The organism is Nocardia sp. FBN12, assembly GCF_054031145.1.
Window position 1 is genome coordinate 5,080,805 of record NZ_CM132926.1, and the last position, 56,203, is coordinate 5,137,007.

Genomic DNA, 56,203 nt, shown 5'->3' on the forward strand with positions numbered 1-56,203 from the left:
CGTACGGGGTGCGCAGGCCCTGGCTCGGCACGATGGTGCGCGACGTGGGGCCGGCGCTGTACGCGCTGGTGGTGATTCCGCTGGTGGTGTACCTGTCCTCGTACTGGGCGTGGTTCGCCAGCGAGACCGGGGTGTTCCGGTACGCGGTCGGCAATCAGGTCGGCAGCGGCGGTGCGTTCGCCTTCGTGCCCGACGCGTTGCGTTCGCTCTGGTACTACCAGGGCGAAACCCTCGACTTCCATTCCAGCCTCACCAATTCGGCGGGCAACCACCATCCGTGGGAATCCAAGCCGTGGACCTGGCCGATGGGCCTGCGCCCGATGCTCTACTACTACGCGGACGGCACGGTCACCGGCTGCGGTGAAGCGCAGTGCGTGAAGGCCGTGATGGCCGTCGGCACACCAGCGCTGTGGTGGCTGGCACTGCCGCTGATCGGCTGGATGGTGTGGCGTTCGGTCGTGCGGAGCGACTGGCGCTACGCGGCGATCCTGGTGGGGTACGGCGCCGGGCTGCTGCCGTGGTTCCTGACGCTGGACCGGCAGATGTACTTCTTCTACGCGGTGGTGCTCGCGCCGTTCCTGGTGATGGGGATGGCGCTGGCCCTCGGTGACATTCTCGGCTCGGCGAGGCCGGCTGGAATACCGCGCAGCCCGACGGGCACCTATCTACCCACCCCGGTGAACGAGCGGTACGCGCTCGGATTGCTGATCGTCAGCATCTACCTTGGTTTGGTGATCGCGAACTTCGTCTGGCTGTGGCCGATCCTCACGGGTCATCCGATCACGCCACAGAACTGGCAGGACCATCTTTGGCTACCCAGCTGGCGCTAAATATTCAGTGCTCGATGGACCAGATCGACCGCGTCCGCGTCGGAGAGGCCGAGTCGCCGGGTGGTCGTGACGTAGTCGACGGCGGCGCGGCTGGCTATATCGCGGGTGGGGTCGCCGGAGGAGGCGATGAACGAGCCTTGGCGGCCGCGGGTTTCGAGGACGCCGTCGGCTTCCAGTTCGCGATAGGCGCGGGCGACGGTGTTGGGGGCGATGCCGAGGTCGGCGGCCAGCGCGCGGACCGTGGGGATCTTGGTGCCCGCGGTGAGCGTGCCCGCGCGGACCTGTTCGATCACGGCCATCCGTAGTTGCTCATAGGGCGGCTGGGTGGAATCGGTGGACAGCTCGACGTGGAACACGGTGCTCACACCTCGTCTCGGGACAGCGGGCAGGACATACAGCGGGGACCGCCGCGGCCGGAGCCCAACTCCGAGCCACTGATGGTGACCACCTCGATACCCGCCTCGGTCAGGCGCGAGTTGGTCATTTCGTTGCGTTCGTAGGCCACGACCACGCCGGGCGCCAGGGCGAGGGTGTTGTTGCCGTCGTCCCACTGTTCGCGTTCGGCGTCGGGTCCTTCGCGGCCGGTGTCGATCACGCGCAGCTTCGCGATGCCCATCGCGGTGGCGGCGGCGGGCAGGAAGGGTTCGGGTCCGGTGATGCTGATGCGTTCGAGATCGCCGCGTCCGGAGAAACCGTCCTCGCGACGGATCGTGAACGCCTCCAACGTTTTCCGCACGCCGGGATACATGACCACCGCGTCGGAGTCGACCATGGTGCAGACGGTGTCGAGATGCATGGTCGCCCGGTTCTGCGCGATCGGCACCACCAGCACGGTGTGCGCGAGGTCGTCGTCGAACAGGCTGCGCGCCAACGCTTCCGCGCCCGCGGGCGTCGTTCGCTCGCCGACACCAACGGCGACAACACCTTTGGCGAGCAACAGCACATCGCCGCCCTCGATCGGCGCCGTGTGTGATTCGTAGGCCCGCCGCACGCCGAGGAAGCGCGGATGGAACGCGTAGACGAGGTCGGTGATCGAGGTCTCGCGGCCGCGGGCGGGCAGGGCCAGCGAGGTGATGGCGACCTTCGGACCCACCCAGAACGAGGAATCGCGGGTGAACAGCAGATTCGGCAGCGGATCGATGACGAAATCGCCGCCGTGGTGCATCCGCCGCACCAGCGAGGTCGCGTCGGGGCCGAACGGCAGCTCGTCGAAGGTCATCCCGGCCATCAGGATGTCGGCGAGCTCGCGTGCGTCGAATTTGCGCAGTTCGGCGGCGAGCTGGTCGGCCAGGCCGTGGCCGAGCCTGCGGGCGTCGACCGCTGCCGAGATGCCCTGGATCCTGGCAGCCCCACTGGCACTGAGGGTTTCGGTCAGCAGATCTGCCAATAACAGCACTTCCACCCCGCGCTCGCGCAGTACGGTGGCGAAGGCGTCGTGTTCGGCTTGCGCGCGCTCGACCCAGGGGATGCCGTCGAACAGCAGCTGATCGTTGTTGCTCGGGGTGAGTCGGCGTAGTTCTGCACCGGGGCGGTGCAGCAGCACCGTCCGTAGCCTGCCTACCTCGGAGGTGACGGTCAGGCGTGAGTCGGGGGCGGTTCCCATCTGCAAACCGTAATGCGAGGACGGCATGTCTGCGAGCCGCAACGCGCTGGGTTCGGCCCGTCAGTGCGCGTTCGCACACCTGTTCCGCTCATTTTTCGTACAGGACACGAATACCTGAAGTATTGTTTAGGTGGAAGTGGGAGGAGCTATAGATGACGATGGCCGATTGGCAAACGAAGGAGCTGACCCCCGGGCAGCTTTCCGATCGTAGTGGAGTTGCAGTGTCCGCGTTGCACTTCTATGAACGCGAAGGTCTCATATCGAGCCGTCGAACCAGCGGCAATCAACGCCGATATTCTCGCGAGACGTTGCGCCGGGTCGCCTTCATCCGCATCTCGCAACGAGTCGGCATCCCACTCAGTGAGATCCGGTCGGCATTGGACCGGCTCCCAGAAGGCCGCACCCCGACCCGTCGCGACTGGGAGAATCTGTCGACGACCTGGCGTGCGGATCTCGACGACCGCATCACCCAGCTCGTCCGCCTGCGCGACAACCTGACCGGCTGCATCGGCTGTGGCTGCCTCTCGCTCGGCTCGTGCAAGCTCGTCAACGAGCACGACCGCCTCGGCGCGGAGGGCCCCGGCGCGCGCGTGCTGGATGTTCAGGTGAACTGCCCGCCCAAATCCGGCTGCGTATAGCCCTTGTCGGACGCCTGGGGCATCATCGCGGGTATGACTTCTCTGGATACCAAGGCGAAAACCCTGCTCGAACTGCACCGTCCGGGAAATCCGGTGGTGCTGCCGACCGTATGGGACGCGTGGTCGGCGAATGTCGCTGTGGCGGCCGGTTTTTCGGGTTTGACCATGGGTAGCCACCCGGTCGCCGACTCGATCGGCCGCGCCGACGGCGAGGGTATGAGCTTCGATGAACTCCTCGCCCGCGTCGCCCAGGTCACCGCCTCGGTGGAGGTCCCGGTCTCGGTCGACATCGAATCCGGCTACGGCCTCGAACCGCTACAGCTCATCGACGGCCTGCTCGCCGCGGGCGCCGTCGGCCTCAATATCGAAGACACCGTCCACAGCGAAGGCAAGCGTCTTCGCACCCCCACCGAACACGCCGACCTGGTCCGCGGCCTCCGCGAAGCCGCCGACGCGGCAGGCGTCCACGTGGTGGTCAACGCCCGCACCGACCTGTTCCTCCGGCAAGACGGCGAGGAATCCGACCGCCTCGACCGCGCTATCGCCCGCCTGACCCTGGCCGCCGAAGCGGGCGCCGACGTGCTGTACCCGGTGGGCAAGCACGCCGACGCCGACCTGCGCCGGCTCACCACCGACCTGCCGTTGCCGATCAACGCGATCGGCCAACCGGGCACCCCGGCCAAGGACTACTTCGCCGGCCTCGGCGTAGCCCGCATCAGCTTCGGCCCGTTCCTCCAGGCCGCGCTGGGCAGCGAGGCGACCACCCTGCTCGCCGCCTGGAAATAGCGGCTACGGCCTGCCGAGCACGGCCAGCATGCCCGCGACCGCGCGGGGCCAGCCGAATTGTTCGGCGCGGGAGCGGGCGGCTCGGCGGCGACCGGAGGTCGGCATGGCCAGGACGTCGGTGACGGCCTGGGCGAAGGCTCGGGGGCGGTCGGCGGCGATGGCTCCGCACTCGGTGGTGACGATGTCGGCGAGGGCGGAGGAGCGGCTCGCGACCACCGGGGTGCCTGCCGCCAAGGCCTCCAGGGCGGCGAGGCCGAAGGTTTCGTGCGGGCCGGGGGCGAGTGAAACATCCGCGGTGGCAAGGAGTTTCGCCACCATCGCGCGGTCGTTGATGAACCCGGTGAAGTGGACCGCCGGTGCGCCGCCCGGGAGGGCAGGCAGGGTGCGGGCGCGGCGTTCGAGTGACTCGCGGCGGGGGCCGTCACCCGCGACGACCAGGCGGGCGGGCACCCCGGCTCGATGCAGGGCGCCGACCGCTTCGATGCTGCGGTCGACGCGCTTCTCCACCGAGAGCCGTCCGCAGTGCACCAGCAGCGGGTGTCCGGCGACGCCGAGATCGGCGCGCAGGCCGAGGTCGCGGCGGCGTGGGCTGAACAGGTCGAGGTCGACGCCGAGCGGCACCAGTTCCACGTTGGGCGCGCCGATCCGCAGGAATTCCTCGCGCGCGAAATCAGTGGTGCACACGACCATGTCGTAGTCGTCGGCCGTGCGCCGGTTGGCGACATCGGCGCAGCGGCGCGCCGCGGGTCCGGGCAAGAACTGGCCGAGGAGCCGGTCCAGCCGCTCGTGCGAGATCATCACGCTCGCCACTCCGCGTCGCCCCGCCCATCGGCCGAATCCGCGCAGCGTGAGCCGGTCGGACACCTCGAGCACATCCGGCGACAACCCCGACAGCACATCGGCCACCCGCCGCGGATCGGCTGCCCGATATCCACCGGTCCACGGAATTCCCAATGCGGGCAGGGTAATTCGCAGCGCGCCCGTGGGCAGCACCTCTTCGGAACGACGCGACCCCGGCACGATCAGCACCACTTCGTGCCCCGCTGCCACATAGCCCTCACCCAGGTGGTGCAGGGCAGTGCGCAACCCACCCGACCGCGGGCCATAGAAATTGGCTAGCTGCACGATGCGCACCCGCCGATCGTCGCGCCGCGCGGGTTACCCAGGGGTTATGCCCGAGGAACGGGAAGTGAACAGCGTCGAAAGATGCGACCAACCAGCATCGGGACACCGGGACCGCCTGCCCGCACAACCCGCCGACCAGCGAAGACGCCGGATCGGACGGCGATCAGCCGGGGTGGTCGGCCGACCAGACGCGCAGCAACCCGTGACCGGTGGCGGCCGTGGTGATGGTCACCAGCTCGGCGTCCGCGTTGATCCACTCCCCCTCCGCGAAGCGCACGCGCAGTGCGAGCCGCTGTGAGGTACCCGGCCGTCGGGCGGCGTCAGCGCACGCCGCCCGCAGTGCGGCGAAATCCGCGGGATCGATGGCCGGTCGTTCCACCGCCCACCGGTCAAGGGGCGGGGGCGGATCCGCTGCCCATTCGTAGATGATCCCGCTCGACAGCAGGACGATGCCGACGCCGACACCGCTGCGCTGCGACACCGCACGCAGCATCGCGACGTCGGGGTCGACGGCCGCCGCGTCATCGCCGAGTTCGGGCAGCGCGTGCATCAACGCGCTCACTCTGCGCTGCTCGGGTCGCGCCCTTGTCACCATCTGGAATCGGCGAACGCCGTCGTCGTCACCGAGCATGTCGACCTCGCCCTGCCAGTGCCCGCCAGGCTCGAGCCGGGTGGCCATGTCGAAATAGTCGACCCGGCCGTCGAAGCGAACCATGCGCCCGAACGCGTCGGGCGGCGTGCGGACCACCTGCACGTGCTCCGACTCCCTGGCGAAGACGAGTTCCTCCAAACCGGGCCCGTGATGGGCGAGTTCGGTGACCGCGTCCCAATCCCATGCGGCGACCCGCCGTTTCGGCCGGACCGGCGCGTCCACCGGACCGACCCAGACCTGGACGCCGTGGATTCCGTCGAAGGCGCAGCGAATCGGCTCGGCCAGCACGACGTTGTCACCCTCGACCGCGCGCTGCGGGTCGCCGGCGGCTACGCATCGGCGCACCGTGTCGACGACGAGGCGAGCACGCGCCGGACCGACCGTGCGGTGCAGCCGCGCGGCAACGGTCCACGGTCTGGTGGTGGCGTCCTCGGCGACGAGGGTGGGCTCGAGATCCCCGGCGAGGGTCTCCAGCAGCAGCCATCTACCAGCCGGCATATTCGCGATCAGCTCGGCGCCACGCCGCGGCCCGCTCGCGGCAGATCGAGATCGAGCGGAATACGGCCCTCCCGTAACTGCGCCTCGACTTCCTCGGCGGGCATCGGCCGTGCGATCAGGAAGCCCTGCGCGCGATAGCAACCGAGTCCGACGAGCGTGCGCGCCGCCATCGCCGTCTCCACGCCCTCGCCGACCACGCCGAGGCCGAACGAGCCTGCGAGTCCAATGATCGATTTCACGATCGCCAGGTCGTCGTTGCTGTCACCGAGACGCTGGACGAACCCGCGGTCGATCTTCACCGCGTCCACCGGCAGCGCCTTGAGATGCGACAGCGAGCTGTAGCCGGTACCGAAGTCATCGATGGCGATCTGCACGCCCATCCGCTTGAGCCCGCGCAGGGTGAGCCGGGTACGCACGAGGTCTTGCACCACGACATGTTCGGTGATCTCGAGGCACACCGAACTGCCGTCGATGCCGAACAGCTGCAGGACATCTTCGATGCGTTCGACGAAATCCACCGAAACCAGCTGCACCGGCGAGACATTGATCCGGATCACCACATTCGAGGCCAGCCCGCGTCGGCGCCAATCCGCGAATTGCGAACAGGCGGAACGGATTACCCACCGGCCCAGTTCACCGGCCAGGTTGGTGGCCTCGGCCACCGAGACGAACGCGCCAGGCGGCAGCAGCCCGCGCGTGGGATGCTGCCAGCGCACCAGCGCTTCCAGCGCCACGATCCGCCCGGTGCGCAGGTCGACCTCGGGCTGGTAGTGCAGCACCAGCGACCCGTCCGACACCGCGCTGCGCAGGTTCAGCTCCACGTCGTCCTGCAGTTCGAATTGCGCGCGCATGGCGTCGGTGAACACCGCAACCCCATTGCCGCCGCCGGACTTCGCCGACAACAGCGCGTGATCGGCGCGGCGCAGCACATCCGACACCTGGGTCTCGCCCGGAATGCCGAGTGCCACCCCGACACTCACACCACGACTGACCGATTCCCGGCCCACCGAGACGCGGCGCCCGATGAGCTCCTGGATGCGGGTCGCCTCCAGTTCGGCGGCGACCGCGTCCATCGGCGCCGCGGGCACGATCACGAACTCGTCGCCACCGAGCCGGGCGATCATGTCGTCGGGTTCCAGATTCTCGCGCAGCCGGTGGGCCAGCGTGCGGATGAAATTGTCGCCCGCGCTGTGGCCGAGGAAGTCGTTGAGCGCCTTCAGCCGGTCCAGATCGAGGAAGAAGGTGGCGATCGGGCCCGGATTGCCCGCCCGCAATCGCTGCTCCATGTACTCGAGCAGGGCGCGGCGGTTGGCCAGACCGGTCAGATCGTCGTGCAGGGCGATGTAGCGCAGCTTCTCCTCGGCTACCACGCGCGCTTGCAATTGTGCGAACAGCGCGGCGATCGCCTTGAGGACGTTGAGCTCGCGCTTGGACCACGCGCGGTCGCCCATCTTCACGAAACCGAGCACGCCCGTCGACTCCCCGCGCGAGACCAACGGCACGCAGGCCATGGCCACCTCGGGGATGCCAGAGGACTTGCGGATCGTCTCCTGATAGTCGGCGCTGGCGGTATCGGGTCGGACGATGATCGGTTCGACGGCGTATTCGAGGGCGCGGAAGACCGAATCGGCATGCTCGAATTCGACCTCGCGCAGCGGATCGGGATCGGGAATGTCGACGCGAGGTGGCCATTCCGCGATGAGGACGGTCGTACGCCGCGCACGGTCGGTGTGGCGTAGATAGCTCACGTCGACATCGAAGTGCTCGACCAGGGAGGCGAGCACACGCTCGCTCACCGCCACCATGGTCGTGGCGTCGACACCCATCAACTCGGAGGCGACCTGGGTCACCAGTGAGTCGAGCGTTTGCCGAGGCACGTTGTCTCCGATCCGCGCTATCCGTCGTTGCTACTGCCGGGCACCGGCACAGTTCTACTGCCGGGCACCGGCAACCGTCGACTGCGAACGCTCGCAGCCGCGGCGTAGCTCAGACGAAGAACCAATGCCACGTTCTCATCCTCAGGGATTCCCAGCAGGTCCAGGAAACGTCTCTGAATGCTGGCAAGTGTATCTGTGAACTCGGGAGAAACGCTGCGCAAATCATCGGGCCGGTCGGCATAGAGGAACACCGGCGACACCGGCTGCACCGCGAGACCGAGCAGTTGCGCACGTAGCCATACTCTTTCCACCGCGGCACCGGCCCGCGCGTAGCCGGCCAGATCCGGCTCACCGTCGCGGGCACCGAAGGTGATCGCCACCAGCGCGGAGCTGGCCCGCACCCGGTCGACGGTGAACTCGCCGAGCGCCGAACCCGCCGACCACTCGCGCAACCGATCCATGACATCGGTGCGGCGACCGACCTGCATCTTCGCCAGTTCGTCCGGGGCCGGGTCGAGCGTGCGCACGTCGATCCCGGTCATCAAATCTTCACCTGGCCAACGCAATTCAGCGTAGAGCTGTTCGTGCAGCTGAGGCGTGAGGTAGCGGACGCGATCGCTGGCGCCGAGCAACAGCGCCGCCTCGGCCAGCGCGTCGACACCGGTGATGGCGCGCACGCTCGCCTGTTCGGCCGCGGCGGCTACGGCCAGCGCGGGCAGGACCGTTCCCGGCAGCGGCGCCGGGCGGCCGAGGCGGCGGTTGGTGTGCCTGGCGAGCGCGAGCGGATAGTCGGCGGCGAGGTCGGGGTCGGTGCCCGCACGCAGTCGCAATCGGGCGATCAAGGGGGCGGCCGGGTCGTCGACGACCAGTTCGTGGTCGGCGAGCAACCCGTGCGCAGCCGCGGCAGCGCGGGCGTTGTGCACTGCGGCACCGATCGCGACAGCACTGCCACGCAGGCGCACGTCCATGGCCGTCGACCCCGCGGGATCGAGGGCGAGCTCGATCAGCTCGGTATCGCCGCGCAACCGCCACGGCTGCACGTTGCCGCCGGACGGCGCGCGCTGCGCGCAGGCGAGTATCGCCGCGACCGGGTCGGCAGGCGGCGGTTCGACGGGGTCATCGACGACGGCGTCGATGCCGTCGTCGAGGTATCCGGGTTCGGCGAGGGAGTCGAGGGTGGCGTCGAGGTCGACGCGGGTGCGACCGGAGGACAGCTTGGCGCCGAGCCCGATCCGGCGGACAGCCGCGGTGACGATCGCGGCGCCGAGCTGCACGTCGCTGCCGAGTTGGGGCCAGGTGGTGATCGTTTCACCGATCTCGGCGAGGCTGGCCGCCATCCGCGAGGACAGCTGCCCCGGGTCGAGGATCCGCAGCACGTGCGGTGCCTTGGCCTTGGTGTCGAGGTCGGCCAGTTGTTCGCCGGTGGTCGCGCCGAGCAGGCCGTGGAAGGGTTCGCGGTCGGGTTCGAGGTCGTAGCGTTCGACATCGAACAGACCACGGTCGCTGGTCTCCATCAGCAGCGGCATCCGGTGCCTGCGCGCGGCCTCGCGCACCGCGAATTTGATGTCGAGGGAATCGCATTCCTCCACCACCACCGACAGCCCGTCGAGGAACTCGTCGACCGTGTCGGCCAGCACACCCGCGGGCCAGATCTCGACCGGCAGGAAGGGGTCGAGTTCGGCGATCCGGCGCGCGGTGACGATCGCCTTGTTCACGCCGACGTCGAACAGCCCGCCGGGCACTCGATTCAGATTCGACAGCTCGATCGTGTCGAAGTCGGCCAGGCGCAGCAGCCCGCAGGCCCCCTCGAGCGCGAGGGTGTAGGCGATCGAGTGGCCGACGCTCTGCCCGACGACGCCGACCCTCAGCTGGGTGAGGCGCTGCTGTTCGCTCCTGGTGAGTTTGTTGCGGTTGCGGTCGGAGCGAATCGCCTGGAACGCCGTTGGCCCGAGGATCGCGACCAGCGCGCGTCGCCACGGGTAGTAGACCCAGCGTTCCTCGCCCGCGTCGATCCCCGGCGGCACACCGGTGAGCCGGTCCAGCTCGGCACGCAGCCCGGCACGCAGGTCGTCGGTGCGGATTCCGGCCAGGTCCGACAGCTGCCGCAGAGTTGCCGTGTCGGCGGGGTCGGTCGGGTCGAGAACGAGCGGGCGATGATCCATCGCCGGATAGTCGGGGCCGGTCATGGAGCGATCCGATCCCGCGCCGGGAGCACCTCGACCGATTCGGCCCGACGGTGAATGCTCCGCAACCACACTCCAGCCAGTATTTCTTCGACAGCCATCGTGTTCCTACTCCGTGCTCAACGCCCGTGCGCGGTCGGCTTCCTACCGATGCCAACTGGTGCAGTATCCGTCATTCGGAACGAATGCACCATACGAGTGGCTAATTTTCCGGTAACCTTCTGAGCCAGTTGAAATAACCCCAGGTCAGAACGGGTGTATACACGCAAGGCGAGGTAATGCAAACCGATCGGTTCGAATTCGGCTAACTTTCAGCTATCGACGGTGATCGACACGAACAACTCGACCGTATCGGGGCCGTGCCACACTTCGATCTCCTCGCGGTAGGCGCGGGAGATCTCGGCGGACGCGGTCGCGTCGTCGACCTGAGCCCAGACGTCTTCCACCGGGTCGTGATAGTCGCCGTTGGGCGCGAAGCGGGCGTAGATGCCCTTGGGGACAGCCAGCATGAGATCGCCGACCGGCACGTCGGCGGGGGTGGCGTATTCGCGGGCGACCAGCGCGTTCCAGTTGCCCGCCGGATCCGGGACGTAGACCGTGTGCAGCGGTTCGCCGCCGCCGGGACGGTCGCGCAGCCGGTCTTTGAGGAACTCGATCAGGTCGCTGTTGCTCACCTTGAAGCTCGGGTGCACCCGCGGCACCGCCAGCCCTCCGTACAGCGCCGCGCCACGGACCACGATCGAATAGGTCATCGCGGGTCGACCGCCAGGTACAGGTCGATCTTGTAGGCGTGCGGGTAGCACTCGAAATCGCCGGTGAAGGTGCGCTTGATCTGGTTGTGTTCTTCGGCGTAGGCGATCTGGGTCCACAGATCCGTCATCACCTGCGGGAAGTTACCGACCGAGGAGAAGCGCGCGTAGGTGCCGCGCGGGAGCCGCGCCGCCAGATGTCCACGGGTGACCTGCTCGAGCGAATCGCACTGATAACCCACGATCTGGGTGTTGTAGGTGCTCAGCTCGCCGGTGTAGTCGGTGTACGCGCTGGCCAGTGGCCCGCCGAGATCCTGATGCAGGACCGCCGACCAGGCTGCTTCGAGGTCACGGTCGCGCAGCTCACCGAGTGCGCGTTTGGGACTGCGGACCGGAAGCCCGGCCACCCAGGTCTCGTCCCGCTCGACGAATTCGAACTGCAATTGATGACTCTCTCGAAGGGTCCTGCTCGGGTTGCGCCATGCTATCAAACCCCACCCTAACCACATCTGAGCTGGACAAACGTCCACCACCCCGGCGTGGATACCGCACGCTATTGTTCGATTCACCTGGATGCCCTAAACTCCCGCGCTCGTGTGGGTACGCGCGGAGCTCGAACCGCGAAAACAAGTCGTGCAGTGGGCCGGTGTGGTCGTCGCCGCCGTATTGGTCGGGTATCTCGCTGTGCTACTTGGCGATTCGCGGCACTTCTATACCGACGACACCGAGGCGCAGTACGTGCCCATGTGGCAACTGCTCGGTACCGAATTGCGGGCAGGCCGCTTCCCGGCGATGGTGCCGTGGGAATGGATGGCGGGCAACTACAGCCTCGAGGAGGCCGGGCTCTACAACCCCGCGCAGTTGCTGGTGTATCTGCTGGCGCCCTCGTTCGACAATCTCGCCCTGTACGCGACCGCCGTGAAGTTCGTGTTCGCCGCGATCGCCGCGCTCGGCGTGTTCCGTATCTGCCTGGCCTACGGCGCCCGTGCGCCGTGGGCCGCGGTCGCCGGCGTGGCGTTTCCGTTCAGTGGGTGGTTCCTGTTCTTCGACGAGGCCAGCTGGTTCACCTCGCAGACCGGCACCGCCTGGCTGGTCCACGCCTGGGCCTCGGCCGTTCTCTACGCACGCGGGCGCTCAGGGCCGATTCCGGTCTTCGTGTTCCTGTACCTGGCACTGACCATCCAATACGCCTTTCCCGCAGTCGAATCCGGACTGATGATCGCCACCGTCGCCGCGGGCGAGTACCTGTACCAGCGCAAGTGGGCGCCGGTTCTGCGGCTGCTCACGGCATCCGGGCTCGCGGTGCTCGCGTCGATGATCGCGAACCTGCCGATCCTGCTGTCCTCACAGGCCACCTGGCGCGGTGACGTCTCCACCATCCACAACGACCCCTTCCTGACCGTGCCGTGGTCGGAATCGCTCAATGCGAGCCTGCCCAGCACCGTGCCCGCGTTCACCGCGTGGTGGGGACATGTGCAGCCACTGCCGATGGTCTACATCGCGTGGTTCGTGATTCCGGCGCTCGCGTTCATCGATTGGAAGGCCGCGGCGCGTCATGCCGCGTCGTGGAGCGGCATCGCGCTGTTCGCGGTGGCGACCCTGATGTGGACAGCGGGACCTGGCGCGATCGGACCGCTGCGATGGCCGGCGCGGGTATTGCCGATGCTCGCGATCGCGCTGCTTGTGCTGGTGTGTGTGCTGATCAGCCGGTACGGGGACTTCACTGCGTCGCGGCGGCGGTACGCGGCGGCGGGTGCCCTGATCGCCTTGCTGTTCATCCGATCGTTCTCCGCCGCACCGAAACTCGTCGAACGCCATGCCCTCGCCGCGTTCGTGGTGGTCGGGCTCGGCGCCGGGGTGGTGTGGCTGGCACGCACTCGCGGGATCGCGGCCGCGGCGGCGTTGACCATCGTCGCGACATTCCCGATCGCGTTCGCCCAGGTGGCATCGGCACCGCGAACCCCGATGTCCTACGGTTTCGCCGAGCAGCGCTCGGACATGACCGCCGCGTTCCCCGATTTCGGTGGTCGCACACTGCAATTGGCGGACCGGATCATGGTGCGCGACGAAGAGCGCACGCTCGCGGGCACTTACGGCTCCATCGCACTGGGCAGCTATGCCAAGAACCTCGGTCTGCAGTACGTGAACGGCTACACCCCCGTCGGGCACGCGGCCTTCGCCGGATTGCTGTGCATGGCATGGGACGGCGGCACCTGCCCGGACGCGTACCGGCGGGTCTTCGCCGTCGAACCGTCGACCGACACACCGATCGTCGACCTGATGCGGCTGGATCGCATTGTCCTGCAACGCAGTCAGTACCCCCACGCGGGAAACGACCCCGCCCCCGCCGGCTGGAAGTTCGTCCACTACCCCGGCCACGAACGCCAGATCTGGGTCCTGGAACGACTGAACCCGCTGCCCTCCCCCGGCGACCTGATCGCCCACGAATCCGGCGTCCACGCCACCGTCATGCCCGAAGCGGGCCTCACCAACCGCGCCACCGTCTCCTCCGGCACCGGCGGCCGAATCGTGTTGTCCCGCCTGGCCTGGCCCGGCTACACCGCCACCCTCGGCAACAGCGAAATCCCCATCCGAGCAGTCGCGGGAACCTTCGTCGCGGTCGACATCCCTCCCGGCACCCACAACGCGACCCTCACCGTCACCTGGCGCCCACCCGGCCTGCCGATCAGCCTCACAACCGCCCTACTGGCCCTGATCGGTATCGCACTCCTCCAGTGGTGGTCCCGCCGCACCCGCCACCCCACCCCACCCAACACCCAACACCCCCAAGCAGTTTCCGCCCTACAGACCACGCCGAACTCACCCACCACCCCCAGCACATAGCTTGTCCAGGTCTTCACACACCTCCCAACCCACCCACCACACTCCCGACCACACCGCGCACCCCAACCCGTCCCCGTCTTCCACAACCCACCCACCACACCGTGCACACCGGCCTGTCTCCTCACCCGATAGCCGCGGCCAGATGCGGCCACGCTTCATGCAAATCAGCCTCGAACTGCCCCCACGTATGCGACCCAGTCGGCCGATGAACATGCACAGCCGGAATCCCCAACTGCCCAAGCCGCCCCGCAAAGGCAGCCGTACACGCCCCCGCCAAAGTCTCGATCGGCGGCATCGGCAACCCACGATCCTTCGCTCCAGGAAAGCCCGTCGCGGCAGACAGGAAAATAGTCTTACCCGCAAGCCGCCCCGCATTGGCGAAGACGTCATGCTCCCGCCACCCCGGCCCACCCGGAATCCCCCACATGTTCCCCGGATTCCCACCACCACGCACCGCCTGCGCACTGGCCATCGCGATCCCCATCGGATCCGAAGCCCACGGACACCCACTCAACGCCGCCACCGCGGAGAACCGCGTCCCGCTCTGAATAGCCAGGTCCAGCGCCGACGACGCACTCATCGACACCCCCGCGATCGCATTGCGCCCGCTCGCATCGAGCGCACCGTCGATCACCCCGGGCAACTCCTGGGTCAGATACGTCTCCCACCGCACCCGCCCGACCCCCGGATCATCGGACACCCAGTCGGTGTACAACGTGAACGCGCCGCCGACCGGCATCACCACGTTCACGAACTTGTCGGCGAAGAAGTTGCGGACATCGGTGTTGTCCCACCACGAGATCCCGTCCGCGCCACCGCCTGCCCCCGTGAGGAGATACAACGTGGGCGCCCCAGCCCCCGCAGCCTTGATCACCTTGTTCTGGATCACCCGCCCCATCGCGGGCGAATACACATCGATCTGAGCGGACCTACCACCCAGCGGCGCCTCCCCCGCCACATAGGCCCCCGGATCGGCCGATGCCTTCGCACCCCCGAGAGCAGCAATCATCGCGCACACCACAGCAAGCCACGTTCTCGATGTAGTCACAATCCCGGTATACCCGGCGTCCGGAGGTAAACACAGGCGAACACACCGATCGGTCATGAGCCCGGATCCCGCAGTGACCAGGCTCACCATCGGATCTGAGATTCGCTTCGATAACCCCGCTGACCTGTGGCTTCGAGCCCGCACAGACCAGCGCGCACCCGAAAAACCAGGTGATTTGTGTCGTACCCGACCGGAATACTGACCGGCGCCCGATGAGTTAAACCGACGGAATCCGTCTTTTCTCATGTGGTGCCGGGACATCGTCGACTCGGTATCGGGCCACAGCTCCCGCCCAGCCGCTCCCATGTTTCCCGGAGGTACCCCGATGCCAGCCGACGTCTCCCCACCGATGACGAAGGGCAAGACACCGACCGTCATCCGCGTGCTGGTGCTCGCGACCTTCGTCGTCATCCTCAACGAGACCATCATGATCAACGCGATCCCGCGGTTGATGAGCGACCTGCACGTCACCGAGGTCGCCGCGCAGTGGGTCTCCACCGCGTTCATGCTCACGATGGCCGCGATCATCCCCACCACCGGCTGGTTCCTGCAGCGGGTCACGACCCGGCAGGCCTATGCGGCCGCGATGGGCGTGTTCATCGTCGGCACCGTGATCTCGGCTCTCGCGCCGACGTTCGCGATACTGCTGATCGGCCGCGTCATCCAGGCCGGTGGCACCGCGGTGATGATGCCGCTGCTGATGACCACCCTGATGACCGTCGTGGCGGAGCGGGACCGTGGCCGCGTGATGGGCAACGTCACCCTGGCCATCTCGGTCGCGCCCGCCATGGGCCCGGTCATCTCCGGCCTGATCCTGCAGATCGAGATCCCCGGGATCGAATCCTGGCGACTGCTGTTCGTGGTGATGCTGCCGATCGCCGGTGTGGTCACCTGGCTGGGTCTGCGTCAGCTCGAGAACGTCGGCGAGCCGCAGCCCGGCACGCTCGACCTCCCCAGCGTGGCGCTGGCCGCCCTCGGCTTCGGTGGGCTGGTGTTCGGTCTGAGCAAGTTCCACGGTGACAGCTACACCACCGCGGCACTGATCACCGCCGGTGGTGTCGCACTGATCGCGGCGTTCGCGCTGCGTCAGATCAGCTTGCAGCGCAACGGCACCCCGCTGCTGGATCTGCGCGTGCTGCTGCAGGGCACCTACACCAAGGCGCTGGTGCTCATGTCGATCGCGTTCCTGGCGATGATGGGCTCGATGATCCTGCTGCCGCTGTACCTGCAGAACCTGCGCGGGCTGAGCCCACTGCAGACCGGTCTGCTGGTGATGCCGGGTGGTCTGGCGATGGGTCTGCTCGGCCCGACAGTCGGCAAGATGTTCGACAAGTTCGGTGGGCGCGCGCTGGTGATCCCCGGCTCGATCGGCATCTTCGCCTCGCTGGCCGGTTTCACCCAGATCTCGACGGACATGCCGTACTGGCAGCTGCTCGGCCTGCACATCCTGCTGATGGTGTCGCTGGCCGCCGCGTTCACGCCGGTGTTCACCCTGGGTCTGGGCGCCCTGCCGATGAACCTGTACTCGCACGGCAGCTCGATGCTTGGCACCATCCAGCAGGTGGCGGCCGCCTTCGGCACCGCCCTGGTGGTCACCGTCATGTCGGCGCGCAGCACCTCGCTCATCGACGAGGGCGTCGCACCGGCCACCGCCACCCTGGACGGCATGCGCCTGGCCTTCCTGATCTCGGCCGCCCTGGCCCTGATCGTGATCGTCATGGCGGTCCTGCTGCCGAACCGCGCGGCGACCGACCCGCACGCCGCACCCGTGCAGGACGCCGCTGACGAGCCGGAGCTGGTCAAGAACTGACCGCGATCTCCCGAGTATCGAAAGGCCCGCCTCCGGTGAGGCGGGCCTTTCGCGTTTCTGCGTGACTCAGCGAGTGGGCCGGGTGGTGGCCCGGTGGTCTCGCCAGAGACCGAGATCGAAGTACAGGGTGGTCATGGTGTCCCAGGCGGTCGACCACTGCTGCTTCGGGCCCTTGCACACCCAGACGGCCGTCATGCGGTCGATGCCCGGGATGCCCATGGGGTCGTCGAGGTGCGCGACCCGTTCCACTTCGGTGAAACGGGAGCGCAATTCGGGCTCGGCGGAATCGAGCCCGAGGTAGATCACCGAGGTCGCGGAGTCCGGTGGTGGGCCGAAGAAGCCGAAGCCCCGACTCGGGCTGTAGGTGGCAGGCAGGTCGTATTGCCCGCCGAATTGTTCGACGGCGCCCGCCTGCCAATAACCCTGGGCCACAACGACCGCATTCGCCTTCTCGGCGGGTGACAGCTTGTCGTAACCGGTGTCGACCGCCGCGACCGGTGCCGTCCAATTGGTGGTGCCCCAGAAGCCCGATCGAATGCCGAGATCGATGCCGTCTTCGGCGACAAAGCGCCAACTGGCGGGCAGCGGCGTGACCGTGATCGAGACGATGAATCCCAATACCGAGAGGGCGGCGACCGGAATCATCGCCAGATTCATCCACCGTTTCCGGTCGTACTGCCACAGGCCGACGGCGCCGAGGGCGAACATGGCCGGGAAGAAGCCCGTCGGGTAGTAAGGCCGACCGCGCGTGACGATAACAACTGTGGTCATGATCACCAAGGCGATCGCAATGAATCGGTACGGCCGTAACGATTCCTGTTTGAACACAGCCCAGAATCCGACAGCCATCAGCAATACGCCGAGGAAACCCGCCAAACCGAGCCACTGCGGAACGAATCCCAGCTGACCGAATCCGGTGGCATCCTGCTCGGCGGCGATAATCGAGCCCATGGCCAACTGCGGCCAGTTGTGCTGCGACTGCCAGAACAGAATCGGAACCAGCGACAGCGTAAGGATGCCCGACGCCACCCAGAGTGCGGGACGACGCAGAACCTCGCGGGGTCCGCACAGAATGACGGCGAGGCCGAGGGATCCCCAGACGATCGGGATCATCCACTTCACTTGCATGTCAACGGCGGCAACCAGTCCCGCCACGACGATCAGCCAGTCCTGGCGCGTCCGCACCCAGCGGATGAACAGCCAGGTGATCACGGCCGTGAGGGTGGCGTCGAAGGCGAAGGTGCTCAAGATGACCTGGGTGGCCACCAGGTTGGAGGTCGCGTAGGTGGCCGCGGCGAGCAGTTGCACGCGGTGACTGCCCCGGAGTTCGTAGGCGATCAGCGCCGACACCACGATCGCACCGACACACATCAGGATGGCCGGGAACCGCAGTGCCGTCACCGATCCCGGCGCGAGCGTGTCGGCGATCCAGGCGAACAGTGGTACCACCGCACCCTGATCGGCGAAGGTGTAGTCGAGTCGTCTTCCGGCGGAAAGGAAATAGAGTTCATCGCCGAAGAAGTCGAAGCGTCCCGCGGTGACCGTCAGCGCTATCGCGGCGATCGAGGCGATCAGCGCGACGCCACGAAAAGCGAACGACGGATGGGTATTCGGTATTTCTTCGGGCTCGGAACGAACCTCGATGACCGCTGTCATGAACTGCCTCTGATGCTTTCCAACAGACGCGTTCGACGCCCCCTCCCGTTGGTGGCGTCACATCTGTTCGCTGGTGAACCGATTCCTCCCCGGCAGCGAACTTGGTGAGCGCGGGCGCTCGCGGTCCTGCGCGGATCATGTAATTTACCGAAACGTTACTGCTATTCGGCAAGGTCCGCAAATGCGCTGACCTGCAGAGTAATAGCCGTTTGCGTTCTATCGGCTATTACCTGGACAGCGTTACCGATGTGACCGAGCTAACGGTTTAGGCAGTAGGCGAATAATTCAAAACCCCTGCTGTACAGCAAAATGAGGCTTTCAGACTGCACTCCGGCATCGTGCGCGCAGAACTGCCGGCGGCTCGAATATTCAGACCCCCGAAATGGAAAAGGCTCTTACTCGCCGGTATCTATTCATCAATAGTCATGCCAAAACAATTGGGGGCATGCGATTGATCGTCGGCACGCCTAGAGTGCGTGCCGCGTGGCGGTTCGCAGCAGGGTCGGGGCGACACAGAGAAAGGGCCCGGTCGATGACCGGGCCCTTCTTGGGTGGAGCTAAGGGGAATCGAACCCCTGACCTTCTCGATGCGAACGAGACGCGCTACCAACTGCGCTATAGCCCCGTGCGGCTCTGGTGAACCGCGCTGTGACACTGTATCAGGGCTTGCGCCCGGATACCGAATCGGTACTCTGACCTGCGGATATTGCGTGGTTGCACCAGTTACTCGCCGACGGCTTGACCGAGGTCCTCGACCCGGTTGCGGAGTGCGCGAGAAGTGGCCGGATCGAAGATCTCGAGGAACTCGAACCTCGGGTCCTCGTCGTCGGTGTCGAGCAGCGTGGAGCGGCGCCGCAGGGCGCGTGCGGTGTCGCGGTCCATCGTGCGACGCGTGGTAGCCGCCTCAGGGGTCGCCTCAGCGGCTTCCTGACGCTTGCCGCGGGTCAGGCGGGCAGCGCGCCTGCGGCGGATCTCCTCCTCCACGTGGACCTGCTTGCGCAGGTACGCGAGATAGCCGGTGAGCACGGCAGCGGACAGCCCGCACGCCCACCAGAACATCGAGTTCAGCAGCAGCCCGAAGGCGAGGAACAGGATCATGCCGATGATCAGGCCCATGACCGCGCGCTGACGGAAGCGGTAGCGGGCGGCGCGGGCGATGGCGTCGGCCTCGGGGTCGTAGCCGCCACGGCCGCGTCGCGTGGGGGTGAAGTCGTCGTCGTCATCGAACTCGGCGTCTTCGGCGGTGAGGTCGTCGAGGCGGGCCGGTGGCGCGGGTGGGATGCGCGCGGCGACGGGCGGATCTTCGCCCGCTTGCGCCGAGAGTGGCTCCGCCGCGGCATCTTCAGCTACGTCGTCGTCGAGATCAGCTGTTTCAGTAGGCTCTTCGGCTTCGCCGGAGCCCACCTCGGCCGCCGCTTCGAGTTCGACTGCGGGGGTCAGCTTTTCGTCGTCATCTTCGGTGACGGGCTCTTCGGTCGTCATCCGATCCTCCGAATCAGTTCGGTGGGGGCGCTTGCGCAGCACACGGGGTCGGTAATCGGGGTCACTCTCGTGACCGCCTGCCGCGCCGATGCGGATCCGTCGTTCGGCCCCGCCACGGTGCAGCACGCGTGTGGCGAGCGCGGCATCGGTGGTACGGCGGATCCGGGGATGCCGGTCCGCCAGGATCGGGAACAGAACGAAGACCCACAGCACTACCAGTCCGATCCACAGGATCGAGTTCGGCATCGCGGTCATCACCTCCCGTCCCCACCTACGTGTTGTCCATCTGTGGACGCACCACTGACGTCCGTAGGTTAATTCGGGCAGACGCGCCCGTGTGGCAGGCGCGCCGTGCACACCTGCCACATGAGTAACAGAAATTTCACGGCCGCGCCGCTCGACCCTCCCTGACCAGGCGATCCACCACAGTGCCCATAACCTCTTCGACGGTCAACCCGACCAGAAGGTGATCGCGCCACGCGCCGTCGACATCGAGGTAGCGGCGCAGCATGCCCTCTTCCCGGAAGCCGACATTGCGCAGAACCGCCTGGCTGGCAAGGTTTTCCGGTCGCACGGTCGCTTCGACGCGATGCAGGCCGACTGATCCGAAGCAGTGGTCGAGGCCGAGCGCCAACGCGGCCGTCGCCACCCCCTGACCGCCCAGATCCTTGGCCACCCAATACCCGATCCAGCCCGACCGCAGCGCGCCGCGCACGATATTGCCGATCGTGAGCTGACCGCTGAACTGCCCGTCGACCTCGATGACGAGCGGGATCATCGCCCCACGCCGGGCCTCTGCCTTCAAACTCGTCCACAGCGACGGCCAGTTCGACGCGTGATTGCGCGCCTCCCACGAGCCGCGCCCGGTCGGTTCCCACCGCTCCAGATGGTCGCGGTCGCGCAACCGGATCCGGCTCCATGCGGCCGCGTCGCGGAAACGCACCGGTCGCAGCGTCACCTTGCCGCCTGCCACCAGCACCGGACCGAGCCGGGCGGGCCATCCGGGGTGCTGTCCGGCCCGGAACACGTTCATGGAGTCCACTGCTCAGCCGCGCTGCGCCAGGAACGCGACCTGCACTTCGTCACCGGTACGGAAATCGGTGTCGTCGGGTTCCACCACGATCAGGCTGTTGGCCTCGGCGAGGGTGGCCAGCAGATGCGAGGAGCCGCTGTTGCCGTTGCCGAGCGGCTGCACCAGGTAGTCGCCGGTCGCCTCGTCGCGCAGCAGTTGCGCGCGCAGGTAGCCCTTGCGGCCCGGCATGGAGGTGATGGGAGTGATGGTGCGCGCGTTGACGATTCGACGCATCGGCTGACGACGGCCGAGCGCGATCCGGATCAGCGGACGCACCATCACCTCGAACACCACCAGCGCGCTCACCGGATTCGCGGGCAGCAGGAAGGTGGGCACCTCGTCGCGCCCGAGTCGGCCGAAACCCTGTACCGAGCCGGGGTGCATCGCGACCCGGTCGACCTCCAGTTCGCCGAGCCCGTCGAGCGCCTCGCGCACCTGATCCGAGGCCCAGCCGCCGACCGCGCCCGCGATCACCACGACCTCAGAGCGCACCAGCTGTCCTTCGACCACGTCACGCAGCCGGCGCGGATCGGCGCTGACGATGCCGACCCGGTTCACGTCGGCGCCCGCGTCGCGCGCGGCCGCCGCGAGGGCATAGGAGTTCACGTCGTAGACCTGGCCGGGGCCGGGCGTGCGATCGATGTCGATCAGCTCGCCGCCGATGGAGATCACCGACAGCCGTGGACGCGGGTGCACGAGCACCTTGTCCTGGCCGACGGCGGCGAGCAGGCCGACCTGGGCCGCGCCGATGATCGTGCCCGCGCGCACGGCCACATCGCCGGGCTGCACATCGTCACCGACGCGGCGGACGTAGTCGCCGGAGCGCACCGGCTCGAAAACCTTGATCCTGGCCCGCCCACCGTCGGTGAACTCCACCGGCAGCACCGCGTCGGCCAGGGTCGGCAGCGGCGCGCCGGTATCGACCCGCACGGTCTGGCGCGGCTGCAAGCGGATGGGCTGGCGCGAACCGGCCACCACCTCGCCGACCACCGGCAGGGTGAGGTCGATCAGCTCGCCCTCCTCGTCGCGCACGTCGACGCCCGCGGCGGTGACGTCGACGCTGCGCACCGCGTACCCGTCGATGGCGGCCTGATCGAAGCCGGGCAGCGGCCGTTCGGTGACGACGTCCTCGGCGCACAGCAAACCCTGGGCTTCGGATATCGCCACCCGGACCGGCCGGGGTGCGACCGCAGCCGCGGTGACCTTGATCAGCTGATCCTCAACCGAGCGCATCGAGCTCCTGTATCTATGGCGGCGGCGTATCTGGCGCGTTTAGGCGACGGGCGACTGTGGATCCCACTCCGGGCTGAGCCGGAAGTTCAGCCACTCGCGCAGTTGCGGACCGTATTCCTCCCGCTCGAGGGCGAAATCCACAGCAGCTCGAAGATAACCGCCCGGGTTGCCCAAGTCGTGGCGCGACCCACGGTGGACCACCACGTGCACCGGGTGGCCCTCGGCGATCAGCAGGGCGATGGCGTCGGTGAGCTGCAGTTCCCCACCCGCGCCGGGGGTGATCCGGCGCAGTGCGTCGAAGATCACTCGGTCGAGCAGGTAGCGGCCCGCTGCGGCCAGGGTCGACGGCGCGTCGGCGAGGTCGGGCTTCTCGACCATGCCCTTCACCCGCAGCACGTCGGTTTCGGCGCCGTCGGCACATTCCTCGACGTCGAAGACGCCGTAGGCGCTGACCTGGGATTTCGGCACGTCGATGGCGCACAGCACGGACCCGCCGCGTTCGCGACGGACCCGGCTCATCGTCTCGAGCACGCCACACGGCAGCACCAGATCGTCGGGCAGCAGAACGGCGATGGCCAGTTCGTCGTCGTCGAGCACGGCTTCGGCCTGGGCGACCGCGTGGCCGAGGCCGAGCGGCTCCTCCTGCACGACCGAGGTTACGTCGAGCAGCGCCGGGGCCTTGCGAACCTTCTCCAGCAGCGCGAACTTCCCGCGCTCGGCCAGGGTGCTCTCCAGCACCAGATCCTCGACGAAGTGGGCGACCACGCCGTCCTTGCCCGGCGAGGTCACGATCACCAAGCGGTCGGCGCCGGAGTCGGCGGCCTCCGCGGCGACCAGCTCGATTCCGGGGGTGTCGACCACCGGCAGCAACTCCTTGGGCACCGTCTTGGTGGCAGGCAGAAACCGCGTCCCGAGTCCGGCCGCGGGTACCACCGCAGTGCGGAAACCGGAAGTCTTGTCTGTCATGCGAATACCCTATCCATTCAGTGCCGTCCGATCGTCTCCTCGCGGCGATCCGGCGTCGGCAAGAGCTTAGGCGTACCTCCGCCTCTGCTCCGGCCATGCGCGAAAGACATCGGATCGCTCGGCGGCTGTGCACCCTGTGCGTACCTCCGCCAACGCTGCGGCCCTGCGCGAAAGACGCCGGATCGCTGCGTGTCTGTGCAGACTATGGTGGTCGCTGTGGAGATGCCCGGTGAGCGCACCAAATATGCGTGGCGCCGCGAGATCCTGGCCACTCGCGCACAGGTCGACCCCGCTGAACACGCTGTCGACGCGGCGGCCCTCGCCGCCGCCGCGGCCCGTCTGGCCGGGGTCGATGACATCGTGTGCGCCTACGTCGCGGTGCGGGGCGAACCCGGCGATCTGCGGATGCTCGACGCGGTGCGCGAGCGTGGCGCCACCGTGTTGCTGCCGGTGACCGGCGAGCCGGGTCCGCTGCAGTGGGCGCGCTACGAGGGTGCGAGTTCGTTGCGCAAGGCCCGTTACGGCCTGCTCGAACCGGCCACCGAGACGTTGCCGCCCGCGGTGGTGGCCGAGGCCACGACCATCCTGGTTCCGGCGCTCGCCGTGGATCGACGCGGGGTGCGGCTCGGGCGTGGCGCCGGGTACTACGACCGGACGCTCGGTGCCGCGCGCTCGGACGTTCGCCTGATCGCCGTTGTCCGGGATAATGAACTGGTCGACCGGCTTCCCGAGGAACCGCACGATCGGCGAATGGGTTGGGCGCTCACCCCGGGCGGCGGGCTACGGCAGCTGGGCCGCGACCTCCCTGTTTCGCCGGAATGAAACGGCGATTCGCGACGTTGGCAGTGTCGGCGGTAGAGTGCTAGATCGACGAGAGACTTGCGGAGGATCCTGTGCCAACTTATTCGTACGCGTGCACCGAGTGTGACAACCGCTTCGATATCGTTCAGTCCTTCTCCGACGACACACTGACGGTCTGCCCGCAGTGCTCCGGGAAGCTGCGCAAGCTGTTCAACTCCGTCGGCATCGTGTTCAAGGGCAGCGGTTTCTACCGCACCGACAGCCGGGGCGGCGCGTCCACCGCGAGCGAGCCGGCGAAGACCTCCGCCGAGAGCGGCAGCAGTACCAGCAGCAACGGATCGAGCGGCAACGGGGATTCGTCGTCGAGTGCGAGCACCACCTCCACTCCGGCCGCCGCCAGCTGACTTTTCGGCAGTTATCCACAGCCCCGTAGTTATCCACAGGCGGGGCTTTCGGCGGCTTTTCCGCACTGCCACGGTTCTACGCTTTCGCCATGACTCGCAGTCTCGCCGATCTGGGACGTGGCAGCTCCTGGCGTTTCGCCCTCGGTAATCGTCCGGGCTGGGCCGATGCCCTACTCGCCCGGCGCATCGCCGCCGCCGTATTGGCCATCGCCGCCGTCGTGTTGTTCGTGCGCGGTGACCCCGGCGGAGCGAAGGTCACCGTGGTCGTCGCGGCCCGCGATCTGGCGCCCGGTCGGCTGCTCACCGCCGATGATCTGCGCATAGATCACCACGAATCCCGTTCGCTGCCAACCGGTTCCGTCGATTCGACCGCTCCCCTGCTCGGCGCGACACTGACCGGTGCCATGCGCGCGGGCGAGACCTTCACCGATCTGCGCGTCGTCGGTCCACGGCTGGCCGCGGCGGCCGCAGGCAGTGCCGATGCGCGGATCGTGCCGATCCGGTTGGCCGATGCCGCGGTGGCTGATGTGTTGCGGGCGGGCGACCGGGTCGATGTGATCGGTGTCGAGGACGCGGGCGGACCAGGGGCGAGCAAGCCCGCACGGACGCTGGCCACCGATGCCGCGGTCGTGCTCGTCACCGCGACGGGCGATCGACGCGGGGCGGAACGGGTGGTCCTGCTCGCCCTTGATACCGAATACGCGACCGCTGTCGCCGGTGCTTCTCTGCGAACGGCACTGACAGTCGTCTTCCACTGAACGTCCTGTCGTCGGCGACGGTATAGTTCGCGAGAGATTTGCCCGAACTCTCGATAGCATCGCAGAGGAACCAAGCACCACCGTTTCGCATCATTCGATAGGGAGCACAGCGCCCACGGCCGGCTCCTGGACGAAGGAGACATCGGCAATGCTCAAAGGTTTCAAGGACTTCCTACTTCGCGGCAATGTGGTCGACCTGGCGGTCGCCGTCGTCATCGGCACGGCGTTCGTCGCGATCGTCACCGCGTTCACCAACGGGATCATCAATCCGATCCTCGCGGTGTTCGGCGGATCGAACGAGATGGGGCTCGGCTTCCAGCTCGTCGCGGACAAACCGGCGACCTTCATCGAGATCGGGCCGATCATCACCGCGGCGATCAACTTCCTGCTGGTCGCGCTGATCCTCTACTTCGTCCTGGTGGTGCCGGCGACCAAGGCGAAGAAACGATTCTCCAAGGCCGACGAGAAACTCAGCGAAAACGAATTGCTCATCCAGATCCGCGACCTGCTCGCCGAACAGCACAGTCTGTCGAACGGCAAGCACAGCTACCTGCCCGAACCGGCGCCGAATGCCGACGGTAAGAACACCTACTGATCCGGGCACTCCCACAACCAGCTCGGGTCCCGCTCACCTGGTGAGCGGGACCCGAATTCATCTGTTGCGATTGCTCAGCCGAGGCTGAACGGCGCGCCCCAGAGGGTTACCCAGCTCATCACGTTGTCGGTTTCCACCTCGACGCTCACGAAGGCACGGGCCTGGGCGTAGCCGCCGCAGCCGGACAGGCCGATGGTCTCGTCGGCCCAGGTCACCGAGCCCGAGCCACCCTTGAAGGCGTTGCGGGTCTTGTGGGTTTCGTTGCCGAAGTCGTCGGCCATTTCGAGGTCGAGGACGTAGAAGGACTTCGACTGGCCGGGGCCGATGGAGAGCTCGCCGCCGGAGGACACGCCGCCGGTGACAGCGCCCTCCCAATCACTTTCGGCGTCCGCGCCGCCGGTCGCGCCGCCACCGGCGATATTGACCTGGCAGCCGACCGTGTAACCGGGGAAGATCTTGCCGCCGCCGCCACCGGATACCGTCACCTGCGCGCTGCCGGAAACCCAGGCGTTGCGATGCGCGGGCGTGGAACCCAGGGACGGATTGATATTGGCAGACTCGCCGACCAGGCTGATATCGACGACGGTGCCATCGGACAGTGTCTTGGTGATGTGCCCGCCCGGCAGCGGAACAAAGGTGTCGGCGTTGGCCGCACCTGTGGAAAGCAGACCCAACGCCACGGTCGCCGCTGCCGTGACACCGGCTGCGCGCGCCATGCTCTTACGGTTGATCATCACAGTGACCCCTCGAGGGTGAATTCGTGTGAACGAGAAAGAGTTTCGGTTCGGATGCGCGATCAGCCGATGCTGAACGGTGCTCCGTACAACGTGGTCTTGGAGTAGTGGTCGCCGATGATCTCGACCACCGAGTAGGACCGAGCCTGGGCATAGCCCGCGCAACCCTGGACCTGGATCTCCGCGTCCTGGTACTCCACCGAATAGACGCCGGGCTTCAGGATGTCCTTGGCATCGATCTGCACGAAGGCGACCTGACCTGGTCCGAGGTTGAGGCCGATCGAACCACCGGCCGACGGGCCACCAGTCGAAACACCACCGGACAATCCGGCGCTGACCGCGTCGTCGCCGATGCTGACCTGGCAACCGACGATGTATCCGTGACTCAGGTTCGACGCGCCATGCGTCGAAGAATTGTTGGAGCCGGGACGGTTCGACGGACCGTTCCACGGCCCGACCTCACCCTCCGGCGTGACCTGCACATCGGCGCGCGCGTTGCCCGATACCCACACGACGCGACCAGCGCCGTTGGCGGCCAGCGACGGGGAGACGACGGCATGCTCGCCGGTACGACTCAAAGTGACACCGGGACCGGCCTTCTGGCCGTCCGGCAACGGGACAAAGGTGTCCGCGTTGGCAGCACCGGCCGGCAACAGGCCGATCGTCACGGCCACTGCGGCGCCTGCGCTCCACGCGACGCGACGCCCGCGGTTGGTGCGGTTCTCGCTCATTCTTCCCCTCGAGGTATACGCAAATCCGACCTCGACCATCGAGGCCGATATCTGTGATGCGCCCGGACCCAGCTGGGGTGTGTCACGGGGACAGGCACCGCTGGCAACAGGACTGAGCGTCCTGCCGGGAGGTGAATCGAGAAGCTATGAATCGGGGTTCAACATAATGAGGCGGACTCGTAATGTCCAGCGCTACGACGTTGAAAGCACAACAAAACGGGCCGGTCGCAGTAGCGACCGGCCCGTTTCGAGTTCGGGATGCGAACAGATCAGCCGAGGCTGAACGGAGCGCCCCACAGGGTCACCCAGGAGATGACGTTGTCGGTCTCGACCTCGACGGAGACGAAGGCACGCGCCTGCGCGTAGCCGGCGCAGCCGGTCAGGCCGATGGTGGTGTCGGACCAGGTCACCGAACCGGAGCCGTTCTTGAACTTGTTGTTCTTGCTGTGCGATTCGTTGCCGAAGTCGTCGGCAACCTCGCGGTCGAGGATGTAGAACGAGCTCGACTGGCCGGGGCCGAGCGACAGCTCGCCGCCGGTGCCGACGCCCGCGTCGACGTTGCCTTCCCAGTCGCTCTCGACCGAGCCGTCGCCGGAGACGCCGCCGCCCGCGATGTTGACCTGGCAACCCACGGTGTAGCCGGGGTAGATCTTGCCGGAGCCGCCGTCGGAGACGGTGACCTGAGCGCTACCCGAGACCCACGCGTTGCGGTGGACCGGGGTGGAGCCCATCGACGGGCTGATGTTGGCCGACTCGCCGACCAGGGCGATGTCGACCACGGTGCCGTCGGACAGCGTCTTGGTGATGTGTCCACCCGGCAGGGGAATGAAGGTATCGGCGTTGGCCGCGCCCGTCGAGAACAGGCCGACGGCCACGGTGGCCGCAGCGCTGACGCCCGCCACCTTCGCCATGAACTTACGGTTGATCATAGGATTTGTCCCTCGAGGATTGAGTTCGCCGCAGCGAGAAGAAGATTCGTGCCGGATCGAAAGACGTCAGCCGATGCTGAACGGCATGCCGTACAGGGTGGTCTTCGAGTAGTTGTCGCCGATGACCTCGACGACGGTGTACGCCCGGGCCTGCGCGTAGCCGGCGCAACCCTGGATCTCGATTTCCGCGTCCTGGTAGTCGATCGCGTACGTACCGGCCTTCAGGATGTCCTTCGAGCTGATCTGCACGAACTTCACTTCGCCGGGGCCGAGGTTGACGCCGATGGAGCCGCCTGCGCTCACGCCACCGGTGCTCAGACCACCGGAGAGACCGGCGCCGATCGCGTCGTCGGCGATGCTCACCTGGCAACCGACGATGTAGCCGGTGTTCAACTGGGAGGTGCCGTGTGTCGACGAGTTGTTGGAGCCGGGACGGCCGGTCGGGCCGTTCCAGGGGCCGACCTCGCCCTCGGGGGTCTCGGTGACCTCGGCGATCGCGGTGCCCGAGACCCAGACGACGCGTCCCGCGCCGTTGGCGGCCATCGACGGCGAGATCAGTGCGGACTCGTGGGTGCGGGTGATGGTCACGCCAGCAGGGCTGACCTTCTGGCCGTCCGGCAACGGCACGAAGGTATCGGCGTTGGCGGCACCGGTCGACAGCAGGCCCATGGCCACGGCGGCCGCGGCAGCGCCGACGCCCGCGGCACGGACGCCACGGCGCACACCGGTGGTGCGGTTCTCGCTCATACTTCCCCTCATCAGGTGTCTAACAGCCGACTTCGACTTTCGAAGCCGGACAAATGGACCTCACAGGGCCCAGATCAGTGTGTCGCCCCTTTGTTGCCGTTACGTAACCAACTGTTATTTCGACGATACGGCCGGGGCCGGTGTGGCGAACCCGAGCCAGGGTTCCACCGGGTGGTTCAACGCACAGAGGTGGGAGTACTGCGGGGACCGATAGTTGGTGGCTCAATGGCGAACATTAAACGCCGTTCTATGGACACGGCAACGAAAGAGTTCGTAAATTTCACTGTGAACCACAGCACACATTCGTACATCGCCACATGCCTTGACGTGCATTGATGCAGTCGCGAAGACTCCTGTCATGGCACCTTGACAGGAACCCGTCGGAGATAACGATCTGGGTCGGCGAACGACAAAAGACCACGCTTTCGCGTGGTCTCGAGTATTTGTCCGCCGTTCACGTTCGTTCAGAAAACGGCTTTTCGAAGATCGCCTATTACGTAGCGGCTACGTAGATAACGGGACGATCACCCGTGATGCGGGGGAACTTGGGAGCGTAACCATTCGTCGCCGCCCGCGCCGCCCGATCCCTCGCCGCGCTCGTCACCGGTGGTTTCCGGCAGCACATCGCCGAAGATCCGCGCCAGCCGCGCCGCCTCGGCCGCCTTGCGCCGGATCGCCTCCGCCGAAGCGGGTTCCCGGCCCTGATCATCGGGGCCGGGAACCGGGGCGTGGGAGTCGGAGGTCATTCGTCCAGACCGGACAGCTCGCCGATCACCTTGCTGGCCAGCGGGCCGAGGGTCGCCATCCCGTCGCGGATCGACGCGCGGGTGCCCGGCAGGTTCACCACCAGGGTGCTGCCGGAGATGCCCGCGACACCACGCGACAAGCCCGCGTCGAGCGAGCCGGCGACCCGGCCGGACGCGCGCAGCGCCTCGGTGATGCCGGGCAGTTCACGGTCGAGCACCTGGGTGGTGGCCTCAGGGGTGATATCGCGCGGCGACATGCCGGTGCCGCCGACCGAGATCACCAGGTCGACTCCGCCGATCACCGCGGTGTTGAGCGCGTTGCGGATCTCGACCTCCTCGGCCTGCACCGTCACCGAGGCATCGACGAGGAACCCGGCCTCGTTGAGCAGTTCGGTGACGAGCGGGCCGAGCGAATCCACGCCGCCATGAGCCGTCCGATCGTCGACGACAACAACCAGTGCGCGCCCTGCCACGGGAGCATCGATGTCCATGGTCATCACCGTAGCGCTTACGCACGACAGGTTTGCGTTCGAACGCATCATCGGCCGCCTTCCGCCGCCGCGGCGGTGAGCGTGACCTCGACGGTCTTGGAGTTACCGCCCTGTTCGTCGGTGTAAGTCACCTTCACCTTGTCTCCTGGCTGGTGTGAGCGGACGGCCGCGATCAGCGCGTCGCCGGAATCGATGGGACGGTCGTCGAGACGGGTGATGACGGCACCGGTGGGGATGCCCGCATTCGCCGCGGGGCCGCCTGGGGTGGCCTCGAGCACGCGCGCGGCGGTGTCCTGCGGGCGCAGTTTGATGCCGATCTGGGCGTAGGTGGCGTGGCCGGTCTTGATCAGTTCGTCGGCCACCCGGCGCGCCTGATCCACCGGGATCGCGAACCCGAGGCCGATCGACCCACTCTGGGTGCCGCCCGCCGCCTCGCCGCCCAGGCTGGCGATGGCGGTGTTGATGCCGATCAGCTTGCCCTGCCCGTCGACCAGCGCGCCGCCGGAGTTGCCCGGGTTGATCGCCGCGTCGGTCTGGATCGCGTCGATCACCGGGTTCACCTGGCTCGGCGTGCCCTCGCCGCTGGTCGAGACCGGCCGATTGAGGGCCGAGACGATGCCGGTGGTGACCGTGCCGGCCAGGCCGAGCGGGGAACCGATCGCGATCACCGGCTGACCGACAGCCAGACCGTCGGAGGTGCCGAGTTCGATCGGCGTGAGGCCGGTCTTGCCACTGACCTTGATGACCGCCAGGTCGGACACCGGATCCGCGCCGATCATGGTGGCGGGCGCGGTGCTGCCGTCGCTGAACACCACTTCCATCTTCGCCGCGGCACCGGCGCCCGCGGCGACGTGATTGTTGGTGAGGATCAGCCCGTCCGAGGACAACACGACCCCGGAACCCTCGCCGGACGCGCGGCTTCCCGCGACCTTGATCATCACGACACTGGGCAGCACCCGCTGCGCCACGGCCTGAGTGGACCCGGCGGGCGCGTTGGCGACGGTGTTCACCTCGGGCTTCGGCACCTCGAGCGCGTTGGTCACCGGCGCGGAACCCGAGTCGGCGGCCAGCACTCCGACAACGCCACCGACACCACCGCTGACCAGAGCCAAGGCCGTCGCACCGGCGACCAGGCCGAGCCGCAACGGCTTGCGCTGCGGAGTCTGCACGGGCCCGAATGCCTGCGGCTGGGCACCGCCGTGTGACGCCTGGCCACCCTGCGCGGGCTGGCCACCGAACGACATGGGGCCGTGGTAGGGCGCGGAAGCCCCGAACGGCGCAGTCGGCTGCCCCCCATAGGGCGCCTGTCCGCCGTGGGGCGCCTGTCCATGGGACGGGTCGCGGTAGGGTGGCTGGCCGCCGGAGCCTGGCGCCTGCCCCTGATTCCCGGCCGGCGGGCCCGACTCGGCGGGATGGCCCGCGTCGCCCGGTCCGGTAGCGGCGGGCCGGTCAGCGGGGTGCTGGGGATCGTCGGTCATGGTATCTGTCTCCTCACGCTTGCTGACCAGCTTCCTGATGGCTACTGAGAGGCGCCTGAGATCGGACTATCAGTTCGCCGAGACTCCGGCGCTCACTCGTCGTCGACCTCGTCGAGCACGGTCGGCGCCTCCCCCGGCAGCACGATCCGGACCAGCGCGCCGCCGCGATCGGAGGTGTCGACGGCGATGGTGCCGCCGTGTTTGGTCACGACCTGTTTGACGATCGCCAGCCCGAGCCCGGATCCGGGCATCGAGCGCGAGGCGGTGGTGCGGTAGAAGCGTTCGAAGACCAGTTCCCGTTCGCCGGCGGGGATGCCGGGTCCCGCGTCGCCGACGGCCAGTTCGAGCAGGCCCGGTCCGGCCGGGCGCATGGCGATCTGCACGACCGCGTCGGGCGGACTCCACTTGGCCGCGTTGTCGAGGACGTTGAGGACGGCCCGTTCCAGCCCCGCCTCGTGCCCGTAGACGAACCACGGCGCGAGATCGGCCACAAAGGTGATCCCCACCCGCCGACGCCGTGCACGCTCGAGCGCGCGCTCGGCCACCTCACCGAGATCCACCCGCTCGTAGACGGTTTCGGGGGCGTCCTCGCGGGCGAGATCGACCAGGTCGCCGACCAGCGTCGACAGCTCACCGATCTGTGCGACCACATCGGCGCGCAATTCGGCCATGTCCTCGTCCGGCAACTGGGGCGCGCCCGGCCTGCCCGAGGCGATGAGCAGCTCCATATTGGTCCGCAGTGAGGTGAGCGGGGTCCGCAGCTCGTGGCCCGCGTCGGCGACGAGCCTGCGCTGACGATCGCGTGATTCGGTCAGCGCCCGCAGCATCGTGTTGAAACTCTCGGTGAGACTGGCTAATTCGTCGTCACCGGTCACCGGAATCGGCGTCAGGTCATCGGTGCGGGCGATGCGCTCGGTCGCCGCCGTGAGCCGGGCGATCGGGCGAAGGCCGGTGCGCCCCACCGCGGTGCCTGCCGCGGCGGCCAGCACCACACCGCACGCGCCGACCACGAACAGCAGCCAGGCCAGCTGGTCGAGCACCTCGCGGGTGCGGTAGAGCTTCTGCGAGATGATCAGCGTCGCGCCGCTGTTCGTGCGCGCGGCGAGGACCCGTTGGTCGCCGACGGTGCGCAGCGAGGAGCTGATCTTGCCGTCGGCCACGGCGAGCTCCTGGGCGCCGACCGGCGGAATCGTCTGCTGGGGCGGCATATACGGCTTGTGGCCGGAGTAGATCAACGCGACGCCGACATCGTTGGAGAACAGCCCCGCCAGCACGATCGACTGGAAACCGGCGGTCTCGAAATTGTTGTTGATCATCGTCGCCGCGCGCGCCTCCAGCTGCGCGTCGACATCGGCGTACAACGCGCGCGCCACCATCGCGTAGGCCGCGATCGAGGTGAGCGCGACCGCGATCAGCACCACCGACGCCGCCAGCAGGGTCACCCGCCAGCGCAGCGAGACCGACCTGGTCAGCGGGGTCGGGGGACGCATCTCGCTCGCGTCGAGCGGCCTGCCGAGAACGGCGACCACCGGTTCCTTGTGTGCCATAGCGCCCGCCTACGGAGGGGTCTCGCGCAGCACGTAGCCGACGCCACGCACGGTGTGGATCAATCGCTCTTCGCCGTCGGCCTCGGTCTTGCGCCGCAAATAGCCGATGTAGACCTCCAGCGCGTTGCCGGAGGTGGGAAAGTCGTAGCCCCAGACCTCTTCGAGGATCCGGCCGCGGGTGAGTACCCGGCGCGGATTGGCCATCAGCATCTCGAGCAACGAGAACTCGGTGCGCGTCAGGCTGATCGCGCGTTCGCCGCGCGAAACCTCGCGGGTGACCGGATCCAGCGACAAGTCAGCGAACACCATCGCCTCGGACGCTTCACCAGGATCTGGCGTACGCCGGCGAAGCAACGCCCGTAAACGCGCGAGCAATTCCTCCAACGCGAAAGGCTTCGGCAAATAATCGTCGGCACCCGCGTCGAGCCCGGCCACCCGTTCGGATACCGAATCGCGCGCGGTCAAAACGAGAATCGGCAGATCGTCGCCCGTACTGCGCAGTCGGCGGCACACTTCGAGGCCATCCAGGCGCGGCATCATGACGTCTAGGACGAGGGCATCGGGCCTGGATGCGGTCACTTTTTCCAGTGCGTCCAGACCGTCGACGGCGAGGTCGACGGTGTAGCCGTTGAAGCTCAGTGACCGGCGCAGTGATTCCCGCACCGCGCGATCGTCGTCGACTACCAGAATGCGCATGGCTGTAGTTTGCCGTGATCGACTGAGAACGTACTGAGAGGGCCGCCGGGCGAGTCGACGTGTCCGCGCACAGCACTTCGGCGGATCGGTTGTAGGTCTTGACAAGATCGGCCGAATCGTCGTTGTGGCGGCGGCTATTCGGAGAATTATGAAACGAGCCGCCCGGATTGCCGTTGACCACCCAGCACGGTATCTTTCCTGCGGTAAAAGAAGACCTCCAGTTGGTTCTGCGCTCGCATCGCTCCGCGACCTCCCCGCGCGGGCCGGGGTCACACGTGGAAGCAGAGGCAACGCACGCGGATGGAACCTGCATCGCGCTCCTGGCAATTCAGCCTGTCCAACTGGTCGGTAACGCGCAAGGTCGGTGTGGTGCTGGTGCTGCCGGTGATGCTCGCGACCACCTTCGCGGTGCTGCGCATCAACAACGAACTGCAGACGATGACGCAGCTCGGCGCGGCTACCGAACAGGCCACCGTCATCCGTCCCGTCGTCAAATTCGCCACCGCGACCGAGCAACTCGCCGTCGCCGCGACGGCCAACTGGGGTGCGATCGCCGACCCGCAGACCGACGCCGCGCTCACCACCTATGACCAGGCGCTGGCCGAGGTGCAGAGCGCGCTGCGCACGGCCCGCATCGAACCCGGCGTCGCCAGGGAGCTCAACGCGGCCGTCACCACCGGCGCCACCCTGCGCAATACGGTGCGCGGCGGTTCCCCGGCGATGGTCAGCGAACAGACCGACATGATCGGCGAACGAATCGGCAACGCGCTCGCCCAGACCCCGCAGGTCGACGACACCGTCGTGCAGCGCTACTTCCTGCAGCTGACCGCGCTGCACCAATCGCGCCGGATCCTCACCAGGGAACGCACGCTGGTCGTCGCGCCCGAGTCGGGTCGCAGCCAGAGCGCGCGGGCGAAGATGCTCGTGGAGCTCGGCGCCGAAGCGAACATGATCAAGACCTACGCGATGGTCCTGCCCGAGCACGCGGGCAATCAGGCGGCATTGCTGGACGCGGTGCAGACCCGGATCAGCGTGTTCAGCCAGAACAACGGCGACCCGACCACCAACGCCGCGGTGCTCAACACCCTGCAGGTCAGCGCCGACACCTATTCGTCCACCATCTCGGCGCTACTCGACACCGTCGACCACACCCTCGACAGCAACACCGCGACCGCCCAGACCGGCGCCCTGCGGGAGACCACCCTGGTGCTCGGCATGCTGCTGGCGGGCCTCGCGCTCGCGCTGGCCGTGGCCCGCACCCTGGTGGTGCCGGTGCGCAGGCTGCGACGCGACGCGCTCGAGGTGGCTCACGTGAAGCTGCCCGACGAGCTCGCCGTGGTTCGCAGCGGCGGCGCGACGCCGGAGATCACCCCGGTGGGTGTGCACTCCACCGACGAGATCGGCCAGCTGGCCCGTGCCGTCGACGAGATCCACGAGCAGGCCCTGAATCTCGCGGGCGACCAGGCCCGTCTGCGCCTGCAGATCGGCAACATGTTCGAGACGCTGTCGCGGCGCAGTCAGTCGCTGGTGGAACAGCAGCTCGCGCTCATCGAGGAACTCGAGCACGACGAGGACAACCCCTCGCGCCTGCAGACGCTGTTCCGCCTCGACCACCTCGCCACCCGTATGCGCCGCAACGGCGACAACCTGCTCGTGCTCGCGGGCACCGTGCTGCGCCGCGGTCATCTGCCGCCGGTGCCGCTGTCGGACATGCTCTGGAGCGCGGTCTCGCAGGTGGAGGACTACCAGCGGGTCGAGATCGGCAATGTGCCCGACGGTGTCGTCGCCGGTGAGTCCGCGGTCGACATCGAGCACCTGCTGGCCGAGCTCATCGACAACGCGCTGCGCTACTCCCCGCCGAGCACGTCGGTGGCGGTCATCGTCGGCCGGGCGGTCGACAGCGGCTATCTGATCGAGATCACCGACCGCGGCCTCGGCATGTCGGCCGAGGATCTGCGCACGACCAACGACCGGCTCGCCTCCGGTGGTGAGGTCACCATCGAGACGGCGCGCCGGATGGGTCTTTTCGTCGTCGGCAGGCTCGCCAAGCGCCACACCATCACGGTCAGCCTGCGCCGGACCAGCGGTGCGGCACCGCAGCCCGGCATCACCGCCAGTGTGCATCTGCCCAGCGCGCTCGTCGCGCCGTCGCCGCCCGTCCCGTCGGCGGGCCAGTCCACCGGACCGAATCCACTGGCGACCGGCCCGAATCCGATCATGCCCGCCGGAATCGGCCCGTACGCCCTGACTCCGGCCGACATCACCGGCCCGAATCCGATCATGCCGATCGGCCCGCGCCCGTTGGTCTCTCTGGACGCGGTGACCGGGCTCGACCTCCCCGATCTCCCGGCATCACCACTGCCCCCGATCTACACGCCCGCGAGTCCGGATCCGGTCGTCCCGGCCAACGGCACTGGCACGCCGAAGACCCCGCTCACCAGCGTCGGTCTCCCGCAACGCGTTCCGGCCTCGGTACCGGCGCCGCCACCGGAACCGGTCGCGGTCGAGCCCGACGTGGACGCCGCGCCGGTGGGCATGTGGGCCGAGCACGAACACGACACCGACGATCTCCCGGTGTCCACCGATCCGCCTACGCCCGCCGCCGACTCGACGCCCTTCGGCCTGCCGCAACGCATACCCGCGAACGCACTCGCCGAGCTCGCCACGCCTGCCGTGCCGCCGGATCCCGAGCCGGAGCCGGTGTCGCGGCCGGTCGACGCCGACCCGATGCCGACGACGAGCACCCGTTTACAGCCGGTCTCCGGCCCGGCGCCGACCCCGATCTACCAGCGGATGGTCTCGGAGTGGCTGGTCGAACCCGCCTCCGCCCCTACCGAATCCGGTAACGGCAACAGCGGGTCGTGGAGCGCCCCCGGCGACGCGGGCTGGTCGGCCGCCGCAGAGGCGGACCACCCACCCACGTCCTCGCGCACGAGCGGCGGGCTGCCGATCCGCAAGCCGGGCGCCCAGCTCGTCCCGGGCGGGCTCACCCCCGCGGAGGAAGCGGGCGCGCGCGACCCCGAGGAGATCCGCAACAACTTGACCCGACATCTCAGCGGCGTCCGCAGCGGCCGTGCCGAGATCCAGTACAACGACGGAGGCCTCGAATGAGCAACGCGCACCCCACAGACGAGAATCTGAACTGGTTGGTCGCCCGCTTCACCCGCGACGTGCCCGGCGTCTCGCACGCGGTGCTCGTCTCCGCCGACGGATTGCTCCAGGCGACCAGTCCGCACCTGCCCGCCGATCGCGCCGAGCAGCTGGCCGCGGTCACCGCGGGCCTGGCCAGCCTGTCGATGGGTGCGGCGCACCTGTTCGACGGCGGCAAGGTGATGCAGTCGATCGTGGAGATGCAGCGGGGCTATCTGCTGGTGATGAGCGTCGGAAACGGTTCGCACCTGGCGGTTCTGGCCAACAAGAGCCACGACATCGGCCGGATCGGCTACGAGATGGCACTGCTCGTCGACCGGGTGGGCTCGGCGGTCACCGCCACCGCCCGCTCCGCCGGCTGAGGTGAGATGTCGAGCCCTTACGGATCCGATCAGCGGCCCACGACGCGAGTCAGGCCCTATGCACTGACCTCCGGCCGCACCGAACCCGCGATCGCACTGCCCCTGGAGGCGGTCGTGGAAACGGTCTCTTATACAGCGCACAACGACTGGTCCGCAGGCGATTTGCGGATCGAAATCGTGCGTCTTGCCACACATCGGCTTTCTGTCGTCGAGATTGCCGCATACCTTGGTCGCCCACTGGGTATGGTCCGGGTGATGATCGGCGATCTCGTAGTGGGCGGGATTCTTCGAGTGCATTCGACGCTGACCGAGCAGGCGAGCTACGACGAACGCCGATCACTGATGGAGAGGACTTTGCGTGGACTCCGTGGCCTCTGATGGCATGCGCCCGCCGACACAGGAACAACGAGTCGCGTCGACCAAGATCGTGGTGGCCGGTGGATTCGGTGCGGGCAAAACGACTTTCGTCGGTGCGGTATCGGAGATCGTGCCGCTGCGCACCGAGGCGATGGTGACGCACTTCTCCGACGGCATCGACGATCTCGCCGAGACGCCGGAGAAGGAAACCACCACCGTCGCCATGGACTTCGGGCGTATCGTGCTGCCCGGCAACCTGGTGCTCTACCTGTTCGGCACGCCGGGTCAGAAACGGTTCTGGTTCATGTGGGACGACCTGATCCGTGGCGCCATCGGCGCGGTGGTGCTGATCGACACCCGCAGGCTGGAAGACAGTTTCGCCGCCGTCGACTTCTTCGAGGCACGCGGACTGCCGTTCCTGATCGCGGTCAACCGCTTCCCCAACGCCCCGCGCTTCCCCATCGCCGAACTGCGCGAAGCGCTCTCGGTGCGCGAGGGCATCCCGATCGTCGACATCGACGCGCGCAATGCCGTCGAGGTCCGTCAGGCGCTGGCGGCGGTGACCGAATACGCCATCGCCCAGCTCGAGCCGCAGCAGTTCGAAGGAGCGGGCAGGCGTGCTTGATGTGCTTGCCGCGAGCGGTGCCGAAACCTTCGCGCACGGCACCGGTATCGCGTGGCTCGCGTTGGATCTGTCGGCGCTCGGCGCGCTGGTGGCGTTCGCCTGTATCCGGCACGCGAAGTACTCGATCAAGTTCCGGTTGGTCTGGCTGACGATGGCGGCGGTCTCGCTCGGCGGAGTCGGGCTGTGGCTGGCGAATTCGGTGGCGCTGCTCGCGATGCGCGTGAACGACAGCGCCATGCGGTACAACCTCGCGCTCGGTGCGGCGGCGCTGGCCATCGCGGTGGTCGGCGTGCTGGCCGGATTGCTGATCAGTGGCCGGACCACGCAGGTGCCGCGGCTGATCATCGGCGGGTTGACGATGGGGCTGAGCGTCGGGCTTTCGACCTTTCTGACCCTGGACGCGCTCGCCGTGCAGGGCACCGTCGAGGAGTCGCTCGGTCTCATCGGAGTGGCCGTGCTGGTGTCGATGGCGCTGTGCACCGCGACGCTGTGGGTGTCGCAGGTGGTCCGCCGGGTGCCGATGCGAGTGCTGGTGTCGGTGCTGTTCGCGCTGGGCGTCGCGGCGGTGTACTACACGGCCGTCGCCGCGCTGAAGTTCTCGATCGATCCGGGCATCCGGACGCCGGCCGGGATCCCGCTGTTCGACTTGGTGTTCCCGATGTTCGTGATCGGCGCGCTCGGTCTGACGGTGCCGATCACAGCGGTGCTGGTGGCACCGGATCGGCGGGACGCGGCGGCTCAGGTGCGTCAGCCTGTCTCGGTGCACTGAGAGGCAACCAGCTAACGTCCGGTTTGTCGGAATAATTCCGGTCGTCCGCCCTGCTGAGCCGAGCTCTCGCGACCTGTGGAGATTCGCCGGGAAACTGCCCCTGAAGTGGCGATGAGCGGGTTCTCCTGACTCGGAGAACCCGCCCTCCCGCACGAGAGTACATACCCGCGCGGGACTCCGCATCAGTGGTTGGGGAATTTTCTTGTGGCGAAAAACAAACCAAGAGTTGGTAATTCAATGGCCAGCAAACCCTCCGCAAGCCGATCAGAGCGCCCATGCCAAGTGGCGCGCATCACACCGTTAACGGAGCGGTTGCCGCCCGCCCACATTTAAGGCCCTGAACAGGCACAACAGTGCGGAAGTAAGGCCCCTGGACAGGGGGCCGACCAGAACGAACCGCCGACCACGTGGAACCTCACCACGCAGTGCGGGAACCGAGTTATGGTCGCTGCAGGGCGCATTCGTCTCGCCCGGCACATCCAAGGTTCGTTCGAAGGAGTTCGCATGGCCGTCAACGTGGTGCTCGACAAAGTCCTCGACAAGGAATTCGAGAACAAGACGCTCGCAGAAATTCTCGCCGCGCCCCCGTCGGCGCTGGCCGGCCTCACCGAGGCGCACGACAAGCAGCTGCTCGAGGCGCTGAAGATCAAGACCATCGCCGACCTGGGCAACAACAAGTTCTTCCAGCTCGCCGCGACCCTGGTCGAACTCGCCGAGCGCGAGGGCTGAAAGCTTCCAGACAACACATGGCCTGCCAGGCATTCCTGGCAGGCCATTGTCATGTCAGAGGCGGGCGGGGTCGATCATTCCCTTGCGGACGGCATTGACGATGCGGCGCGGTACGCGGTATTCGACGCCCGCCACGGTCACCGGGACCAGTTGTGGGACTTCCGCTTTCCACTGCGAGCGCCTGCTGCGGGTGTTCGAGCGCGACATTCTGCGCTTGGGGACCGCCATGATCAGCCTTCCTTGCCTGCGCGGGAGCGCTTTCCGTACTTGCGCTCGAACTTCTCGACCCGTCCCTGGGTGTCGAGGTTGCGGGCGGTGCCCGTCCAGAACGGGTGCGAATCCGAGGTCACGTCGACCAGCATGAGCGGGTAGGTGTTCCCGTCGGCCCATTCGATCGTCTGGCTGCTGGTCGCGGTTGACCTGGTCAGGAACTGTTTCCCGGTGCTCGCGTCCTCGAACACGACGGGGTGGTAGTCGGGGTGTATGCCCGCTTTCATGCCGTTTCTCCTCTCGGGTTTGTGCGCTCGCTCGCCGAGGCTGTTGCCTCGGTGGGATCGGCGCAGGGATCTTGGTGCCAGTCGCCGAAGGGGTCCTCCCACAACGCGACTCGTTCCGGGGCCCGGTCGACGAGCAGTAGTTCGTCGTCCTCGACCAGCGCCCAGTGCAGGGCGTGCCGGATCTCGGCGGGGTCGGCGTCGTGGGCCAGGATCACCAGCGACACATCGCGATCGCCGAACCGCTCGTCCCAGCCCAGCGCGGCCATCGCCCGCCGGTCCGGGTCGGCGGCGGCCTGTTCCTCGGCGCTCATCGCGGCCAACCAGCGCCCGGCGCCGCCGACCCGCAGCCCGCCACCGGCCGACTCGAGCCAGACCACATGGTCGGGCTGGGTGGCCAGCCAGATCCGGCCGCGGGCGGTGACAACACCGTCGAACAGGACGTCGAGCGCCTCGTGCAGCCGCTCGGGATGGAACGGCCTGCGCGCGGCGAACTCGACGATCGAGACGCCGCAGTCGGTGCTCAGCGGCGGCTGTCCGCGCAACAGCGGCGCGTGCGCGTCGAAGATCCGGCCGCGGCGCGACTCCGCGGGCACGCGCGTCAGCAGGGCACCGATTTCGATGGCGTCGAGGCCGGGTAGGTCATGCAGCCAGGCGATCGGCGCGGCGGGCGTGAGCCTGGTCAGCACGGCCCCGAGGCGCTCGAGGTCGAGCGCGTCGGCGCCGGCGGTGAGCACTACCAGCGCGTCGGCGAAGTCGACCTGACCGACGGCCACCTGCGCGACCGTGCGCTCGTCGTCGGCCGAGGCGAGCCCGCGATCGGCCAGTACCTCGTCGCCGGTGGCGTCGGCCAGCCACTGCTGCCCGTCGAGACAGGTCAGCACCGCCTCGATCCGCACGGTGCGCCCGGTGGGCCCGTCGACGCGATCGGCCACCCCGCTGACGACTACATGCTCGATCGCGTGGCACAACGCCTCGGCCTCGATGCCCGGATCCAGCGCCAGCACGATCCGCTTGACGTGTTCGCGCGCCGCGAGCGTGCACAGCATCGGCAGCAGGTCGGCACGCAGCGTGCACGACACACACCCGTGCGCCAGCTCGAGCACCGTGACGCTCGTGGTGCCCGCGGTGGTCATCGTGCGGCGCACCACACCTTCGCGCAGTTCGGCGAGATCGTGATGCAGCACCACAGTCCCGGCGTCCTCGCCCAACATCGCCGCGATGTGCTCGACGCCGCCCATGGCGGGTCCGGAGAAGCCGGCCAGCAGCACCACGGGCGTTCTCCGGTCTGCCTGGTCCAGCATCCGAAACCCCTTTCGACAATGATTTTCATTTACCTCGGGGCGACTGTACAGTGCGGAATAATCGTTGTCGAAAATGGTTGTCATAACCATGGAAGGAGGTCGCATGTCGGCCCACTGCCAGGTCACCGGTCGTAAGCCCGGCTTCGGAAAAGCCGTCTCGCACTCGCACCGGCGCACCAACCGACGCTGGAACCCCAACATCCAGCACAAGACCTACTACCTGCCCAGCGAGGGCCGCCGCGTCACGCTGACGGTCTCCACCAAGGGCATCAAGACCATCGACCGCGACGGGATCGAGGCTGTGGTGGCCCGCATCCGCGCTCGCGGGGACAAGATCTAGGAGCTGAACATGGCCTCGAAAGCGACCGATATCCGGCCGATCGTCAAGCTGAAGTCCACCGCCGACACCGGCTTCACCTACGTCACCCGCAAGAACCGCCGCAACGATCCCGACCGGCTGGTGCTGCGCAAGTACGACCCCGTCGTGCGCCGCCACGTCGACTTCCGCGAGGAGCGCTGATGGCGAAGAAGTCCAAGATCGCCCGCAACGAGCAGCGGCGCGAGATCGTCGAACGGTTCGCGACCCGGCGTGCCGAGCTCAAGGAACTCATCCGCAAGCCGAGCACCGGCGACGCCGAGCGCGCCGCCGCCCAGGCCGAACTGCGCAGCCAACCGCGCAATGCCAGTCCGGTACGCTTGCGCAATCGGGACGCTGCTGACGGCCGCCCACGCGGCTATCTCCGCAAATTCGGCCTCTCCCGTGTTCGTGTGCGCGAGATGGCCCATCGGGGTGAGCTCCCCGGGGTCCACAAATCGAGCTGGTGAGGAGATCGCATGGCAGTGAAGCGAGCACCGTCCAAGAAGGCACGCGCCGACCAGGGCCGTAAGCCGAAGAAGAATCCGCTGATCGCCGCGGGCATCGAGTACGTCGACTACAAAGACGTCAATCTGCTGCGCACCTTCATCTCCGATCGCGGCAAGATTCGCAGCCGCCGCGTCACCGGCCTGACCCCGCAGCAGCAGCGTCAAGTCGCCGTCGCGGTGAAGAACGCCCGCGAGATGGCGCTGCTGCCGTTCACCACGACCAAGTAGCAGTACGCGCGAAAGTGGCCCCGAGGCAATAGCTTCGGGGCCACTTTCATTCGAAAAGCCGACCCCCACGGAGGGAGTCTTACGACCGACCCGTCCGCGGCCGGGTCGCCGGTCAGGCGCCGTTGCGTAGGCGACGAAGGAGCAAGCAACGGTGCCTGACCGGCGGCCCCTCAGGGCCGCGGACACGCGCGCGCCAGCGCGCCGATATCACGGAATGGTCAGTACCTGGCCCTCGTTGATGAGGTCCGGATTGTCGATCCCCGAGGCCGAGGCGATCTCCTGGTAACGGTTGCCGTCACCGTAGAAGCGCTCCGAGATGGCCCACAGGGTGTCGCCCGACTCGACCGTGTAGGTCTGCGCGGCGGGCGGCGGCGGGACCTCTTCGGCGATCGGGGCGGCGGCGACCGGCCCGGGAGCGGGCAGCGGGTTGTCGGTGACGGTGGCGGTAGCCCACGCGACTGAACCGTCGGTGCCGTAGAGCACCACGTTGCGGTCGGGCTGCACGACCAGCTTCTCGACATTCTTGCCGCTGGTGTCGGTCGCCCAGATGCGCGCGCCGCCACCGCTGTAGACGACGAAGTCGCCGTCGTGCTGCAGGGCCGCGCGCTGCGCGTCCTGCCCGTGCGTCATCGCGGCCCAGACGACGTTGCCGTCGGGCTCGGTCAGCACCAGGTTGCCGTCCGGCTGCAGTGTCAGGGTGTAAGCACCGCCGGTCAGGGACTGACCAAGTCCCAGTTCTTCGCCTACGCGCAGCGTGTCGGCCACGTTGTTCCTTTCGAAGGTTGCCAATTGCAGAGCCCAACAGGAGATGCCGGCCGATTGCCACAGCCACATCGCAGCCGAATGTAGTCCTCGCGGCGGGCATACGGAGGGGTTATGCGCAGGGTTCGCGGAAAGTTCACGGTGTGGCCGTGCGGACTATGGTGCAACCATGACAACGATGTCGCGTTACACTGTCGCCGCGGCAGCCGTGGCCGTGCTGATCGCACCCCTCACCGGCTGCGCAACCTCGGATGATCCTGCGCCCCAACCGGATACGTCGCACACGAACACCCGTCCCGAAGCTCCGAATCCCGGTATCGGCCAACTACTCACCGCCGATCCCACCCTCGTCGACCCACACCCGATTCCCTTCACGTCCTGGAATCGCGTGAGCGACAACAAGATCGGCGTCAACTTCGAGACCGGCAACCCCGAGTGCTACGCCGTCGACGCCACGGTCACCGAAACTCCCGAGACCGTCACCGTCGCCCTGCGCGCCGGCACGCGGGCGGATTCCGTGAACAAGATGTGCACCATGAACATGATCCTCGGCACGCTGGAAATCCCCCTCCGAGACCCGCTGGGAACCCGCACGGTGCTCGACGCCGGATAAACGAAAACGGGTGCCGCACCGAGGATTCGGCGCGGCACCCGCTTCTGGGATCAGTGCGCGAAGTGGCGGGCACCCGTCAGGTACAGGGTGACGCCCGCTTCCTTGCAGAGCTCGATGGTGTCCTTGTCGCGGATCGAACCACCGGGCTGCACGATCGCGCGAACGCCCGCGGCCACCAGGATCTCCGGCCCGTCCGAGAACGGGAAGAAGGCGTCGGAGGCGGCGACGGAGCCCTTTGCCCGCTCACCCGCGCGCTCGACGGCGAGCTTGCAGGAGTCGACGCGGTTGACCTGACCCATGCCGACGCCGACCGCGGCGCCGTCCTCGGCGAGCAGGATCGCGTTCGACTTCACCGAACGGCATGCGCGCCAGGCGAATTCGAGGTCGGCCAGGGTGGTGACATCAGCCGGGTCGCCCGCCGCCAGGGTCCAGTTGACCGGATCGTCGCCCGCGGCGTCGAGCACGTCGCGGTCCTGCAGCAGCGCACCGCCGCTGATCGGGCGCAGTTCCACGCCCTTGCGCTGCGGGGCGTCGGCCACCAGCACGCGCACGTTCTTCTTGCGCTGCAACACTTCCACCGCGCCGGGCGCGTACCCGGGAGCGATGATCACCTCGGTGAAGATCTCGGCGACTTGCTCGGCCATCTCCACGCTGACCTCACGGTTCGCGGCGATCACGCCACCGTAAGCACTGACCGGATCGGTCGCGTGCGCCTTGCGATGCGCCTCGGCGATATCGGCGGCGACGGCGATGCCACACGGGTTGGCGTGCTTGATCACCGCGACAGCGGGCTCGTCGAAGTCGAACGCGGCACGCCAGGCGGCGTCACCGTCGGTGTAGTTGTTGTACGACATCTCCTTGCCGTGCAACTGCTTCGCCTGCGCGATCCCGACCGTGCCGTCGTTGCTGGTGTACAACGCGGCGGCCTGGTGCGGGTTCTCGCCGTAGCGCAGCACCGCGGCACGCTCCCACGAACCGGCGACCCAGCCGGGGAACTGCTCGGTCTCCTCGGCGACGGCGGGCACGGCGACCGAGCCCATCCAGCTCGCGACGGCCACGTCGTAGCTCGCGGTGTGCTGGAAGGCCTTGGCGGCCAGCGCGGTCCGCTCGGCGAGGGTGAACCCGCCGGACTTCACCGCGGCGAGCACGTCGTCGTAATCGCTGACGTCGACGACCACACCCACGGAGGGGTGGTTCTTCGCGGCGGCACGCACCATCGACGGCCCGCCGATGTCGATCTGCTCGACACACTCGTCGACGCTCGCGCCACTGGCCACGGTCTGGGTGAACGGGTACAGGTTCACCACCACCAGCTGGAACGCCTCGACACCCAGCTCCACGAGCTGATCGACATGCTCGGCGCGCCGCGTGTCGGCCAGGATGCCCGCGTGCACCCGGGGGTGCAGCGTCTTGACCCGGCCGTCCAGGGTCTCCGGGAACCCGGTCAGATCCTCGACCTTGGTGACCGGGATACCGGCCTCGGCGATCTTGCCCGCGGTCGACCCGGTCGACACCAGCTCCACACCGGCCGCGTGCAGCCCGGTGGCGAGCTCGATGAGCCCCGTCTTGTCGTAGACGCTCACCAGCGCCCTCTGGATCGCCTTACGTTCACTCACCGGCGTGCTCGCTCACTGGTATTTCTGCCTTTCGTCCGTCGGAGACAATGCCTCGCGTCGCGACGGCGGCGATGACCTCCGCCAGTAACCGTCGCTCGACAACTTTGATGCGCTCCTGCAGCGTGTCCTCGTCGTCGCCGGGCATCACGGCGACCGCTTCCTGCGCGAGGACCGGGCCGGTGTCCACGCCCGCGTCGACCAGGTGCACGGTGCAGCCGGTGACCTTGACCCCGTAGGCGAGCGCGTCACGCACCCCGTGCGCGCCGGGGAACGACGGCAGCAGCGCGGGGTGGGTGTTGATGAGCCGGCCGCCGAAACGTTCCATGAACGCGGGGCCGAGGATTTTCATGAAGCCCGCCAGGACCACCAGATCGGGCTTGTGCGCGTCGACTGCCTCGGTGAGGGCGACGTTCCAGGCTTCCCGATCGGCGAAATCTTTGAGTCCCACCTTGAAGTGCGGCACTCCGGCGGCGTCGGCATGCGCGGTGGCCGGGCAGTCCCGGTCGACACCGACTGCCACGATCTGCGCCGGGTAGCCGGGCTCGCGCGCGGCGGCCAGCAGTGCGTTGAGCAGCGAGCCGGTGCCCGAGGCCAGAACGACGACGGTAGCCGGTGTTCTGGCGGGCTTCCACGGGGCAAACGAGGACGTCAGCGCTCTACTCCTGCGTGTGATCGGGCGGCGGCGATGGCGATAGGCGCCGGGTCGAGCTTAGCGACCGGGGGTCTTGTCCTCGTCCGGCAGGTCCGACTCGACCACTTCGACGTCGACGATGTCGTCGGCGGGCTCGTCGGTGGAGCCGGGTGCGGCGATGCTCACTTCGAGCTCGTCGTCGAAGTCCTCGACCAGTTCGCCGTCGACTTCGACTGCGGGATCGTCGTATTCGACCGGGTCGTCGTCGGCGGGATCGTCGTCGTACTCGTCGTCGTCGTAGTAGTAGTAGTCCTCGTACTCGTACTCGTCGTCGGCGTCGTAGTCCTCCTCGGGCTCGGTCGGCGTCAGGAAGCGGCGGGCGAACACCATCCCGACGAAGCCGCCGAAACCGAACCAGGTGACCATCAGCACGACCAGCATCAGCAGATCGACACCGACCCATCCGACGGCGCCGAGCTGACCGCTGCCGAGAATCGCGAGCACCAGGAACGTCAGCGTGGACAGCGCGGCACACGTGAGCGTCGCCCACGGCGCGCCGGGCCGGTCGTCGCTGGTGCGGCCGAGTTCGATCCCGCCGAGCACCCCGACGGCGAGCGGGACGAGCAGCAGCACGGCCCACCACGGGGACGCGGGTCCTTCCGGGACGGGAATCAGCGCGGGCACGACCGGCATGTGTCCGCCCGTCACCCCGAACAGACCCACCGATCCGGCCCCGAACAGCACGGCCGCCCCACTGAGGATGCCTGCCGCGCCGATCACCACATTCGGCAGATAGAGCAGGGAGAGCAGGGTCATACCAAGTACATCGGTGGCGTTGTGTGCCTGCTGAAAAGCGCCGTCGAGCCGGGACAGATGCACGAAGAACGAGATCACGGTGGCCAGCGCGGCACAGCCGAGCATGCGCAAGACGGTGCGTCGCGCTGCCCGGGCGCCGAGGACCGCCCAAACCGGGATCTCGATCGGCACGAACGCGCACACCGAACTCCACGCCCGGCTCGCGATTCCGGCGGCTGCCGCGCCCAGATACAGCACGAGCACCCACCCGAACGCCGCGATCGGGCCGGGCGATTCGAGCGGGATGACGCCTGCGGCATCACCGGTGACGGCGAGGCAGACGGCCGTCATGAGCAGCGGCCCGGCCAGCACCGCACCGGTCAGCCAGCCCAGCTCGACCGGGGTCGGCCGGTTGGGGACCGCACGCGCGCATTCGCGGGCGGCCAGCCAGACCAGGACCGCCGTCGGCACCAGCGGGAGCAGGCCGAGCGTCGTCCGGCCGACTGTGAGCGGAACCTGATGGGCGGCAAGCCAAGTCGCGGCGACCGCGGCGGGCGCACTGGTGAGATCGGTACCGGTGGTGAGCATGACCACGAGCACGAGCAGCACCGTGGCCGCCAAGGCGGTGATCGTCGGCCGCGCCGCGACCAGCAGCAGGGTCCGCGCCCGCTCGGGCGAGAGTGACCACCAGCCGGGCTCGGGCCCGGACGGTGGTGCGACGACGGTCTCCCCGATGCCGCGTGACCCGGAGGTCCGGCGCACGAGGGAGTTACGGGCGCTCATGACAATTCAGCGTGTCAGCTTCCCCGGCGGCCGCGGGTCAGGCGCGCCGCGAGCCCACAGGCGTACCTGTGGGCTCGCGATCGATCCTGGACCACCACGCGGCAGCCGTTCTGTTCTTCGGTTCTACTTGTTGTCGTCGTTCGGGCGGAACGCCGTGGTGGCGTCGGCCGCCGGATCGGCGGTCTGCTCACCACCGAACGGCTGCGGCTGCCCGGGCGCAGGCTGCTGCGCGCCACCGAAGTTCGGCGCACCGAACGGCTGGCCCTGCGGCTGCGCACCGCCGAAGGTCTGCGTCGCGCTCTCATCCGGACGCGGCTGTGCCTGCGGCGCCGCACCGTACGGCGACGCCTGCTGCTGCGGCGCGCCGTACTGCTGGCCGTACGGCGACTGCGGCGGCTGCTGACCGGGCTGACCGTAGGCCTGCTGACCCGGCTGGCCGTAGGACGGCTGCGGTGCCTGCGGCATCGACGGCGAACTCTGCTGGCCGTACGGCGACTGCTGCGGGTACTGCCCACCGGTCTGGGTCTGGCCGTAACCGGTCTGGCCGTAGGACTGCTGGCCGGTGTTCTGGCCGTAGCCCTGCTGGCCGTAGCCCGGCTGCTGGCCGTACTGACCGTATTGGCCCGGCTGCTGTTGCGGCTGAGCCGGTTTCGGCGCGGGTGCCTTGATGATCCCCAGCTTGAAGAGCAGCCCCGCGACGGCGACGGCGGCGGTCGCGAAGCCGAGCACCAGCACCAGGTAGGCGCCGATCTCGAGCTCGGAGCCGTCGGGAGCGCCGACGAAGGTCACGATCACCAGGGTGAGGAAACCGGCGAGCGCGGTCGCGGCGGCCACGCCGAGCAGATCCTGCTTCGGCAGCAGCGACACCCCGGCCAGCAGGCCGGCGACCAGCAGCAGCGCGAGAATCGCGCCGTTGCCCGACCACTCGAACAGGCTGAACGTGACATCGGTGCCGATGGTGGTGCCGCCGATGGTGGTCGGCTCGGAACCGATGTACGGCAGGAAGCCGAGCAGGAACGTCAGCACACCGAGTCCGGCAGTCGCCGCGGTCAGAATGAACGGCAGCCCCTTGGCTGGGGAGCTTTCCGAACCGGTCGATGGCGCAGCCGCAGCGGCTCCGGTGCTCTGGCCCTGAGGCGCGGCGGGTGTCGCGGGTGTGTTGTACCCGGAGCCCCCGGTCGGGTATGACATGTCTCGTCGTCTCCTTGTCGAGTCGTGCGCATCGGTCGCGTCGAACTGACTGGTGCCTGATCCGATACCTGACGCTACTGCACGCCACGCCCCCGGTCATCACCTACCGATGCAGGCTGTGGATAAACCACCGCCTGTGGATAAATCGACGAAGGCCGCCCAGGTTAAACCTGAAGGCGGCCTTCGAAGATGTGAGATTGAGATCAGGCAGAAGCGATGGACGCCTTCTCCAGGATCTCGCGGGCGAGCGCGGCGGTCGCGGACGGCGTCTTGCCGACCTTCACACCTGCGGCCTCGAGCGCTTCCTGCTTGGCCTGCGCGGTGCCGCCACCACTGGAGACGATGGCGCCTGCGTGGCCCATGGTCTTGCCCTCGGGCGCGGTGAAACCGGCGACGTAGCCGACGACCGGCTTGGTCACGTTGGCCTTGATGTACGCGGCCGCACGTTCCTCGGCGTCGCCACCGATCTCGCCGATCATGACGATGATCTTGGTCTCGGGGTCCTTCTCGAACGCCTCGATGGCGTCGATGTGGGTGGTGCCGATGACCGGGTCGCCGCCGATGCCGATCGCGGTCGAGAAACCGAAATCGCGCAGCTCGTACATCATCTGGTAGGTCAGGGTGCCCGACTTCGACACCAGGCCGATCGGGCCCTTGCCGGTGATGTTGTTCGGGGTGATGCCGACCAGCGCCTCGCCGGGGGTGATGATGCCGGGGCAGTTCGGGCCGATGATGCGGGTCTTGGAGCCCTTTTCGACGTTGTAGGCCCACGCGTAGGCGGAGTCCTGCACCGGGATGCCCTCGGTGATGACCACGAGCAGCGGGATCTCCGCGTCGATGGCCTCGACGATGGCGTCCTTCGAGAAGGCGGGCGGCACGAACGCGATCGAGGTGTCGGCGCCGGTCTTCTCCATCGCCTCGGCGACGGAGGCGAACACGGGCAGCTCGATCTCGTTGCCGGCCTTGTCGGTGTGCTTGACCGTGGTCCCGGCCTTGCGCGCGTTCACGCCGCCGACGACGTTGGTGCCCGCCTTCAGCATCAGCGCGGTGTGCTTGGTGCCCTCGCCGCCGGTGATGCCCTGGACGATGACCTTGTTGTCCTTGTTCAGGAAGATGGACATGTTCGCTGTTCCTTACTTGGCGCTGAAGGCGAGTTCGGCGGCCTTGTCGGCGCCCTCGTCCATGGTCTGGGCCAGCGTCACCAGCGGGTGGTTGGCCTCGGCGAGGATGCGGCGACCCTCTTCGACGTTGTTGCCGTCCAGACGAACGACCAGCGGCTTGGTGGCCGCGGCACCGAGCACCTCGAGCGCGCCGACGATCCCGTTGGCGACCGCGTCACAGGCGGTGATGCCACCGAAGACGTTCACGAACACGCTCTTGACCTGCGCGTCGCCCAGGATCACATCCAGCCCCGCGGCCATCACGGAAGCCGAAGCGCCGCCGCCGATGTCGAGGAAGTTGGCCGGCTTCACGCCGCCGTGGTTCTCACCGGCGTACGCGACGACGTCCAGGGTGGACATGACCAGACCGGCGCCGTTGCCGATGATGCCGACCTCACCGTCGAGCTTGACGTAGTTGAGGTCGTTTTCCTTGGCCTTGAGCTCGAGCGGGTCGGTCGCGTCGACGTCGGCGAACTCGAGGTGGTCGGGATGCCGGTACTCGGCGTTCTCGTCCAGGGTGACCTTGCCGTCGAGGGCGAGGATCTCGTCGTTGGGGGTGCGCACCAGCGGGTTGACCTCGACCAGGGTGGTGTCCTCGTTGACGAAGACCTCCCACAGCTTCTGGATGGTCACGGCCGCGGCGTCGAGCACGTCGGCGGGCAGGTGGCCCTTCTCCGCGATCTCACGGGCGAAGGCCAGGTCGACACCCTTGACGGCGTCGACGGCGATCTTGGCGAGGCGCTCGGGGGTCTTCTCGGCGACCTCTTCGATCTCCATGCCGCCCTCGACCGAACACATGGCCAGGTAGGTGCGGTTGGAGCGATCGAGCAGGAAGGAGATGTAGTACTCCTCCGCGATGTCCTTGGCCTCGGCGACCAGGAGCTTCTTGACGATGTGGCCCTTGATGTCGAGGCCGAGGATGTTCTGCGCGTGCGTGAACGCGTCTTCCGGGGTGGCCGCGTACTTGACGCCGCCAGCCTTGCCGCGGCCGCCCACCTTGACCTGCGCCTTGACCATCACGGGCTTGCCGATTTCCTCGGCAATGGCGCGTGCTTCTTCAGCCGTGTCGCAAACACGACCCTCGGACGAAGGCACTCCGTGCTTAACGAAGAGCTCCTTCGCCTGATATTCGAAGAGATCCATGTACTCACCGTCTCGTCTGCGTTGCTATGACAACGTCTTTGTTGGCGGCCCGACGTCGGTAGCGGGTCGGATCGGACTGTAGCTAGTCACGGGGAGGGCTAAACGACCACGTTCATAGTAAGTGGCGCAGGTCACGACCGTTTACGGGAGCCCCGGAAAACCGCTGGCCAAGGCTACTGGCGAGTAGTTTTTGGACGTTTTCCGATGCCTTGCCAGGTCGGGCCGCCTAAAGCCGGAACACTCCGACATCTACTACGTTATGTCGTCGACGGACCTCACCCGGGATGCCGGAAAACAGTGAGTTATTCCGCCGCGTTACGGTGACGAATGTCACACGGAGGTGTACGTTTCCGGCGAGCGCTTGCCACTCTGCAATCGCTTCGTTACCGTCAATGCGGTCGATGTCACAACCAGGTCACGACAACCAGGTCACGACTGGGCAAGTCAGGACTGAGGAGGACGACATAGCGTGAGGTACTTCATCCGATGAACCACCGCTCCACCCTTCCAGTCGAAAATCGCACCAGCTCCGGTCCGCGTTACCGGTACGCCGACGAATACACGTCGCATCCGCAGGCCCGTAGAGCCCCCGCCGCCGCATGGCCGCAGACCGACGACGTGTGGCGCGACCAGTCCGCTCGGACCGACAACTCCACCTGGTCCGACGACGCCGCCTGGACGCCCGCCGAGGACGAATGGACCGCGGACGAGTCCTATGACACCGGCACGTACGGCACCGACTGGGCGCCCGCGGCCGAAGAGCCCGCCGAAGCAGCGGCCCCCGCGCCGCGCCGCGCCGAACGTCGTGCCGGCGCACACCGTGTCCCCGCACCGCCCGCAGCGCTGAAGGGCCGCGCCGCGGTCATCGCCGTGGCCGCCGGCGCCGTCGTCGCCGCAGGTCAAGCGGCCATGGCCGATCCGGGCCAGCCCGCACAGGGCATCGATTACGAGGCCGCGGGCCAAGTACACGAGATCGCCGCCCAGTCGATGAGCACGGCCGAGGTCGGCGACCCCGGCACCGGCGCGGCACCCCAGGTACTCGACGCCACCGCCATCGCCGACAAGAACCACTTCGACGACATCCTCGCCAAGGGCGCCAAGTTCGCCGAAGACCTCGCCGCCCAGGAATCCGCCAAGCTGCGGCCCCTGTTCGCCAAGTTCGCCGCGGGCAACTACACCTCCGGTTTCGGTGCCCGCTGGGGCGTCCAGCACCTCGGCATCGACGTCGCGGGCCCGATCGGCACCCCGATCTACGCGGTCGCCGACGGCACCATCATCGAAGCGGGCCCGGCCTCCGGTTTCGGCATGTGGGTGCGCGTTCTGCACGACGACGGCACCGTCACGATCTACGGCCACATCGACACCGCCACCGTCTCGCAGGGCGAGCGCGTGATGGCGGGCGACCAGATCGCCACCATGGGCAACCGTGGCTTCTCCACCGGCCCGCACTGCCACTTCGAGGTCTGGCTCAACGGCACCGACAAGATCGACCCGGTCCCGTGGCTCGCCACCCGCGGCATCAGCCTCGGCTCACAGCGCGATTAGGGGTAGTCGAGGACCGTTTGTGGACGGTCTTGTTGCGTGATGAGCAGCACGCTTCCCCTAGGTAGGCGGCGGGGTTAGCGTTCAGCTATGGCTGGTACGACGAAGTACACGCAGTTCATCGGGCTCGCACCAGAATTGGTGTGGGAAGTGCTCGCGGATCTCGAGCAGTGGCCGGTGTGGAATCCCGGGGTGCGGTCAGTGCGGATGCACGGGCCGGTTGCCGTCGGCGCCACCGGTGACTATCTCCCCGACGGAAAAGTCTCGGCGCGGATCCACGGGCGGTTCGCCGAGCCGTTCACCGTCACCACGTTCGAACCGAATCGTGAGCTCGGCATCGAGCAGCCCGAACCCGCGGGCACCATGCACCTCACCTGGCGGCTGACCCCGTGCGACGGTGGCACCGAAATCACCCAGGAACTGCGCTTCACCGGCCCGTCCGCCGCCGCGGCCCGGGCCGTGGTCCGCCCGTTCATCGAAACCGATGCGCGCGTGAACTTCTCGCGCCTGGCCAGGCTGGCCGGACTGGTCCCCACCGACGACGCACTGAACGTAGTCATCGCCGGCGGCACCGGTGCGCTCGGTCTCCAGATCGCCGCCGACCTGACCTGCCGCGGCCAGCGCGTCACCCTGCTGACCCGCCGCCGCAACCCCGCTCTGCCGTTCCGCCAGACCGAATGGGACGGCCGCTCGGTCGGCGCCTGGTCGGCCGAACTACGCGAACCCGGCCGCCTCGCGGTGATCAACCTCGCGGGCAAGCTGGTCGACTGCAGGCCGACCGAACGCAACGTCGCCGAATTGCGTTCCAGCCGAGTCGATTCCACCACCGCTCTGGTCGCCGCCGCACGCCTGCGCGATACCCCCATCGACTACTGGGTCCAAGCCAGCACCACGGCCATCTGGTCCGACGCCGGCGAAACCCGATGCACCGAAACAACTCCCCTCCCCGTAGGCCTCCCCCAGATGACCGGCGTAGCCCAGCCGTGGGAGGAAGCCTTCGACCCAGCCGGCTCCGACCACTGGACGATCCTGCGCACCTCCATCGTCCTCGACCCCGACGCCCCCGCCCTGAAACGCCTCGGCCAACTCACCAAGGCAGGCCTCGGCGGCCGCGTAGGCCCCGGCGATCAATGGTTCAGCTGGATCCACATCGAGGACTGGCTGGCGATCGTCCGCGCCACCCTCGGCCTCGACCAGAACATCACCCTCCCCAACGGCATCCTCGTAGCCGCCACCGAATTCCCCGTCCGTAACACCGAACTCATGGCCACCCTCCGCCGAACCCTGCACCGCCCCCCATCACCCCCCACCCCGAAGGCCGCCCTCACCATCGGCGCCGTCTTCCTCCGCACCGACCCAGCCCTCGGCCTCACAGGCCGACACGCCACCTCCGAAGTCCTCCACAAGCTCGGCTTCGACTTCCAATACCCCACCCTCGACGAAGCCCTGACCAACCTCTTCCCCCACTGAACACCCCGCCCCAACCCGAACCACCTCACTCCCAGCCACACCGCACACCCAAAACCCGCACCCCTACCACACTTTCAACCACACCGTGCACAAGGCCTGTCCCCGTCTTCCACAACCCACCCAACCCAACCACCGCACTCCCGACTCAAACCCCGGAGCTCTGCCACACCCCCAAACCTGGACTACTCCAACCCCAGATTCCCGAAACCTAGAATCACAACTTCACAATCGTCCGACTGAACTGCGGAATCAACCGAATCTTCCCCGCAGACCCGAAGTCGATAGTCACCGTAGCCAACGGCCCCACCCCATCAGCCGCCACAACCCGCCCCAACCCATACTTATCATCAGTAACCCGATCCCCCACGGCAAGAACAAGTTCGGTGTTATTCCGCTTAACAGCCCCACCCGGCGCAGGCCGACGCTCACCGGCCCCCCCACGCACACCCGGCCGCTGATCCCACCCACTCCCACTGGTCCAATCCCGCTCGAACCCACTGTCCTCCCCCCGACGCCGCCCCCGCTGCGGCGAAATCACCGGCTCCAACCTGCGCCAATCCAGCAGATGCTGCGGAATCTCCTGCAGGAACCGCGATTCCGGGTTCGACACCGGCTGCCCCCACCCCGACCGCACAACCGCGCGCGAGAGATAGAGCCGCTGACGAGCCCGCGTGATCCCCACATAGGCCAGCCGACGTTCCTCGGCCAACTCGTTCGGATCACCCAGCGCCCGCATGTGCGGGAATTGCCCGTCCTCCCAACCGGTCACGAACACCACCGGGAATTCCAGCCCCTTGGCCGTGTGCAGCGTCATCATGGTGACCACACCCGTGCCCTCGTCGGGGATCTGATCGGTATCAGCGACCAGCGACACCCGCTCCAGGAAGGCCGCCAGCGAACCCGGCTCTGGTTCACCGTCGCCGGCCTCGGGCACCAGCCCTTCCTCACGTGCCGCCTCGGCATTGTTGAACGCCTCGGAACTGAATTCGCGGGCAACGCTGACCAATTCGTTGAGGTTGTCGAGCCGCGCACCGTCCTGCGGATCGTCGGAGGCTTCCAGCTCACCGCGATATCCGGTGCGATCGAGCACCGCCTCGACCACATTCCCCACATCGGGATAGTCGCTGTCGGCCCGCTTACCGGCGAGCCGAATCTCGTCGAGCAGCTCGAGAAACCCCGCGATGGCCCGCTGCGCACGGGTATTCAGCAGCGCGACCTTGCCATCGGCCGCATCACGCAGAGCCGCGGCGAAGCCGATATCGCGCTGTTCGGCATGCACCGCCACACACGCCTCGGCCCGATCGCCGATCCCGCGACGCGGAGTATTGAGAATGCGGCGCACGCTCACCGCGTCTTCGGGATTCTCGAGCACCCGCAGGTAGGCCACCACGTCGCGCACTTCTTTGCGCTCGTAGAACCGCACCCCACCGACGACCTTGTACGGCAGGCCCATTCGGATGAAGATCTCTTCCAGCGCACGCGAATTGTTGTTGGTGCGATAGAACACCGCCACGTCGCCGTAGTTGGCATCGCCGCCGTCGACGAGCCGATCGATCTCCTTGGCGACGAAGGAGGCTTCGTCGTGTTCGTTGTCGGCGACGTAGCCGGTGATCAGTTCACCCTCGCCGGAATCGGTCCACAGCTTCTTCTCGCGCCGGCCCTCGTTGCGCGCGATCACCGCGTTGGCGGCGGACAGGATGTGTTGGGTGGAACGGTAGTTCTGTTCCAGCAGAATGGTTTCCGCATCGGGGAAGTCGCGCTCGAATTCCTCGATATTGCGGATCGTGGCGCCACGGAAGGCGTAGATCGACTGGTCGGCGTCACCGACCACGCACAGCTCGCTCGGCTCGACCGCCTGCTCGTCCGCGTCACTGTGGTGCCCGACCAGCTCACGCACCAGCACGTA

56 protein-coding genes and 1 tRNA gene (2 of these 57 cut by a window edge) are annotated in these 56,203 nt (G+C 67.5%); 22 read left to right on the top strand and 35 right to left on the bottom strand.

Features of this window, described 5'->3' with window-relative positions:
- On the top strand, window positions 1-830 hold the 3' portion of the coding sequence (locus ACWZHB_RS24100) for a dolichyl-phosphate-mannose--protein mannosyltransferase (RefSeq protein WP_427904099.1). Its footprint begins 775 nt before the window's first position; 830 of the gene's 1,605 nt are visible here — the last part of the coding sequence; the start codon falls outside the window, past its left edge; its stop codon occupies window positions 828-830.
- Here ACWZHB_RS24100 and ACWZHB_RS24105 read toward each other — a convergent pair.
- Both ACWZHB_RS24105 and arcA read right to left on the bottom strand, forming a co-directional pair.
- Window positions 827-1,186 (bottom strand): GntR family transcriptional regulator, encoded by a 360-nt coding sequence (locus ACWZHB_RS24105; RefSeq protein ID WP_427909277.1) that lies wholly within the window; start codon window positions 1,184-1,186, stop codon window positions 827-829. The genes ACWZHB_RS24100 and ACWZHB_RS24105 overlap by 4 nt on opposite strands.
- 5 nt (window positions 1,187-1,191) lie before the next feature.
- On the bottom strand, window positions 1,192-2,433 hold the full coding sequence (arcA, locus tag ACWZHB_RS24110) for an arginine deiminase (RefSeq protein WP_427904100.1): 1,242 nt from the start codon (window positions 2,431-2,433) through the stop codon (window positions 1,192-1,194).
- 152 nt (window positions 2,434-2,585) lie between these two features.
- Here arcA and soxR point away from each other — a divergent pair, with 152 nt between their 5' ends.
- Both soxR and ACWZHB_RS24120 read left to right on the top strand, forming a co-directional pair.
- Window positions 2,586-3,071: a redox-sensitive transcriptional activator SoxR gene (soxR, locus tag ACWZHB_RS24115; RefSeq protein WP_427904101.1), complete on the top strand. Its 486-nt coding sequence runs from the start codon at window positions 2,586-2,588 to the stop codon at window positions 3,069-3,071.
- Window positions 3,072-3,104: 33 nt separating this feature from the next.
- Entirely contained in the window at window positions 3,105-3,857 is a 753-nt protein-coding gene (locus tag ACWZHB_RS24120) for an isocitrate lyase/PEP mutase family protein (RefSeq protein WP_427904102.1), read from the top strand.
- Between the two features lie 3 nt (window positions 3,858-3,860).
- Here the strand turns inward: ACWZHB_RS24120 and ACWZHB_RS24125 are convergent, their stop codons facing one another.
- From ACWZHB_RS24125 to ACWZHB_RS24150, 6 genes are all read right to left on the bottom strand, one after another.
- The gene (locus ACWZHB_RS24125) at window positions 3,861-4,991 is read right to left on the bottom strand and encodes a glycosyltransferase (protein WP_427904103.1); all 1,131 of its coding nucleotides are present in this window, start codon (window positions 4,989-4,991) and stop codon (window positions 3,861-3,863) included.
- Between the two features lie 154 nt (window positions 4,992-5,145).
- Entirely contained in the window at window positions 5,146-6,132 is a 987-nt protein-coding gene (locus ACWZHB_RS24130) for a GAF domain-containing protein (protein ID WP_427904104.1), read from the bottom strand.
- 8 nt (window positions 6,133-6,140) lie between these two features.
- Entirely contained in the window at window positions 6,141-7,958 is a 1,818-nt protein-coding gene (locus ACWZHB_RS24135) for a putative bifunctional diguanylate cyclase/phosphodiesterase (protein ID WP_427909278.1), read from the bottom strand.
- Window positions 7,959-8,026: 68 nt separating this feature from the next.
- Window positions 8,027-10,195 (bottom strand): Rv1355c family protein, encoded by a 2,169-nt coding sequence (locus ACWZHB_RS24140; protein ID WP_427904105.1) that lies wholly within the window; start codon window positions 10,193-10,195, stop codon window positions 8,027-8,029.
- Between the two features lie 308 nt (window positions 10,196-10,503).
- Window positions 10,504-10,944: an AraC family transcriptional regulator gene (locus ACWZHB_RS24145; RefSeq protein ID WP_427904106.1), complete on the bottom strand. Its 441-nt coding sequence runs from the start codon at window positions 10,942-10,944 to the stop codon at window positions 10,504-10,506.
- Complete coding sequence (locus tag ACWZHB_RS24150; RefSeq protein WP_379325758.1) at window positions 10,941-11,384, bottom strand: GyrI-like domain-containing protein; 444 nt, start codon at window positions 11,382-11,384, stop codon at window positions 10,941-10,943. Before ACWZHB_RS24150 ends, ACWZHB_RS24145 begins: the two co-directional genes overlap by 4 nt.
- A gap of 151 nt (window positions 11,385-11,535) precedes the next feature.
- Here ACWZHB_RS24150 and ACWZHB_RS24155 point away from each other — a divergent pair, with 151 nt between their 5' ends.
- Complete coding sequence (locus tag ACWZHB_RS24155; RefSeq protein WP_427904107.1) at window positions 11,536-13,785, top strand: glycosyltransferase family protein; 2,250 nt, start codon at window positions 11,536-11,538, stop codon at window positions 13,783-13,785.
- Between the two features lie 121 nt (window positions 13,786-13,906).
- Here ACWZHB_RS24155 and ACWZHB_RS24160 read toward each other — a convergent pair whose 3' ends face one another.
- A complete protein-coding gene (locus ACWZHB_RS24160; RefSeq protein ID WP_427904108.1) occupies window positions 13,907-14,794 on the bottom strand; it encodes an alpha/beta hydrolase in 888 nt (295 codons plus the stop codon).
- Window positions 14,795-15,158: 364 nt separating this feature from the next.
- Here ACWZHB_RS24160 and ACWZHB_RS24165 point away from each other — a divergent pair, with 364 nt between their 5' ends.
- A complete protein-coding gene (locus ACWZHB_RS24165; protein ID WP_427904109.1) occupies window positions 15,159-16,643 on the top strand; it encodes an MDR family MFS transporter in 1,485 nt (494 codons plus the stop codon).
- Between the two features lie 66 nt (window positions 16,644-16,709).
- Here the strand turns inward: ACWZHB_RS24165 and ACWZHB_RS24170 are convergent, their stop codons facing one another.
- The 6 genes from ACWZHB_RS24170 to ACWZHB_RS24195 form a co-directional block, all read right to left on the bottom strand.
- Complete coding sequence (locus ACWZHB_RS24170; protein ID WP_427904110.1) at window positions 16,710-18,299, bottom strand: glycosyltransferase family 39 protein; 1,590 nt, start codon at window positions 18,297-18,299, stop codon at window positions 16,710-16,712.
- 552 nt (window positions 18,300-18,851) lie between these two features.
- A tRNA-Ala gene (locus ACWZHB_RS24175) sits at window positions 18,852-18,924 on the bottom strand.
- A 98-nt stretch (window positions 18,925-19,022) separates the two neighbouring features.
- Window positions 19,023-20,027, bottom strand: a complete 1,005-nt coding sequence (gene sepX, locus ACWZHB_RS24180; protein WP_427904111.1) for a divisome protein SepX/GlpR — start codon at window positions 20,025-20,027, stop codon at window positions 19,023-19,025.
- A 136-nt stretch (window positions 20,028-20,163) separates the two neighbouring features.
- Window positions 20,164-20,814: a GNAT family N-acetyltransferase gene (locus tag ACWZHB_RS24185; protein ID WP_427904112.1), complete on the bottom strand. Its 651-nt coding sequence runs from the start codon at window positions 20,812-20,814 to the stop codon at window positions 20,164-20,166.
- A 12-nt stretch (window positions 20,815-20,826) separates the two neighbouring features.
- Complete coding sequence (gene glp, locus ACWZHB_RS24190; protein WP_266293338.1) at window positions 20,827-22,086, bottom strand: molybdotransferase-like divisome protein Glp; 1,260 nt, start codon at window positions 22,084-22,086, stop codon at window positions 20,827-20,829.
- A 39-nt stretch (window positions 22,087-22,125) separates the two neighbouring features.
- Window positions 22,126-23,052, bottom strand: a complete 927-nt coding sequence (locus ACWZHB_RS24195) for a UTP--glucose-1-phosphate uridylyltransferase (protein WP_427904113.1) — start codon at window positions 23,050-23,052, stop codon at window positions 22,126-22,128.
- Between the two features lie 204 nt (window positions 23,053-23,256).
- On the opposite strand from ACWZHB_RS24195, the gene ACWZHB_RS24200 reads away from it, so the two are divergent.
- The 4 genes from ACWZHB_RS24200 (at window position 23,257) to mscL (ending at window position 25,610) form a co-directional block, all read left to right on the top strand.
- A complete protein-coding gene (locus ACWZHB_RS24200; protein WP_427909279.1) occupies window positions 23,257-23,874 on the top strand; it encodes a 5-formyltetrahydrofolate cyclo-ligase in 618 nt (205 codons plus the stop codon).
- A 71-nt stretch (window positions 23,875-23,945) separates the two neighbouring features.
- Window positions 23,946-24,257, top strand: a complete 312-nt coding sequence (locus ACWZHB_RS24205; RefSeq protein ID WP_427904114.1) for an FmdB family zinc ribbon protein — start codon at window positions 23,946-23,948, stop codon at window positions 24,255-24,257.
- A gap of 89 nt (window positions 24,258-24,346) precedes the next feature.
- Window positions 24,347-25,015, top strand: a complete 669-nt coding sequence (locus ACWZHB_RS24210) for an SAF domain-containing protein (protein ID WP_427904115.1) — start codon at window positions 24,347-24,349, stop codon at window positions 25,013-25,015.
- Window positions 25,016-25,163: 148 nt separating this feature from the next.
- A complete protein-coding gene (gene mscL / locus ACWZHB_RS24215; RefSeq protein WP_427904116.1) occupies window positions 25,164-25,610 on the top strand; it encodes a large conductance mechanosensitive channel protein MscL in 447 nt (148 codons plus the stop codon).
- A gap of 74 nt (window positions 25,611-25,684) precedes the next feature.
- On the opposite strand, the gene ACWZHB_RS24220 is transcribed toward mscL, so the two are convergent.
- The 9 genes from ACWZHB_RS24220 to ACWZHB_RS24260 form a co-directional block, all read right to left on the bottom strand.
- The gene (locus ACWZHB_RS24220; RefSeq protein WP_427904117.1) at window positions 25,685-26,344 is read right to left on the bottom strand and encodes an MspA family porin; all 660 of its coding nucleotides are present in this window, start codon (window positions 26,342-26,344) and stop codon (window positions 25,685-25,687) included.
- 62 nt (window positions 26,345-26,406) lie between these two features.
- Window positions 26,407-27,075: an MspA family porin gene (locus ACWZHB_RS24225; protein ID WP_427904118.1), complete on the bottom strand. Its 669-nt coding sequence runs from the start codon at window positions 27,073-27,075 to the stop codon at window positions 26,407-26,409.
- Between the two features lie 269 nt (window positions 27,076-27,344).
- Window positions 27,345-28,004 (bottom strand): MspA family porin, encoded by a 660-nt coding sequence (locus ACWZHB_RS24230; RefSeq protein ID WP_427904119.1) that lies wholly within the window; start codon window positions 28,002-28,004, stop codon window positions 27,345-27,347.
- 66 nt (window positions 28,005-28,070) lie between these two features.
- Entirely contained in the window at window positions 28,071-28,751 is a 681-nt protein-coding gene (locus ACWZHB_RS24235; RefSeq protein WP_427904120.1) for an MspA family porin, read from the bottom strand.
- 524 nt (window positions 28,752-29,275) lie between these two features.
- A complete protein-coding gene (locus ACWZHB_RS24240) occupies window positions 29,276-29,497 on the bottom strand; it encodes a hypothetical protein (RefSeq protein ID WP_427904121.1) in 222 nt (73 codons plus the stop codon).
- Window positions 29,494-30,036, bottom strand: coding sequence for a MogA/MoaB family molybdenum cofactor biosynthesis protein (locus tag ACWZHB_RS24245; RefSeq protein WP_427904122.1), 543 nt, complete (start codon window positions 30,034-30,036; stop codon window positions 29,494-29,496). Before ACWZHB_RS24245 ends, ACWZHB_RS24240 begins: the two co-directional genes overlap by 4 nt.
- The gene (locus tag ACWZHB_RS24250) at window positions 30,036-31,466 is read right to left on the bottom strand and encodes a S1C family serine protease (protein ID WP_427904123.1); all 1,431 of its coding nucleotides are present in this window, start codon (window positions 31,464-31,466) and stop codon (window positions 30,036-30,038) included. The genes ACWZHB_RS24245 and ACWZHB_RS24250 overlap by 1 nt, the downstream gene beginning before the upstream one ends.
- A 92-nt stretch (window positions 31,467-31,558) precedes the next feature.
- A complete protein-coding gene (locus ACWZHB_RS24255) occupies window positions 31,559-33,013 on the bottom strand; it encodes a sensor histidine kinase (protein ID WP_427904124.1) in 1,455 nt (484 codons plus the stop codon).
- Window positions 33,014-33,022: 9 nt separating this feature from the next.
- Window positions 33,023-33,709, bottom strand: a complete 687-nt coding sequence (locus ACWZHB_RS24260; protein WP_378911181.1) for a response regulator transcription factor — start codon at window positions 33,707-33,709, stop codon at window positions 33,023-33,025.
- 300 nt (window positions 33,710-34,009) lie between these two features.
- Between ACWZHB_RS24260 and ACWZHB_RS24265 the strand changes: the two genes are divergently transcribed.
- The 6 genes from ACWZHB_RS24265 (at window position 34,010) to ACWZHB_RS24290 (ending at window position 39,701) form a co-directional block, all read left to right on the top strand.
- Window positions 34,010-36,820 (top strand): ATP-binding protein, encoded by a 2,811-nt coding sequence (locus ACWZHB_RS24265; protein WP_427904125.1) that lies wholly within the window; start codon window positions 34,010-34,012, stop codon window positions 36,818-36,820.
- Window positions 36,817-37,221 (top strand): roadblock/LC7 domain-containing protein, encoded by a 405-nt coding sequence (locus tag ACWZHB_RS24270; RefSeq protein ID WP_056813970.1) that lies wholly within the window; start codon window positions 36,817-36,819, stop codon window positions 37,219-37,221. The genes ACWZHB_RS24265 and ACWZHB_RS24270 overlap by 4 nt, the downstream gene beginning before the upstream one ends.
- 6 nt (window positions 37,222-37,227) lie before the next feature.
- Window positions 37,228-37,599 carry a DUF742 domain-containing protein gene (locus ACWZHB_RS24275; protein WP_067449576.1) on the top strand — a complete coding sequence of 124 codons (372 nt, stop codon included), beginning with the start codon at window positions 37,228-37,230 and terminating at the stop codon, window positions 37,597-37,599.
- 4 nt (window positions 37,600-37,603) lie between these two features.
- On the top strand, window positions 37,604-38,203 hold the full coding sequence (locus ACWZHB_RS24280) for a GTP-binding protein (RefSeq protein WP_379238986.1): 600 nt from the start codon (window positions 37,604-37,606) through the stop codon (window positions 38,201-38,203).
- Complete coding sequence (locus ACWZHB_RS24285) at window positions 38,196-38,972, top strand: MHYT domain-containing protein (protein ID WP_427904126.1); 777 nt, start codon at window positions 38,196-38,198, stop codon at window positions 38,970-38,972. Before ACWZHB_RS24280 ends, ACWZHB_RS24285 begins: the two co-directional genes overlap by 8 nt.
- Window positions 38,973-39,476: 504 nt before the next feature.
- Window positions 39,477-39,701, top strand: coding sequence for a hypothetical protein (locus tag ACWZHB_RS24290; protein ID WP_278261368.1), 225 nt, complete (start codon window positions 39,477-39,479; stop codon window positions 39,699-39,701).
- Window positions 39,702-39,755: 54 nt separating this feature from the next.
- On the opposite strand, the gene rpmF is transcribed toward ACWZHB_RS24290, so the two are convergent.
- From rpmF to mrf, 3 genes are read right to left on the bottom strand one after another with little or no spacing between them, the layout of a single operon-like run.
- Window positions 39,756-39,929, bottom strand: coding sequence for a 50S ribosomal protein L32 (gene rpmF, locus ACWZHB_RS24295; protein ID WP_056813984.1), 174 nt, complete (start codon window positions 39,927-39,929; stop codon window positions 39,756-39,758).
- Window positions 39,930-39,931: 2 nt separating this feature from the next.
- Window positions 39,932-40,198 (bottom strand): type B 50S ribosomal protein L31, encoded by a 267-nt coding sequence (locus ACWZHB_RS24300; RefSeq protein ID WP_427904127.1) that lies wholly within the window; start codon window positions 40,196-40,198, stop codon window positions 39,932-39,934.
- Window positions 40,195-41,499, bottom strand: coding sequence for a ribosome hibernation factor-recruiting GTPase MRF (gene mrf / locus ACWZHB_RS24305; RefSeq protein ID WP_427904128.1), 1,305 nt, complete (start codon window positions 41,497-41,499; stop codon window positions 40,195-40,197). The genes ACWZHB_RS24300 and mrf overlap by 4 nt, the downstream gene beginning before the upstream one ends.
- 103 nt (window positions 41,500-41,602) lie before the next feature.
- Between mrf and rpmB the strand changes: the two genes are divergently transcribed.
- The 4 genes from rpmB to rpsR are packed head-to-tail and all read left to right on the top strand — an operon-like array spanning window position 41,603 to window position 42,591.
- Complete coding sequence (gene rpmB, locus ACWZHB_RS24310) at window positions 41,603-41,839, top strand: 50S ribosomal protein L28 (protein ID WP_364411662.1); 237 nt, start codon at window positions 41,603-41,605, stop codon at window positions 41,837-41,839.
- Window positions 41,840-41,848: 9 nt separating this feature from the next.
- Window positions 41,849-42,019, top strand: a complete 171-nt coding sequence (gene rpmG, locus ACWZHB_RS24315; RefSeq protein WP_378635921.1) for a 50S ribosomal protein L33 — start codon at window positions 41,849-41,851, stop codon at window positions 42,017-42,019.
- On the top strand, window positions 42,019-42,324 hold the full coding sequence (gene rpsN, locus ACWZHB_RS24320) for a 30S ribosomal protein S14 (RefSeq protein ID WP_427904129.1): 306 nt from the start codon (window positions 42,019-42,021) through the stop codon (window positions 42,322-42,324). The genes rpmG and rpsN overlap by 1 nt, the downstream gene beginning before the upstream one ends.
- Window positions 42,325-42,333: 9 nt before the next feature.
- Window positions 42,334-42,591, top strand: coding sequence for a 30S ribosomal protein S18 (gene rpsR / locus ACWZHB_RS24325; protein ID WP_067449582.1), 258 nt, complete (start codon window positions 42,334-42,336; stop codon window positions 42,589-42,591).
- A gap of 207 nt (window positions 42,592-42,798) precedes the next feature.
- Here rpsR and ACWZHB_RS24330 read toward each other — a convergent pair whose 3' ends face one another.
- Complete coding sequence (locus ACWZHB_RS24330; protein ID WP_427904130.1) at window positions 42,799-43,356, bottom strand: LysM peptidoglycan-binding domain-containing protein; 558 nt, start codon at window positions 43,354-43,356, stop codon at window positions 42,799-42,801.
- Between the two features lie 175 nt (window positions 43,357-43,531).
- Between ACWZHB_RS24330 and ACWZHB_RS24335 the strand changes: the two genes are divergently transcribed.
- The gene (locus ACWZHB_RS24335; protein ID WP_427904131.1) at window positions 43,532-43,966 is read left to right on the top strand and encodes a hypothetical protein; all 435 of its coding nucleotides are present in this window, start codon (window positions 43,532-43,534) and stop codon (window positions 43,964-43,966) included.
- Window positions 43,967-44,016: 50 nt separating this feature from the next.
- Here ACWZHB_RS24335 and purH read toward each other — a convergent pair whose 3' ends face one another.
- The 6 genes from purH to sucC form a co-directional block, all read right to left on the bottom strand.
- A complete protein-coding gene (purH, locus tag ACWZHB_RS24340; RefSeq protein ID WP_427904132.1) occupies window positions 44,017-45,582 on the bottom strand; it encodes a bifunctional phosphoribosylaminoimidazolecarboxamide formyltransferase/IMP cyclohydrolase in 1,566 nt (521 codons plus the stop codon).
- Window positions 45,575-46,255 (bottom strand): phosphoribosylglycinamide formyltransferase, encoded by a 681-nt coding sequence (gene purN, locus ACWZHB_RS24345; RefSeq protein ID WP_427909280.1) that lies wholly within the window; start codon window positions 46,253-46,255, stop codon window positions 45,575-45,577. The genes purH and purN overlap by 8 nt, the downstream gene beginning before the upstream one ends.
- 36 nt (window positions 46,256-46,291) lie before the next feature.
- Complete coding sequence (locus ACWZHB_RS24350) at window positions 46,292-47,791, bottom strand: cell division protein PerM (protein ID WP_427904133.1); 1,500 nt, start codon at window positions 47,789-47,791, stop codon at window positions 46,292-46,294.
- A gap of 123 nt (window positions 47,792-47,914) precedes the next feature.
- Window positions 47,915-48,982 carry a DUF5336 domain-containing protein gene (locus ACWZHB_RS24355; RefSeq protein ID WP_427904134.1) on the bottom strand — a complete coding sequence of 356 codons (1,068 nt, stop codon included), beginning with the start codon at window positions 48,980-48,982 and terminating at the stop codon, window positions 47,915-47,917.
- Window positions 48,983-49,185: 203 nt separating this feature from the next.
- Window positions 49,186-50,103 carry a succinate--CoA ligase subunit alpha gene (gene sucD / locus ACWZHB_RS24360; protein WP_427904135.1) on the bottom strand — a complete coding sequence of 306 codons (918 nt, stop codon included), beginning with the start codon at window positions 50,101-50,103 and terminating at the stop codon, window positions 49,186-49,188.
- Window positions 50,104-50,115: 12 nt separating this feature from the next.
- On the bottom strand, window positions 50,116-51,285 hold the full coding sequence (gene sucC / locus ACWZHB_RS24365) for an ADP-forming succinate--CoA ligase subunit beta (protein WP_378993279.1): 1,170 nt from the start codon (window positions 51,283-51,285) through the stop codon (window positions 50,116-50,118).
- Between the two features lie 486 nt (window positions 51,286-51,771).
- Here sucC and ACWZHB_RS24370 point away from each other — a divergent pair, with 486 nt between their 5' ends.
- Entirely contained in the window at window positions 51,772-52,830 is a 1,059-nt protein-coding gene (locus ACWZHB_RS24370) for a M23 family metallopeptidase (RefSeq protein ID WP_427904136.1), read from the top strand.
- Between the two features lie 87 nt (window positions 52,831-52,917).
- A complete protein-coding gene (locus ACWZHB_RS24375) occupies window positions 52,918-54,297 on the top strand; it encodes a DUF1731 domain-containing protein (protein ID WP_427904137.1) in 1,380 nt (459 codons plus the stop codon).
- A gap of 214 nt (window positions 54,298-54,511) precedes the next feature.
- On the opposite strand, the gene ACWZHB_RS24380 is transcribed toward ACWZHB_RS24375, so the two are convergent.
- A protein-coding gene (locus ACWZHB_RS24380) for a UvrD-helicase domain-containing protein (RefSeq protein WP_427904138.1) crosses the window boundary here: on the bottom strand, window positions 54,512-56,203 show its 3' portion. It continues 876 nt past the right edge of the window; only the last 1,692 of its 2,568 coding nucleotides appear in the window; the start codon falls outside the window, past its right edge; the stop codon is at window positions 54,512-54,514.

Bases quoted from the DNA above. Each gene is read 5' to 3' on its own strand.
- ACWZHB_RS24170 (WP_427904110.1), bottom strand. From the start codon at position 18,299: ATGACAGCGGTCATCGAGGTTCGTTCCGAGCCCGAAGAAATACCGAAT.
- ACWZHB_RS24250 (WP_427904123.1), bottom strand. From the start codon at position 31,466: ATGACCGACGATCCCCAGCACCCCGCTGACCGGCCCGCCGCTACCGGA.
- glp (WP_266293338.1), bottom strand. From the start codon at position 22,086: ATGCGCTCGGTTGAGGATCAGCTGATCAAGGTCACCGCGGCTGCGGTC.
- ACWZHB_RS24270 (WP_056813970.1), top strand. From the start codon at position 36,817: ATGAGCAACGCGCACCCCACAGACGAGAATCTGAACTGGTTGGTCGCC.
- ACWZHB_RS24240 (WP_427904121.1), bottom strand. From the start codon at position 29,497: ATGACCTCCGACTCCCACGCCCCGGTTCCCGGCCCCGATGATCAGGGC.
- mscL (WP_427904116.1), top strand. From the start codon at position 25,164: ATGCTCAAAGGTTTCAAGGACTTCCTACTTCGCGGCAATGTGGTCGAC.
- ACWZHB_RS24135 (WP_427909278.1), bottom strand. From the start codon at position 7,958: ATGGGTGTCGACGCCACGACCATGGTGGCGGTGAGCGAGCGTGTGCTC.
- ACWZHB_RS24210 (WP_427904115.1), top strand. From the start codon at position 24,347: ATGACTCGCAGTCTCGCCGATCTGGGACGTGGCAGCTCCTGGCGTTTC.
- sucD (WP_427904135.1), bottom strand. From the start codon at position 50,103: ATGTCCATCTTCCTGAACAAGGACAACAAGGTCATCGTCCAGGGCATC.
- ACWZHB_RS24230 (WP_427904119.1), bottom strand. From the start codon at position 28,004: ATGATCAACCGTAAGTTCATGGCGAAGGTGGCGGGCGTCAGCGCTGCG.
- ACWZHB_RS24220 (WP_427904117.1), bottom strand. From the start codon at position 26,344: ATGATCAACCGTAAGAGCATGGCGCGCGCAGCCGGTGTCACGGCAGCG.
- ACWZHB_RS24225 (WP_427904118.1), bottom strand. From the start codon at position 27,075: ATGAGCGAGAACCGCACCAACCGCGGGCGTCGCGTCGCGTGGAGCGCA.
- rpmF (WP_056813984.1), bottom strand. From the start codon at position 39,929: ATGGCGGTCCCCAAGCGCAGAATGTCGCGCTCGAACACCCGCAGCAGG.
- rpsR (WP_067449582.1), top strand. From the start codon at position 42,334: ATGGCAGTGAAGCGAGCACCGTCCAAGAAGGCACGCGCCGACCAGGGC.
- rpsN (WP_427904129.1), top strand. From the start codon at position 42,019: ATGGCGAAGAAGTCCAAGATCGCCCGCAACGAGCAGCGGCGCGAGATC.
- ACWZHB_RS24165 (WP_427904109.1), top strand. From the start codon at position 15,159: ATGCCAGCCGACGTCTCCCCACCGATGACGAAGGGCAAGACACCGACC.
- ACWZHB_RS24200 (WP_427909279.1), top strand. From the start codon at position 23,257: ATGGTGGTCGCTGTGGAGATGCCCGGTGAGCGCACCAAATATGCGTGG.
- ACWZHB_RS24185 (WP_427904112.1), bottom strand. From the start codon at position 20,814: ATGAACGTGTTCCGGGCCGGACAGCACCCCGGATGGCCCGCCCGGCTC.
- ACWZHB_RS24235 (WP_427904120.1), bottom strand. From the start codon at position 28,751: ATGAGCGAGAACCGCACCACCGGTGTGCGCCGTGGCGTCCGTGCCGCG.
- ACWZHB_RS24275 (WP_067449576.1), top strand. From the start codon at position 37,228: ATGTCGAGCCCTTACGGATCCGATCAGCGGCCCACGACGCGAGTCAGG.
- sepX (WP_427904111.1), bottom strand. From the start codon at position 20,027: ATGCCGAACTCGATCCTGTGGATCGGACTGGTAGTGCTGTGGGTCTTC.
- arcA (WP_427904100.1), bottom strand. From the start codon at position 2,433: ATGGGAACCGCCCCCGACTCACGCCTGACCGTCACCTCCGAGGTAGGC.
- ACWZHB_RS24260 (WP_378911181.1), bottom strand. From the start codon at position 33,709: ATGCGCATTCTGGTAGTCGACGACGATCGCGCGGTGCGGGAATCACTG.
- ACWZHB_RS24355 (WP_427904134.1), bottom strand. From the start codon at position 48,982: ATGTCATACCCGACCGGGGGCTCCGGGTACAACACACCCGCGACACCC.
- ACWZHB_RS24335 (WP_427904131.1), top strand. From the start codon at position 43,532: ATGTCGCGTTACACTGTCGCCGCGGCAGCCGTGGCCGTGCTGATCGCA.
- sucC (WP_378993279.1), bottom strand. From the start codon at position 51,285: ATGGATCTCTTCGAATATCAGGCGAAGGAGCTCTTCGTTAAGCACGGA.
- ACWZHB_RS24300 (WP_427904127.1), bottom strand. From the start codon at position 40,198: ATGAAAGCGGGCATACACCCCGACTACCACCCCGTCGTGTTCGAGGAC.
- ACWZHB_RS24160 (WP_427904108.1), bottom strand. From the start codon at position 14,794: ATGATTGCTGCTCTCGGGGGTGCGAAGGCATCGGCCGATCCGGGGGCC.
- ACWZHB_RS24350 (WP_427904133.1), bottom strand. From the start codon at position 47,791: ATGAGCGCCCGTAACTCCCTCGTGCGCCGGACCTCCGGGTCACGCGGC.
- ACWZHB_RS24290 (WP_278261368.1), top strand. From the start codon at position 39,477: ATGGCCGTCAACGTGGTGCTCGACAAAGTCCTCGACAAGGAATTCGAG.
- rpmG (WP_378635921.1), top strand. From the start codon at position 41,849: ATGGCCTCGAAAGCGACCGATATCCGGCCGATCGTCAAGCTGAAGTCC.
- ACWZHB_RS24255 (WP_427904124.1), bottom strand. From the start codon at position 33,013: ATGGCACACAAGGAACCGGTGGTCGCCGTTCTCGGCAGGCCGCTCGAC.
- ACWZHB_RS24120 (WP_427904102.1), top strand. From the start codon at position 3,105: ATGACTTCTCTGGATACCAAGGCGAAAACCCTGCTCGAACTGCACCGT.
- ACWZHB_RS24130 (WP_427904104.1), bottom strand. From the start codon at position 6,132: ATGCCGGCTGGTAGATGGCTGCTGCTGGAGACCCTCGCCGGGGATCTC.
- ACWZHB_RS24370 (WP_427904136.1), top strand. From the start codon at position 51,772: ATGAACCACCGCTCCACCCTTCCAGTCGAAAATCGCACCAGCTCCGGT.
- ACWZHB_RS24195 (WP_427904113.1), bottom strand. From the start codon at position 23,052: ATGACAGACAAGACTTCCGGTTTCCGCACTGCGGTGGTACCCGCGGCC.
- ACWZHB_RS24245 (WP_427904122.1), bottom strand. From the start codon at position 30,036: ATGCGTTCGAACGCAAACCTGTCGTGCGTAAGCGCTACGGTGATGACC.
- ACWZHB_RS24375 (WP_427904137.1), top strand. From the start codon at position 52,918: ATGGCTGGTACGACGAAGTACACGCAGTTCATCGGGCTCGCACCAGAA.
- mrf (WP_427904128.1), bottom strand. From the start codon at position 41,499: ATGCTGGACCAGGCAGACCGGAGAACGCCCGTGGTGCTGCTGGCCGGC.
- ACWZHB_RS24145 (WP_427904106.1), bottom strand. From the start codon at position 10,944: ATGACCTATTCGATCGTGGTCCGTGGCGCGGCGCTGTACGGAGGGCTG.
- ACWZHB_RS24280 (WP_379238986.1), top strand. From the start codon at position 37,604: ATGCGCCCGCCGACACAGGAACAACGAGTCGCGTCGACCAAGATCGTG.
- ACWZHB_RS24265 (WP_427904125.1), top strand. From the start codon at position 34,010: ATGGAACCTGCATCGCGCTCCTGGCAATTCAGCCTGTCCAACTGGTCG.
- soxR (WP_427904101.1), top strand. From the start codon at position 2,586: ATGACGATGGCCGATTGGCAAACGAAGGAGCTGACCCCCGGGCAGCTT.
- rpmB (WP_364411662.1), top strand. From the start codon at position 41,603: ATGTCGGCCCACTGCCAGGTCACCGGTCGTAAGCCCGGCTTCGGAAAA.
- ACWZHB_RS24140 (WP_427904105.1), bottom strand. From the start codon at position 10,195: ATGACCGGCCCCGACTATCCGGCGATGGATCATCGCCCGCTCGTTCTC.